This window comes from Herbaspirillum sp. ST 5-3, assembly GCF_004804275.1.
GTDB lineage: Bacteria > Pseudomonadota > Gammaproteobacteria > Burkholderiales > Burkholderiaceae_D > Noviherbaspirillum.
On the sequence record NZ_STGI01000004.1, the window covers coordinates 141,276 to 198,569 of the forward strand.

Below are 57,294 nucleotides of genomic sequence, written 5' to 3' on the forward strand. Positions count from 1 at the left end.
GAAGGAAGATCACGGCATGCTGGTCTACTGCTCGACGCAGCATCCGTCGGAAATGCAGCATGTGGTCGCACATGCGCTCGGCCTGCATTCGCATCATGTGGTGGTTGAATGCCGCCGCATGGGCGGCGGTTTCGGCGGCAAGGAATCGCAGTCCGCCTTGTGGGCGGCGGCCGCATCGATTGCCGCCGCGCGGCTCAAGCGTCCTGTCAAGCTGCGCGCGGATCGCGACGACGACATGATGGTGACCGGCAAGCGCCACGACTTCCATTACGAATATGAAATCGGATACGACCATGACGGCCGCATCCTCGCGGCCCGCGTCGAGATGGTGGCGCGCGCCGGCTATTCCGCCGACTTGTCCGGCCCGGTCGCGACGCGCGCCGTGTGCCATTTCGACAACGCCTATTACCTCCCCGCCGTGGACATCCTGGCCCTGTGCGGCAAAACCAACACGCAGTCGAATACCGCCTTTCGCGGCTTCGGCGGGCCGCAGGGCGCGATCGCGATCGAATACGTCATCGACGACATCGCACGCAATCTCGGCAAGGACCCGCTCGACGTACGCAAGATCAACTTCTACGGACGCGACGATGCCGAAGGTCGCAACGTCACGCAGTATGGTCAGAAGGTCGTCGACAATATCATCCATGAACTGGTCGCGGAACTCGAAGCCGACAGCGATTACCGCGCACGCCGCGAGGCCATCCGCGCATTCAATGCCACGAGTCCGGTGCTGAAGAAAGGCATTGCCTTCACCCCGGTCAAGTTCGGCATCGCGTTCAACCTGACGCATCTGAACCAGGCCGGCGCACTGGTGCATGTGTATGTCGACGGCTCGGTGCTGGTCAATCATGGCGGCACTGAAATGGGCCAGGGTGTCAACACCAAAGTGGCGCAAGTCGTCGCCCACGAACTTGGCCTCGACTTGTCGCATGTGCGCGTTTCCGCTACCGATACCAGCAAGGTCGCCAACACCTCGGCCACCGCCGCCTCGACCGGCGCGGATCTCAACGGCAAGGCCGCGCAGGATGCGGCGCGCCAGATTCGCGAGCGTCTGACCGCATTTGCCGCGCAGACGTGGCAGGTCGATCCGTCAACCATCCGGTTTGCCGACAATCAGGTCTACATCGATGGCAGCCCCGAGCCCTTCCCCTCGCTGGTACGCCGGGCGTACAACGCACGCGTACAGTTGTGGTCGGACGGCTTTTACGCCACCCCTGGTTTGCATTGGGATGCGGCGACCATGACCGGCAATCCCTTCTTCTACTTCGCCTATGGCGCAGCAGTATCGGAAGTGATCGTCGATACGCTCACCGGCGAATGGAAACTCCTGCGTGCCGATGCGCTCTACGACGCCGGCAATTCGCTCAATCCGGCCATTGATATCGGACAGGTCGAGGGTGGTTTCATTCAGGGCATGGGCTGGCTCACGACCGAGGAATTGTGGTGGGGCAAGGCGGGCAAGCTGATGACACACGCGCCGTCAACCTACAAGATTCCCGCCGTGTCCGACTGCCCGCGCGATTTTCGCGTGAAGCTTTTCCGGAATCGCAATGCGTCGGACAGCATTCATCACTCGAAGGCCGTGGGCGAACCACCGCTGCTGCTGCCCTTCTCGGTATTCTTCGCCATCCGCGACGCAATCGCCAGCGTGGCCGATTACAAGCGGAACCCGCCGCTGAATGCACCGGCGACGAGCGAGGCAATCCTGAATGCGGTCGACGCGGTTTGCGCGTCGACGTGAATCAACGACTGATTTCGCACTGAGAAAAACATGACCGACTGGCTCTCCGCACTCAGCAACGCCGCCGCTCGCGCCGAACCGGCGGTGCTGGTCACGGTCGCTTCGGTGCAGGGCTCCAGCCCGCGCGAACCGGGCGCGAAGATGCTTGTCACAACCAAGGCCCAGTGCGACACCATTGGCGGCGGCCACCTGGAGATGCGCGCCGCTGAAATCGCACGCGAGATGCTGGCCATGCCGTCCGGATCGATCGCCGCGATGCGCCGCATCGAACGCTTCGCACTCGGGCCCAGCCTTGGGCAGTGCTGCGGCGGCGTGGTGCTGCTGGCCTTCGAACGTATCGAAGCCAAGGACCGTGATTATGCCGTCTGCCTGAATGAATATCGGGCCAGGCGGCAGGACTACTGGCGGTTGGTGCCAATGGACGCGTCCTTGCCTGCACAAGTCATCGATAAGGAGGAGCAGCCGCTATGCGGGGCGCTTCCGTTGCCTGAGCACATCGACCTCGCCCGCGAATGCCACATCGTGGTGGACAGCGAAGGCTGCCGCTGGCTGGTCGATCCCTTGTGCGCATACCGTGCTCATCTGGTCCTGTTCGGCGCCGGCCATGTCGGCGCTGCGATCGTGCGCGCATTGGCGGAATTGCCGTGCCATGTGACCTGGGTCGATGAGCGCGAGGACATGTTCCCGGAAAGCCTGCCGGCCAATGTGAAAACGGAAGTGACCGACACGCCGGAAGCAGTGGTCGATGAAGTATCTCCGGGCGCGAGCTATCTGGTCATGACCCACAGCCATGCGCTCGACCAGCGGCTGGCCGAAACCATCCTGCGTCGCGCCGATGCAGCCTGGTTTGGACTGATCGGTTCGGAAACCAAGCGCGTACAGTTCGAACGCCGCCTTCGTGCGCGGGGCATGCCCGAAGAACGACTGAAGCACATGGTATGTCCGGTCGGCGTGCCCGGCATCAGCGGCAAGACGCCTGCGGTGATCGCCGCATCCGTATGCGCGCAATTGCTGCAGGTTTGGGAGAAGAGCGAACAGACCGAACAGGCACTCACACCAAACGAATAACAAGAAAATTTCAATGATATCGACACTCGCCGCTCACAATCTCCAGGCTTACCGCGCAAGCATTCTGCACTTCACCGCCGACCCCGCCTTCGATGACAAGGCCAGTGCCTGGCACGAAGACGGTTTGTTGATCGTCGAGGATGGCCGCGTGCTTGCGGCGGGCGACTTCGCACAGTTGCGCGACCGCGTTCCACCGCAAGTCGAGATTCAGGATTATCGCGGCAAGCTGATCGTCCCCGGCTTCATCGACACCCATATCCACTACCCGCAAACGGATATGATCGCGTCGCCCGCACCCGGCCTGCTGCCGTGGCTGGAGACGTATACCTTCCCGACCGAGCGCAAATTCGAGGATCCGCAACATGCCGCGGAAGTGGCGCGCTTCTTCATTGACGAACTCCTGCGCTGCGGCACCACGACCGCCATGGTGTATTGCACGGTGCATCCATCCTCGGTGGATGCCTTTTTCAGCGAGAGCGAAAGGCGCAAGCTGCGCATGGTCGGCGGCAAGGTCCTGATGGACCGCAATTGTCCCGGGTTTCTGCGCGATACGGCCGAGGGCGGCGTGCGGGACAGCGAAGTTCTGATCAATAAATGGCACAAGCGCGGCCGCCAGCTTTATGCGATCACGCCCCGCTTCGCCCCAACATCGACACCGGCCCAGTTGCATCTTGCCGGCGAGCTTGCGCGCGCCTATCCCGATACCTTTCTCCAGACGCATGTCGCGGAAAACACCGATGAAGTGGCATGGGTCAAGTCCCTGTTTCCCGATTCTCGCAGTTATCTGGACGTGTACGACAAGGTCGGCATGATGCGGCCGCGCGCTATGTTCGGCCATTGCATCTGGCTGGACGAACATGACCGGCGGCGCATGCACGAGACGCAGTCGGCGGCGGCCATCTGCCCCACTTCCAATCTCTTCCTCGGCAGCGGCCTGTTCGATTTCGCGGGCGCCGATGCGGCGCGGATGCTGCTGTCATTGGCAAGCGATGTCGGCGGCGGCACATCGTTTTCCATGCTGCGCACAATGAACGAAGTTTACAAGGTGGCGCGCATGGGCGGCACTTACCTGTCCGCCTTGCGCATGTTTTATCTGGCGACGCTGGGCGGCGCGCGCAGCATGCAGCTCGAAGGAACGATAGGCAACTTTGCGGCAGGGGTCGAAGCCGATTTTGTTGTATTGGACCCACACGCGACTCCGCTGCTGGCACGACGAACCGCACGCATTGAAAGCCTCGAAGAACTCCTGTTTGCATTTGCCCTGCTCGGCGACGATCGCGCAATCGCTGCGACGTACAGCGGGGGAAACCTGGTTCACGCGCGCGTCGACTGTTGATGATGTTGCGTGCAAGTTGAGGTGAACAAGAAAGTGGTTTGAATACGTTCAAACCCGAGAATTTCTCTTTCGCGAAAGCGGCAAGGGAAAGTAAAATGATTGCCGCTTGGAAATAGGGAAACCCGACGGCAATCTCGAAGCAGGGATTTACCGTCCGGGGAGGACTCCCGGTTTCATTAACTGCATCTGATCTGGAGAGCTCATGCAACAACGCAAGTTCAAGTTAACACAACTCGCCCTCGCGGCAGCCTTGGTCGCGGCGACCGCTGCACCGGCGGCCATGGCACAAACCAATGTCTCGGTAAGCGGCCTTGTCGACGTTTTCGCCGGCAAAGTGCGCAACGCCGGCGACGCGAACAGCCGTTCCGTCGTCAACAGCGGCGGCATGACGACTTCCTGGTTCGGATTCAAGGGTTCCGAGGATCTCGGCGGCGGCCTGAAAGCCAACTTCCAGCTGACCAGCTTCATTCAGGCGGATACCGGCTCGCAAGGCCGCTTCCCCGGCGATACCCTGTTCTCGCGCGACGCCAATGTCGGCCTGTCCGGCAGCTTTGGCGCGGTTTCACTCGGCCGCGAACTCGCTCCGCAATTCCTGCCGACCATTCTGTTCAATCCGTTCGGTGATTCCTACACGTTCTCGCCGCTGATCCTGCAGGCCGATGTGCCGCTGTTCAACGGATCGGCCTGGACCAACTCCTTCACGGGCGATACCGGCTGGAGCAATTCGATTCGCTATACGACACCGAACTTCGGCGGCCTCACCGCGAACCTGCATTACCAATTCGGCGAAGTGGCGGGCAACAACGGCAAGAACAACGTCGGCCTGAACCTGCTCTATTTCGGCGGCCCGCTGGCCCTGACCGCGTTCTATCACAACGTCGAAATCAACAATCCGCTGAATGTCCCGGCCGGCAATGTACAACCCGGCGGCAACCTGCCGCTCGCCTCGGGACTGTCCGCAGCACGCCAGACCGCATGGATGGTCGGCGGCAGCTATGACCTGAAGGCAGCGAAACTGTTCGCGACCTACGGCCAGACCTCGCACAACATCGACCTCGACGACAAGACCGTGTCGCTCGGCGCAACCGTTCCCGCCGGCCAGGGCAAGATCATGGCAGCCTGGGCACAGACCAAACGCACCGGCACGGCCATCGGCGCCGACCAGAAACGCAATACGACGTCAGTCGGCTATGACTACGACCTGTCCAAGCGCACCGATCTGTACGCAGTCTTTATGAATGACCGCATCACCAGCCAGAACAACGGCAACAGCTTCGGCGTCGGCGTGCGTCATCGTTTCTAGGATTTTGAATCGGGCGAGAGCGCAAGCTGTCGCCCGTGTGTGTTGCCGGCCACAAGCCTGCTTCACATGATTGATCGATTGATTTCGATTTATCAGACCAGCCCGGCGGATCGCCGGGCTTTCTTTTTAGGGCGTGTGCTTGTCCCTTATTGGGCAAAACTGCCGATCTTCTTCTCCACCGCGGCACGCACCGAACCGCTCGTGATGAACGAGCGCGCGGTGGCAATGTCGTTGTGAAACCAGCGATCGCCTTCCAGGCAGGCCGGGATCTGGCGACGGATTTCTTCGTAGGCCGCCTGCGTTCCCTTCCCCAGCACGAATCCGGGCAACAGCGATTCCGTCATGGTCAATCCCTGCGCGGCGAACAGCATTTCCACGCCGACGATGTATTGCGTGTTGGCGACCACGGTCGCGGCCTTGCGCGCGCACCAGGTCGAGTTCGAGACGTGATCCTCGCTGTTGCCCTTGGCCGGGATGCTGTCCACGCTGCCCGGCATGCAAAGCGTGCGGTTTTCCATCACCAGCGAACTCATCGAGCACTGCACCACCGTATAGCCGGTGTTGACGCCGCGAATGCCGCTCATCAGGTTGCGTGGCAGTCCCCACGACAGCGTGGGATCGATCAGGCGCGCAATGCGCCGCTCGCAAATGCTGCCGAGGTCGGCGATGGCCATCGAAAGCAGGTCCATGGCCTGCGCCAGATACTGGCCGTGGAAATTGCCGCCCGAGATGATCTCGAACCCGCCGCCCTCCTTCCCGAAAATCAAGGGATTGTCGGTGGCCGAATTGATCTCCTTGTCGACGATGGTATCGATGTAGTCGAGCGCATCGAACACCGGCCCGTACACCTGCGGAGCGCAACGCAGCGAGTACACGTCCTGGATGCGCGGCGTGTAGGGAATGTCGGTGCGACGCGATTCTTCCGGAAACTGCACTGCGCGCGCCTCATGCGAGGTGCGGGTCGAACCCTTGAGCAGCGTGCGGATGATCGCCGCGGTCTTGATTTGTCCGGCATGCGGTCGCGCCTGATGAATGCGCTCGTCGAATGCCGACATTTCCGCGCGCATGGCTTCCAGCGTCAGCCCAAGCGACACGCAGGCATCCGACAGAAGATTGCGTGCATCATTAGACGCCAGTACGGCAACGGCGAGCGAGACGGTGCAGCCGTTGATCAGCGCCGAACCATCCTTGGCCTTCAGATCAAATCTGACCGGCTGGATGCCGGCGGCAACAATGGCCTGCGGCGCGCTCATGCGCTGGCCTTTGTACATGACCTCCGCCTCATCGAATCCCGCGATCGCCGCTGCGAGATAAGACAGCGGCGCAAGATCGCCGGAGGCGCCGACCGAACCCTTCTGCGGCATGACCGGATGGATTCCGGCGTTAAGGAAAGCAAGGAGGCGATCCACCACCTCGACACGCGGCGCGGAGTAGTTGCTGGCGAACGCATTGGCCCGCAGCAGCATGGTGGCGCGGCTCACCTCTTCGGAAAAAGGCTCGCCCAGCCCGGCGGCATGCGCCTTGATGAGCTGCGTCTGGAACAGTTCGATATGCTCGACCTTGACGCGAGTGTCCTTCAGCAAGCCGACGCCGGTATTGAAGCTGTACATCATTGGCGCATCGTCATGCATCCAGGTGGATTCGATGTAATCGCGGCTCTGCTTCAGCGCATCGCGCGAGGATTGCGCCAGACGCACCTCAACGCCAGGGTCGCGTGCAATGCTGACGACCTGGTCAGCGGTCAGAGTGAAGCCGTCGATATGGATAATGGTCATGGTCTTGTTTCCGTTGTGATTCCGTTGTGACTTATTTGGCGCCTGATTCATACCAGCGTGCAATCAGCGCGCGTTCCTCGTCCGTCATATTGGTCAGGTTCCCGATCGGCATGGATCTCAACTGTACTGCCTGCCGATACACGCGATCCGCATGCTGCCGCAGCAAATCATGCGTGTGCAGCATCACGCCTGCCGGCGCGGTCGCAAAGCCAGGTTGGGTCGGCTTGTCGGAGTGGCAGACCGCGCAGCGCTGCGCGATGACGCCCTGCACTTGCGCGATGTCGACCGGCGCCCCATCGCTTGACGAGAGCTTCGCTGCGGGGCGCGGTGCAATTGCTACCGCGACCACGAGAAGCAAGGCGACACCGGCCGCCGGATAGCCCCATGCAATTCTTCCCTTGTGCCTGAGGTTGAAGAAATGACGAATCAGCACGCCGGCTGCCATGATGCCCGCCAGGACCAGCCAGTTGTTGGCGTGGTTGTAGGTCATCGCATAGTGATTGCTGATCATGATGAACAGCACCGGCAGCGTGAAATAATTGTTGTGCACGCTGCGCTGTTTGCCGCGCTTGCCGTAGATCGGATCGGGCGTTTTGCCGGCCTTCATGGCGTCGACCAGCTTGCGCTGGCCGGGGATGATCTGCATCAGCACATTGCCGACCATGATGGTGCCGATCATCGCGCCGACATGAATGTACGCGGCGCGGCCGCCCAGGAATTTCGAGAGCACGAAGGCCGCCAGGACGATCAGAAGATACATCACGATGCCGAGCAGCCCGTCGTGCTGACCGAGCGGCGACTTGCACAACAAGTCATAGACGACCCATCCGGTGACCAGAGTGCCGAGGCCGATGCCGATCGCCTGCGCGCTGCTGATGTCGGCCACCGACTTGTCGATCATCATTGCCGGCGCGTTGAAGTAATAGACGATGAACAGCATCGCAAAGCCGGACAGCCAGGTCGAGTAGGCTTCCCACTTGAACCAGTGCAGTTCCTCGGGCAACTGCTTGGGCGCGACCAGGTATTTCTGCGGATTGTAGAAACCGCCGCCATGCACCGCCCACAATTCGCCCGACACGCCTGCCTTTTCCAGCTCGGAGCCGGGCCTGGGGGGCCTGATCGAATTGTCGAGCCAGACGAAATAGAAGGACGCGCCTATCCACGCAATGCCCGTAATCAGATGCAACCAGCGGACCAGCAGGTTCAGCCATTCGACGCCGTAATTCAGCAACAAAGCTTCCATGAACTCCTCAGGACAGAAGCTCGTCTGCCTCCGCGGGCGCTTCAGACGAGGGGGATTGTCTCCCGATTGGTCGCGAACCGTTGACAGCTCCGCTGCGACCGGGGTTAACCGACTTTCGATTTCGCGCGCGAGCGACATGCGCGCCGGTTTTTTGATGTTAAAAGATAGACTTTTTTGTAGCTCGGAACATCCGGCATCAAGTATATTTCACATACACATAACGATATAGAGGGGACGCAATGTCAGGCTTGCCGGATCATCTGGACATCCATCTCATACGCATCCTGTATTTGCTGCTCTCCGAAAAAAACGTCTCGCGCGTCGCGCTCAAGCTCAACCAGCCGCAGCCGTCGATCTCGGCTTCCCTGCGCAAGCTGCGCGAGCTGACCGGCGATCCGCTGCTGGTGCGCGGCGCACGCGGCATGGTGCCCACCCAGCATGGCGAAAGCCTGCTGTTGCCAGCCAAAAAGATACTCGACGAAACCGAAAAGCTTTTCGCGCAGAAGACCGCGTTTTCCCCGCAACACGAAGCACGCACTTTTCATATTGCCGCCCCGGACTATCTGGACAGCCAGTTCCTGCCCAATATCGTTGCCGCCGTGCGCCGCGAATCGCCGAAGAGTCGGGTCGTTCTGCACGGCAAGGGGCCGGACAACGATTACCTGAAACTGCTGTCGGACGGCGAGCTCGACATCGTGATCGCCAACTGGGACGACCCGCCCGAGCACCTGCACATGTCCAAGCTGTTCGAGGATGAGATCGCCTGCATCATGCGCGCCGATTGCGCCTATGCGCTGCGCACCGGGCCGGACGACATGACGGTCGAGGACTACCTGTCGCTGCCGCATGTCGCGCCATCGCAGATGCTGCCGGGCTATTCCGGCGTGATCGAATCCTTTCTCGCCAAGCAAAACATGCACCGCAACGTGGTGGTCGAGTCCGCCTATTTCGGACTGATTCCGCACATGCTCACGCGCAGCGACTTGGTGTTGACGACGGGCCGGCAATTCATGCGCTTTTACGAGCGCAACCTGCCGCTCAAGATTTTCACCGTGCCGATCAAGTTCCCGACCATGCGTTTTTACCAACTATGGCATGACCGGGTGCATCATGCGCCCGAGCACAAGTGGCTGCGCGAACTGATCGCCGCGACCGCAAAGTCACTGGTGCAAAAATAGGCGATCGCCGCTATCTGTCTATATCGCGGCGCTGAAAACTGTTATCAGCCGATGCATATATCGCGGTGCCGCCTTCGCTTTACTATCGTCTATCGTTCCATCGTTGTGCCGGCGAAGCGTCGCCGCCCCCTCATGATCAAGTCGTTCAGGTGAAGCGTGTCCGATCTCTACAAAAACTACCCCCGCGACCTCGTCGGCTACGGCCGCAATCCGCCGCATGCGCAATGGCCGGACGGCGCGCGCATCGCTGTCCAATTCGTGCTGAATTATGAAGAAGGCGCGGAAAACTGCGTTTTGCATGGCGACAAGGCATCCGAAACCTTTCTTTCCGAAATCATCGGTGCGCAAGCATTCGAGATGCGGCATCTGAGCATGGAGTCGATCTACGAGTACGGATCGCGCGCCGGCCTGTGGCGGGTGCTGCGCATGTTCGAGGAACGTGCGCTGCCACTTACCGTCTTCGGCGTGTCGATGGCATTGAAGCGCAATCCCGAGGCGGTGGCCGCGTTCCAGGAACTCGGCCATGAGATCGCCTGCCACGGGCTGCGCTGGATCAGCTATCAGCACATGGATGAGGCGACGGAGCGTGCGCACATGCAGGAGGCGGTGCAGATCATTCGCGAGCTTACCGGCGCCGCGCCGCTCGGCTGGTACACCGGCCGGGACTCGCCGAACACGCGCAAGCTGGTGGTCGAGCACGGCGGCTTCACCTACGACGCGGACTATTATGGCGACGACCTGCCTTTCTGGGAGCAGGTCAGCGTCAGCGGCGCGGACGGTCAAACGGTGAAACGCCCGCATCTGGTGGTGCCCTACACGCTGGATTCGAACGACATGCGCTTTGCCGCCATGCAGGGCTTCAACTCGGGCACGCAATTCTTCGATTACCTCAAGGATGCCTTCGACGTGCTGTATCGCGAGGGCGATCCGGATGGCATCAACCGCCCGAAAATGATGTCCGTCGGCCTGCACTGCCGTCTCATCGGACGGCCGGGGCGCGCTGCGGCGCTGGCGCGTTTTCTCGACTATATCCAGTCGCACGACAAGGTCTGGGTCACGCGCCGCATCGATATCGCCAATCACTGGCGCACCATGCATCCCTTCACTGCAGCCCCATGAGCATCACACTGGAACAATTGAATAGCTGCGAGGCCGCCGAATTCGCGCGGGTACTTGGCGGCATTTACGAGCATTCGCCCTGGATTCCCGAGCGCGCGGCACCGCGACGCCCGTTCAAGACCCTGACCGCGCTGAAGCAAGGCTTGCAGGCAGTGGTGAGCAAAGCCAGCGAAGACGAGCAACTGCGCCTGATCCGCGCGCATCCCGAACTCGCGGGCAAGGCGGCCATCGCCGGCCAATTGACCAGGGAGTCGAGCGGCGAGCAAGCCAAGGCCGGCCTCAACAACTGCAACCCGGAAGAATTCGCCGCCTTGCAGAAGCTGAATGCAGACTACAACGCGAAATTCGGCTTTCCCTTCATCCTTGCAGTCAAGGGGCCGGACGGCAAGGGCTACACCCGCCAGCAAATCATCGATACCTTTGCACGCCGCTTGAAGAATTGCCGCGATGATGAGCTCGCGGAAGACCTGCGCCAGATTCACCGTATCGCTGAACTGCGCCTGAACGATCTGTTCGGTCATGCGCCCTTGCTGGGCAATACCATCATGGAATGGGCGGAAGTGATCGGCGCCTGGAGCGATGAGGAACAGGGTCTCACCTGCGCCTACATGACCGGCGCGCATCGCAAGACCGCAGCGCAGATCGCGGTGTGGATGCGTGAAGCCGGCATGCAGGTGCATATCGACGCCGTCGGCAATGTGGTCGGCCGCTATCAGTCGGACACGCCGAATGCGAAAACCCTGATGACCGGCTCGCATTACGACACGGTCTGCAACGGCGGCAAGTACGACGGCCGCGAAGGCATACTCTTGCCGATCGCCGTGGTAAAGCATTTGCATGAACGCGGCGAGAAACTCCCCTTCCATCTTGAAGTCATCGGTTTTTCCGAAGAAGAAGGCGTGCGCTTCAAGAGCACTTTCCTCGGCAGCAATGCGATTGCCGGACGCTTCGATCTCACATTGCTGGACAAGCTGGACGCCGACGGCATCAGCATGCGCGCTGCCCTGCTGGAGGCATGCCACAATCCGGACGATATTCCGCAGATCGCGCGTGATCCAAAGGACCTGCTCGGCTTCGTCGAGGTGCACATCGAACAGGGACCGGTCCTGCTGGAGCATGCCCTGCCGGTCGGCATCGTGAGTTCGATTGCGGGCAGTTGCCGCTACCTGCTGGAGTTGACCGGCGTCGCCAGCCATGCGGGAACGACGCCGATGAACATGCGCAAGGATGCCGCAGCCGCTGCTGCCGAGATCATCCTGTACGTGGAAAAGCGTTGCGCGCAATTCCCGTCGCTCGTCGGCACAGTCGGCCAGTTGCAGGTCCCGAACGGGTCGGTCAATGTGGTGCCCGGTGCGTGCCGACTGTCACTCGACATCCGTGCGGCCAATGATGCAATCCGCGACGCGGCCATCGAGGACGTACTGCGCGAGATCGATGCGATCTGCACTCGACGCAATGTGGAATCCAGACTGGAATTGCTGATGAGTGCGCCAGCCGTGCCCTGCGCACCGCGGTTGATGGAAAAACTGTCGGCGTCAGCCGAACGGCTCGGCGTGACGCCTTTCACGCTCAGCTCGGGCGCCGGTCATGATGCCATGGCCATGGCGGCGATAACGGATGTTGCCATGTTGTTTACGCGCTGCGGGAACGGCGGCATCAGCCACAATCCGCTGGAAACAATGACTGCCGACGATGCGGAGATTTCAGCGCAGGTATTCCTGGATTTCCTGCGGCACTTCAAGACTGCTTGAGATCACAGAATCAGAATGGCGCGAAAATCATTCACATTGGTTCGCGTCGGCCCTGTCATCACCAGGTCGCCCAGCGCGCTGAAGAATCCATAGCCGTCGTTATTGTCGAGCATCGCACGTGCGCGCACACCGAGCTTTTCCGCACGCTCAACGGAGTCTGGGGCATAGATCCCGCCCGCATTGTCCTCCGAACCATCGATGCCATCGGTATCGCACGCAATCGCATGAACGCCTTCCAAGCCGTGCAATGAAGTTGCCAGGCTCAGGAGGAACTCGGCATTGCGTCCGCCACGGCCGTTACCGCGCACCGTCACGGTCGTTTCGCCGCCGGATATCAGGACGCAAGGACGCTGGAAGGGTTGATTGCGCAAGGCCACTTGCCGCGCCAAGGCAGCATGGACCATGCCGACGTCGCGCGCCTCGCCTTCGATTTCATCCGAAAGAATGTAGGGCGTGATTTCCGCCGCGCGCGCGGTCGATGCGGCCGCTTCCAGCGCCTGCTGCGCGGTGGCGATCACATGATGTTCATTGCGAGCGAAGCGCGGATCGCCCGGCTTCGGTGTTTCGCCGGCGCCGGAAGCGAGGTATTGCTCCATGGTGTCGGGAATCGTGATCCGGTACTTGCGCAGGATGGCCAATGCTTCCTCGCAGGTGGTCGGGTCGGGCAAGGTCGGGCCGCTGGCGATCACGCCCGGATCGTCGCCCGGCACGTCGGAAATCAGCAAAGTCACGACGCGGGCCGGCGCACAGGCCAGCGCGAGGCGCCCACCCTTGATTGCCGAGAAATGCTTGCGCACGCAGTTGATCTCCGAGATCGTCGCTCCGCTCTTCAGCAATGCCTTGTTGACGGCTTGTTTTTGCTCGAGCGTGATGCCCTGTGCGGGCAAGGCAAGCAAGGCGGAGCCGCCGCCGGAAATCAGGCACAGCACCAGATCCTTTTCAGTGAGTCCGCGCACCATTTCCATCATGCGCCCCGCCGCGCGCCGTCCGGCTTCATCGGGCACCGGATGCGCGGCCTCGACTACTTCGATGCGCTTGCAGTCGGCGCCGTGGCCATAGCGTGTCACGACCAGTCCGGAAAGTTCGCCCTGCCAGTGATCTTCCACCACTTTCGCCATCGCGGCCGCGCCCTTGCCGGCGCCAATGACCAGCGTGCGGCCCTCGGGAGAGGCTTGCGGCAGAAAGGCGGGAAGGCACTTTTCCGCACTGGCTGCGCCGACTGCGCTGTTGAACACATCGAGCAAAAACTGGCGGGCTTGTGATGGATGCATGATGCAGGTTTTTCCTGGTAACGATGCCCGCTATTTTACGGCGTGCCTGGAATGCGTGCTGAATGCCCTTGGTCGCTCGTCCTTCCTACCCCGTCACTTTTCGCATCAAGGCGCGTCCCGCGAAACGCATGCGTTGCGACAAGGGAAAACGCTTGAAGGTCGACTTCGCCGTGCCGCTGGTAAATGCGGTGCGCTTCGAATAATCGATGGCGACGTCGACGATCACCGGCCGCCCATCCCTCGCAAGCCGGCGCGCATCCGCAATGGCGCCGGCAATCGCTTCCTGGTTTGGCATGTTGATATACGCCGCTCCCGTGGCCATCGCGATGCCTTCGATATTCGGACCGGCGAGTACCGTGCACGGCTTGCGGTTGTAGGGAATCTGCTGCGCCTGCGCGATCTGTGACAGCTCTCCGTCGTGGAATACAAAATAGATCACGCCAAGCCCACGTGATGCCGCCGTCACGATCTCCATGCAGGTCATCATGAAACAGCCATCCCCGACAATCGCGAACACCTCTTTCTCCGGTTGCGCCAGCTTCGCGCCAATCGCGGCCGGAACGGCGTAACCCATCGCATTGAAATCCGTCGGCGTCAGCAGCTTGCCGCCGCGATGAATGGGAAAAAGTTCGGCGGTCAGGAAAGTGTGATTGCCATCGTCCAGCACCGTCACCGCATCATCCGGCATTTGACGGCGCAGCTCATCGAAGAAGCGCGCGGGATTGACGCGTCCCTTGCTGTCATGCGCGTACCATTCCTCCCGGTAGGCGCGCTTGTCGCGTGCGATCTGCGCCTGCAGTTCCGTGTTGGCAGGCCGTCCTCCGCGCGACCGAAGTTCGGTCAACAGTGCGCCGAGAACAAGCCTGGCATCGCCGGCGATGCTCACCTGGCTCGGGTAGTTTGCATCGAACACATTCGGATTGATGTCGATGTGCACGAGGGCCGGAGGAACGGTCGCGCTGAAGCTGCCAGTCGGAATTTCGCCGAAGCGCGCGCCGACCGCGAGCATGGCATCGCATCCCGCAAACGCATTGCGCGCCGCTGGCACTGCCGAGGGACTGAAACCGAAACCGGTATGCAGCGGATGGTCGCCGGGGAAACTCGCCAATCCCTGCAAGGTGGTGCTGACCGGCGCCTGCAGCAATTCGGCGATGGCGGCGATTTCATCCGTCGCCATGCGCGCGCCCCAGCCGACAAACAAGCCGGCCTTCCTTGCGCCGAGCAGGACATCGGCGGCACGCCGGATAAGCGCAGGGTCGGGAGCCGATGGCGCCGCCAAGGGTTTCCACTGCGGCAGCCCACCCACTTCGCCGGGAAACAGTTGCAGATTGACGGGAAGTTCGATCAGCACCGGTCCGGGTTCATTGCTCGTCGCGATCCGGTAGGCCTCGAAAATGGTCGGCACCACATCTTCATGCCGCGTGATGCGGAACGCCGCCTTGGTCAGCGGTTTCGCCAACGCGAGCTGGTCGATGTCGTGCAGTTGAAATTGTCTTCCCGTATCGGTGCGGATGCCGCCCGAAAAGATTAGCATCGGAATACCATCCAGAAGCGCCTCGCCGATGCCGCTGGACGCATGCGTGAAGCCGGCGGCGGGCACGATGGCGAGCGCGCCGATCGTGTCGTCTGCCGCGCGGCTCACGCCGTCTGCCATGAATGCCGCGCCGCCTTCGTGCGTGACAAGCACCGGCGTCACCGTGGCCGAATTGTTGAGTTCGTCATACAACTCGGTGTTGTGCACGCCGGGTATGCCGAAGGTGAATTTGATCCCGAGCTGCTCCATCGCATAGACGGCCAGCCAGGCAGCGGTTTTCTTCATGCTTGTCTCCTTTTTTATTTTGCAATGGCTTTTGCGGCACGCCGCGCGCCATAGATGCATCCGCCGAGGAAAGTCCCTTCCAGTCCGCGCAGGCCGTTCATGCCGCCGCCACCAAATCCTGCGGCCTCGCCGGCCGCATACAGGCCGGGAATCGGCTCGCCCGCCTTGCTCAGCACGCGGCTGTCGAGGTCGGTCTGGATGCCGCCCAGACTCTTGCGGCTGATGATGAATTCGCGAATGGCAATCAGGGGCATCGCCGCGGGATCAAGAATCTTCTGGAACTTGCAGGTACGGATGCGATCGCCGCGCCATTTGCGCAGGTGCGCGATGCGGCGCAATTGTTCGTCGTTGTGCAGCGTCGGACCGCGATCGATTTCGGCGTCGTAGCGCTCGACCATCGAGCGCACGGCATGAAGATCGACCGCAGTATCGCCCTGCAAGGCATTCATCTTCTCCACCAGCTCCGGCAGTGACGATGCCACCACGACGTCATTGCAGTTCTCCGTCATCTGTTTCAGCAGCCATCGGTTGCCCAGCAAGGCGTCGCGCAGGAATCCGACGATCTTCTTGTCGCGAATCGAAGGGTTGAATTCCGCACCCGACACCGCAAGCTCCTTCAACGCGATCTTCCGGTTCAGCAGTTGCCAGGAATATTGTTTCTCCTGCCTGCAGATCTGCGTCACCAGTTCCCGCGTGTCGAAGCCGCTCACCAGCGGTTGTGGACCGATGCGCTCGCCGCACCAGTTCAGCCACAGGGCCGAGCGCGGCGGCACCAGCGACAGCCCGTGGCCCGGCTTGCGCGGACGCCAATGATGCACGCCGGCCGCGTAGTTCCACATGCGGTCGAGATAAGTCAGATTGCCGCCGACGGATTGCACCGCGTCATGCAGCATGCCGTCGGCAAATTTGTGCGAGCCGTTCAGGATGACTTCCGGCGGCGATTTCCACTCGGCGTGCCAGTGTTCGCGCACGCGCTCGATATTGCCGTTGATGCCGCCGCTGGCAACCAGCACGGCACCGCCTTGAGCGACGAAATCTTCCTTCGTGTCTTCGGTGACACCGCGACAGCCGATGATGCGGCCTCCCTCCGAGATCAAGCCGTCGACCCGGTGCTGGAAGTGCAAGCTCAAGGCCTTTCGCCGCGGATGCGCCTGCAATGCATTGATCAGTTGCGTCGCGAGGCCATGTCCGGTGCCCCAGGTCACGTGCCAGCGCGGCACCGAATTGCCGCCGCTGAACTGGCCGCGCTCCACCCATAGCGGCAAGGGAAGGAAACGGACACCGCGCTCCTTGAGCCAGCAGTAGATGTCGCCATGACTGTCGTTGACGTAGGACTCGGCCCAGCGGCGCGGCCAGAATTCTGCCGACGCGTCCTGCCCGAAGCCGCCGAAGGCGAGCCAGTCCTGCAATGCCAGTTCGGGCGTATCACGAATGCCGTAGCGACGCTGCTCCGGGGTGCCGACCAGCAGGATGCCGCCGAAACTTTCCTTCGCCAGCCCGCCGAAATTTTCCTCGGTATCGCGCTCCAGCAATGTCACGCGCTTGCCGGCCGACAGCAGTTCCAGCGCGGCGACAATGCCGGCCAGCCCGCCGCCAACGATCACGACCTCACTTTGATATTTCTGCATAGTCCACCCGGGAGTTCGCAACATCGTCGATGCCTGCGCCTGCCGCGCCTTTCATGGTGTCCATCTGTACGGCCGATGCCAGGATGTCCTTGTTGATTTCATTCAGGTTGGTGCAAGCCGTGAGCGCCATCGCTACTTCCATCTCCTTGCGCATGATTTGCAGCACATGAGCGACACCTGCCCCGCCGGCGCCTGCCAGCGCGTAGGCCCAGGCACGTCCGATGATGCAGGCACGCGCCCCGAGTGCCAGCGCCTTGACCACATCGAGTCCGCTGCGCACGCCGCCGTCGACCAGCACTTCGACACGATCGCCCACCGCGTCCACGATCGGAGGTAGCGCCGAAATCGATGAGGGCACGCCGTCGAGCTGCCTGCCGCCATGGTTCGAGACGACCACGCCGTCGAAGCCGAGACTGGCTGCCGTGCGCGCGTCGTCCGGATCGAGGATGCCTTTGACGACAATCTTGCCCGGCCAGTTTTCGCGCAGCCATGCGAGGTCGTTCCAGGTGACTGCGGGATCGAACTGTGCATTCACCCAGGCACGAAAGGCGGGAAGACTTTGCGCCGCCGGCATGGCCTTGACCAGGTTGCCGAACACCAGCGGCTTGCCGCGCATCGCCATGCTCAATGACCACGCGGGATGCGAGATGAAGTCCCAGGCCTTGGCCAGTTTTCCGAACGGGCTGCTGATGCCGGTCATGCCGTTGCGCACGTCCCGGTAACGCGCACCCACCACCGCGAGATCAACGGTAAAGACCAGGACCGGGCAGCCGGCCGCATGCGCCCGTTGCAGCAGCTCGCGCGCATAGCCGCGATCGCGCATGACGTACAGCTGATACCAGAACGGCGCGCTGGTGTTTGCCCGCACTTCCTCGAGCGAACAAATGGAAACCGTCGATTCGCAAAACGGCACGCCCGCGCGCTCCGCCGCCTGCGCCGCCTGCACCTCGCCGCGCGGCGCGAACATGCCGGCCAGGCCGACCGGGCCGAGGATGACCGGCATAGCCAGTTTCTGGCCCAGCACTTCGGTCTTCAGATTGATGTGTGATATGTCGCGCAAGACCCGCTGCCGCAGGAGAACGCGGCGGAAATCCTCGACGTTGTTGCGCATGGTTGCTTCATCGTATGCGCCGCCATCAAGGTAATCGAAGAACTGGCGCGGCAATCGCCGCCTTGCCAGCTCACGGTAGTCGCCGGCCGAAGCCGGTTGAAGAAAAGACGGACGTGCCTCGAACATGGTTTGTCTCCCGAATTATTCTTTGCAGGCCAGGCGATGCACGGCGCGGCAGTTGGCGCGAGATTGGTCCCGGCTTTATTGCCGTAGTATCCTGCATACGGCGATACGTGGTCTAATGACTTTTTTTCGGTGAGTGATATCCGGGAGTTATCGCATGAACCTGAAGCAGTTGCAGCACTTCGTGACGCTGGCGGAGTCGGGCAACGTCCACAAGGCGAGTGCCAGGCTGAATATCTCCCAGCCTGCGCTGTCGAAGAGCATTCGCGTGCTGGAGGAAGACCTCGACATCGTGCTGTTCGATCGCTCTCCCCGCGGCGTGCGACTGACGCCAGTCGGCCAATGGCTGCTGTCGCGCTCCTCCTCGTTGCTGGGTGATATCCAGCAACTGCATACCGAAATCGACCTGATCAAGCGGCAGGCCAACGGCTCGGTCCGCATCGCCGCCGGCACTGTCCTGTGCTCCTCGCTGATGCCGGAATGCCTTGCGCGTTTGCGCGAAGTGGCAGCCAATGTCGATATCGTGGTCGAGTCCGGCTACTGGGATGACCACAAGCACATGCTGCTGAACAGCGAGATCGATTTCTTCGTGGCGGATTCGCGCGAGTTGGAAGACATCATCGAGTTTGATATTGCGCAGTTGCCCTCCGAGCCGATATGCGTATATGTCCGGAATGGGCATAATCTATTGAAGAAGAGAAAACTGACGACCGCAGACCTGCAGAAGTATCCGTTCTCGGGCCTGACGAAAATTCCGAAAGAGCTGGAACGCGCCTTGAAGACGTACCCGGAATTACCGCCAAGCAGGTGGTCCGCGAGCGCGGTGTCGAGCAATGATTTCGGACTGTTGCGGGCGAGCGCCGCGCTGACCGATGTGCTGTTCTTTTCGCCGCCCAGCGCAGTGAAGGACCAGGTCCGGCGCAAGGAACTGATGCGCTTGAATATCGTGCTGCCGTCGGCTTTGCAAACGCATTTTGCGATCGTCGCGCTCAAGGATCGCAAGCTCTCGACCTCGGCGGAACTGATGAAACATACCATCATGGAATGCGCAGTCCAGCAGTTTCAGACGAGCGAGACGCTGAAGCAATGAGTAGGGCTGTTTTTCGATACGGAGAACACAATGAGCACCAACCCGTCCATGCAGGAATTCACACCGGTTTCTCCCATGGTGGAAAGCGATCCCCGGCGCATCCGGGAGGTTTTCGACAGCCAGCTCGAAACCGCCCTGCGCTGGCGCCTCTCCAACGCGAACGAGCGCATCGCGCGCATCAAGAAACTGCGCGACGCCATGATGGCGCAGCGCGAAGCGTTCTACGAGGCGTTCATGCAGGATTACCGCAAGTCGCCGCCGGAAGTCGAAGCGTCGGAATTTCTTCCGGTCATGGACGAGATGCGGCACGCCATCGGGCGGGTCAAGCGCTGGATGAAGCCGCTCAAGGTGTGGCCGACCAGCACCATGCTCGGCACGTCCGGCTGGGTGCAGTACCAGCCGCGCGGCCGCGTGCTCATCATCGCGCCGTGGAACTATCCGCTCAGCCTGTGCTTCGGTCCGCTGGTTTCGGCGCTGGCAGCCGGCAATACCGTGATCATCAAGCCCTCGGAAATGACGCCGGCCGTGTCCGCCCTCATGGGACGCATCATCGGCGAGGTCTTTCCCCATGCCGAAGTGGCACTGTTCGAGGGCGGGACCGCCACCGCGCAGGCGCTGCTCGACCTGCCCTTCGACCATATCTTCTTTACCGGCTCGCCCGCCGTGGGCAAGATCGTCATGGCAGCCGCCGCCAGGCACCTGACCAGCGTTACCCTGGAGCTCGGCGGCAAGTCGCCCACCATCGTGGGAGAAACGGCCGATCTCAAGCTCGCCGCCGAAACCCTGATGTGGGGAAAATTCCTTAACGGCGGGCAAACCTGCGTTGCACCGGATCACGTCTACGTGCATGAATCCGTGAAGGACGCTTTCATGGCCGAGTGCCGCAAGGTCATTCAGTCGCGCTACGGCGCCACCGCGCATGAACAGAAGCACACCGCGGACCTGACGCGCATCGTCAATCAGCGCCACACCCAGCGCGTTGCCTCCCTGCTCTACGATGCCCTCACGCGCGGCGCTGCCATCCAGACCGGCGGCGAAGTGGACGTCGCCCAGTGCTACATCGCGCCAACCCTGATCGATCGCATCCCGGCCGGATCGCAAATCCTGGAAGAAGAAATTTTCGGGCCGATTCTTCCCGTCATCGGCTACACCCAGCTCGACGCCGTCATCGCCGAAATCAACTCCCGTCCGAAGCCGCTCGCGCTATACGTCTGGAGCAAGGACCGGAAGGAAATCGACAAGGTGCTGCTGCAAACCAGCTCGGGCGGCGCCTGCATCAATCACTGCGTAATGCAGTTCGCACACGGCGAGCTGCCGTTCGGTGGGGTCAACAACTCGGGCATCGGCAATGCGCACGGCCATTACGGCTTCAAGGCGTTCTCGCACGAGCGCGCCGTGCTGCGCTCGACGCCGCTCATGCTGGTGAAACTGTTTTATCCGCCTTTTTCGGAGACGCGCCGCGGCCTGATCCGCAAGATCGTGGACATGCTGCGCTTGCCAATGATTTAAGTTTGGCGGTGTCCTTTTCCATCCGCACGATGCGCTCGTGTTCGCGCATCGTTCACTCGCCCCATGGCATGCGCTGCGGCTTGAGCTTGCGTATAATTGACCCAAAGCAATTAATGTCACCATTGCAGGTCGCGCACCTGGATAGCAAAGAGGCGTTTGTCTATGTCCTTCGATATGCCGATCTCCAAGATCATCCGATCCGAGATCCTGCAATGTCCGCCGCACACCCCGATCAGCGAAGCCATCCGCAGCATGCATCAACGCCGCTGCGGCTCCATCCTCATCATGGAGCGCGGCGAGGCGATTGGGATTTGGACAAGATGCGACGCACTGCGCATCGATTTGAGGGATCCCGGAGCAATCAAGGCGCCTATCGCATCCGTCATGAGTCCGGCGGTGAAGACGCTCAGAAGCGACACCACGGTGTCCGCCGCCTCCCACTTTTTTCTCCACCATCGCATCCGGCACGCGCTCGTTGTCGATGATGCCGGGCAGCCCGTCGGCATGCTCAGCCAGTCCGATGTGGTCGGGATTCCGAGCCTGGAACTTGACGTCAAGCTGAAGACGGTCGGTTCGCTGATTGAACGCCCGGCCCTGATCCTGCCCGGCGACCTTGCGCTGGCCGACGCTGCCAGGAAAATGGCGATGCACAGCCGCGACGCCATTGTCGTGGAATCAGGCAAGGATGTCGGCATTCTTACGGAACTGGATGTGATCGGGGCGCTGGACCGCCGGCAAACCGAATTGCCCGTCGGTCAGCTTGCGACCTACCCGCTGATCAGCGTGGATACGGATACCAGTCTCTTTTTCGCACGTGCGCTGTGCGCCGAAAAAGGCATCCGGCATCTTGGCGTCACGGGCGAGAATGGCGCCATCCTCGGCATCCTGTCCCAGACTGAAGTACTGGCCGGCTATGAGCGCGACTATCTCAACAGCTTGCAGCACGCCCTTTCCGAGCACAAGCAGCGCCTTGCCAAGGCCGATCAGGAGTTGCTGCTGGCGCGTCAGGTATTCGACGCGACCGGCGAAGGCATCATGATCACCAGCCCCGATGGCGTGATCCGCACGGTCAATCCGGCGTTTTCCCGCATCACCGGCTACTCGCGCGACGAAGCGCTGGGAAAGACCCCGCGACTGCTGCGCTCGGGACGGCATTCGGAGGCGTTTTACACGGACATGTGGACCGCCATCAGGTCGACCGGGCACTGGGAAGGCGAGATCTGGGATCGGCGCAAGAGCGGTGAAGACTTTCCCAAGTGGCTGTCGATACGCGCACTCACCGACGAGACCGGTGCGGTCAGCTCCTATATCGGAACCTTTTCCGACATCACCGACAAGAAGCAGGCGCAGGAAGCGCTGCGCGAAAGCGAGGAACGCCTGCGCACCCTGATCGACGCCACTCCGGATTACATCTGCTTCAAGGACGGCGACGGACGCTGGCAAGAGGTGAACAAGAGTACCGTCGATCTGTTCGGACTGCATGGGCTGCCTTACCAGGGCCGGACCGATCATGAGCTGGCCGGCATGGTCGAACCGACGCTGGCAGGCGCCCTCGCGCAGAGCGCAGAGGACGACGCACGCGCCTGGGAAAACCGCCACATGCTGAGAACCAGCCAGACCATTTTCTCTCCCTCGGGGGAACGAACGTACGACATCATCCGGACCCCGGTGTTTCACCCGGACGGAAGCAGGAAGGCAATGGCCACGCTGGGGCGGGATCTCTCCGATTTGCATCGCGCCGAGCAGGAGCGTCAGGAAAGCGAACGGCGCATGCATGACATCATGGCAACACTCGGTGACGGCGTGATGGTCATGGACGCCGACGGCAAGCTGGCCTATCTGAACCCCGCCGGTGAAGCGCTGCTCGGCTGGAGAACGGAAGAAGTCGCCGGCAAGACTGCCCATGACCAGCTTCATTTCAAGCGTGCCGACGGCAGCCTGCTGCCCGCCGAAGAGTGCCCGACCATGCAGGCATTGCGCGCCGGCGTCCTTCACCGAGCCAAGGAAGATTACTTCGTCCGCAAGGACGGCAGCCTGCTGCCAGTTTCGCTCGTGGCCACCCCGCTCCTGAAAAACGGAAAGGTCGACGGCTCCGTCGTCAGCTTCCATGACATCAGCGGCAGCCTCGAAGCGGAACGCGCGATCCGCGAACGTGAAGAACGCTACCGCGCCTTGTTCAATGCGAGTAGCGACGCGATCTTCGTCTGCCTGCTGACGCCGGAAGGACTGACCAGCATTGTCGAGGTGAACGACGTAGCCTGCTGGCGCCTGGGCTATACGCGAGAGGAATTGCTGAGCCTCACGGCGAGCACGGTCGACGCCACCGGCAGTCTGGGCGACTTTCCGCTGATAGCGGAACGCCTGCTGAACAAGGGCGAAGCCATGTTCGTAACCGAACATCGCACGAAGAACGGGAAAATGATTCCGGTCGAAATCAGCGTGCGCTCCTTCGAATGGAAGGATACCCAATATGCGCTCTGCATTGCGCGCGATATCACGGAGCGACAGGCGCAGGAGGAAGAGCTGCGCCGTCGCGCACACTCCGACAGCCTGACCCAGCTGCCCAACCGTTCCTTCCTGCTCGAACTGACCAAGCGTACCCTGGCCGCAGCCATCCGCAACAAGAACCAGTTCGCCCTGCTCTTCCTCGACCTGGATGGATTCAAGCAGATCAATGACACGCTTGGCCATGAAGTCGGCGATCTGGTCCTGAAAGGCGCTGGCGAGCGCATGGTCAAGGCGGTGCGCGGCTGCGACATCGTTTCGCGCCTCGGTGGCGACGAATTTGTCATCGTCCTGACCGAGATCACCAACGCCGAGGATGCCAACGCGGTGGCGAGCAAGGTCGAGGCAGCGATCAGTCAGCCAATGCGAATCGGCGATCACGTCCTCGACATCCGGACCAGCGTCGGCGTTGCCGTCTATCCACGCGACGGCGAGGACATCCCGGCCCTGATGCGCTTCGCGGACCGTGCGATGTACGACTGCAAGGCGGCGCATCGGATGCGCCGCCTCGAGAAACCATGCTGACTCCGGAACAATTCATCGGTTTCCTGGCCGCCGCCATGCTGATCACCGCCTCACCCGGCCCGGACAACCTGATGGTCCTCGGCGTCGGCATTTCGCGCGGCCGAGCGCAAGGCATGGCGTTCGGACTCGGCTGCGCGCTTGGATGTCTGAGTCACACCGTCCTGGCAGTCGCCGGCGTCAGCGCCTTGATTGCCGCTTCCCCTTTTGCGTTCACCCTGCTGAAGACGGGGGGCGGCTTGTATCTGGTCTGGCTCGGCATCCAGGCACTGCGCAGCCGCGGCGGAGCGAAAGCGGCCGCCGTCAGACACGCCGACGAGTCCTTGTTCAAGCTTTTCATCCGCGGCGTTTTCGCCAATGCAATCAATCCCAAGGTCGTCCTGTTCTTTCTGTCCTTCCTGCCGCAGTTCGTCATTGCCGAACACGGCAGGGTCAATTGGCAGATCGCGGCATTGGGGCTGACATTCACAGCCCAGGCGGCCGTGCTCTTCGGTCTGCTCGGCTTCTTCTCCGGTGCGGTCGGTCAATGGATAAATGGACGACCACGTGCAGGAATGGTCCTCGATCGCATCGCCGGCGCCATCTTCGTCGGGCTGGGCATTCGATTGATCGTGGCGCGCTAGTGGCGAGCTTTGCCGTGAAACAAGCGCATTACGGAGCAGTCTTGCCGCGTCCGGCAAGTCAAACGGTATTCCCGTACACTACATGACACACCACGAGTTTGAGATCGGCCGGGCCAAAAACAGGCTCCGGTTTCACCCATGACAAGGTAATTTCAATGGCTATCGAATCCCTCCCCCTCGACTCCGCAATCGTTCGCACCCTCTCAAGCATTTCCACCGCCACATTGACCACGGTCCTGCTGAAGAAGGGCCTGCGCAACGTATGGATGCGCGGCACCATCCCGATCGACAAGCAGCAGACGCGCCAGGTCGGCCGCGCCTTTACCTTGCGCTTCGTGCCCGCGCGCGAAGACCTGGCAACGCCGGAATCCTGGTCATCACCCATTTCCACCCGCGCGGCAATTGAAGCCATGCCGCCCGGCTGCATTGCGGTCGTCGACGCAATGGGCGTCACCGACGCCGGCATCTTCGGCGACATCCTTTGCTCGCGCATGAAGAAACGCGGCGTCGCTGCGCTGATCACGGATGGCGTGGTGCGCGACATCCAGGGCGTATCGGGCACCGGACTGCCGGTCTGGTGTCGCGGCGTTGCCGCACCGCCCTCAGTGGCCGGACTGACGTTCGTCAACTGGCAGGAGCCGATCGGCTGCGGCGGCGTGGCCGTCTTTCCCAACGACGTGGTGGTCGCCGATGCCGATGGCGCGGTTCTGATCCCGGCCAAACTGCTCGATGAAGTGCTTGCGCTGGCAACGGAACAGGAGCAATTGGAAAACTGGATCATGTCCGAGGTGGAAGGCGGCGCGGCCTTGCCTGGGCTGTATCCGCCGAACGCCGAGAACAAGGCGCGCTACGAGGCCTTCAAGGCCGGCGGCAAGAAAGCATGAGCAGCACGATTTTTCGAATACCGGAACCGGAGAAATGGATATGAACAAGCTGGATGCCAACGCCAAGGGTGTTTACCTGATCGCAGTCACGCCCTTCGCCGACGACGGGTCGCTCGACTTGGTGAGCACCGACCGCATGGTCGATTTTTACCTGGAACACGGCGCCAACGGCCTGACTATCCTCGGCATCATGGGCGAAGCCACCAAGCTGACTGCCGAGGAATCGCGCACTTTTGCAAAGCGCGTGCTGGCGCGCGTCAACGGCCGGGTGCCGGTCGTGGTCGGTGCCTCGTCGGCCGGGTTTGCGCCGATGCGCGAACTCACCGAAAGCGTGATGGACATGGGTGCATCCGGCGTGATGATTGCGCCGGCGTCGAGCGTGCGCACCGATGAGCAGATCCTTGCCTATTTCGACATGGTGAATGAAACGCTGGGCAGCACGCCATGGGTGCTGCAGGACCATCCGGTGTCCACCGGGGTCAAGATGTCGAACTCGGTCCTGATGACCATCCTGAAAAACTCGCCGCATTGCGTGATGCTCAAGCACGAAGATTGCCCGGGACTGGGCAAGCTTTCCGCTATCCGCGCAGCCAGCGATCGCGGCGAACTCAAGCGGGTAGCGATCCTCACCGGCAACGGCGGCGGCTTGTTCCTGCCCGAGGAACTGACGCGCGGTGCGGATGGCGCGATGACCGGTTTCGCCTATCCGGAAATGATGGTCGGTGTTTGCCGCGCGCACGCGTCCGGCGACATCGAGCGGGCGCATGACATTTTCGACGCCTACCTGCCCCTGGCCCGTTACGAGCAGCAACCGGTAGCCGGTCTCGCGGTGCGCAAGCACATCATGGCCGCGCGCGGTGCAATTGCATCGGCAGCCGTTCGCAGGCCCGGACCAAAACTCTCGGCGGCCGACGTGGCCGATATCGATCGACTGACGAAACGTCAGGCAAAGCGTTTACAGGAACTGGGAATTCAGTGATGCAATGGACAATAGCCCGCCCCTTCAGGCTGCAAGCTATTGTCCACAAGCCGTGCCGAAAGGCCGGGAAGACGCCTTGAGTTTCCCTTGACGTAAATCGAAGAATTTACTTCAATATTTTGCAGCAAGATACTGATTTATCAATGTTTTTCCTAAACATCGAACGATCTTGCCAGACTTGTGGACCAACGCATTTGCCTGTCCAGCTGCGGCCTAACCTATGCCTTTGAATCTGCTCTATCCGCCTGGCCGACTCTATGCACAATACCGTGCTGTCGAGGGTGCTCTGGATTTCATGGCAACGCTGCACGCCGGACAGACAGCGCTGAAATCCCTGCATCCCGACCTCTACGATCCCGACACGCATATCTGCGTGCTGGCGTTTAACCTGCGCGTCGTCGGCCGGAAAATCGACAGCCTTGTTTCCGCCTTCCGGGCTTGCATCCAGCCAGGCCAGGTCGGGGGCGTTTCGCAGCAAACCACGGATCTCCAGCTTGCGCTGCAAGAATACAATGCGACAGTCGCCTCGGTCGACCCATGGGATAACCTGCTTCATGCGGCCATCAATGCGTTCAGCCTGGCCTACGATTACCTGCGCTCCGTCGAGGAAGATATTCAGCTATTTGAACAAAACAACTGAATAAACAAATACTTGCGTACTCAACTTAATCTTCTCTCGAAGTAATCTTAAGTATGATGCGCAGGCATCTGATTTGGAAAGATAATGCCTTCGGTCGCCGCAGACTCTTATCTTGCCTTTGACAAGATCACCAGCCAGCGCCGCATCACGAGCACTTCAAGATGTCCCGGCTCGATCCCGGTGCTGACGTCAATGATCGGATTGATATTGTAATAACGCTTGCGAAAGTCGCGGCACACGAAGATTTCGCGCCTTCCCAATCGCAGCAGGAACGAACTTGGCGCATATTCGAGACCAAATCGTGAGCCGAAGGAATTATTCAGGTGCGTCATGGCATGTCTCCCTTTTTCCGATACAGCGTTGAATGAAAGCTTACTTTACCACAACTACTGTATAAATAAACAGTGAAATAAAAAGCCGGCATTTCTGCCACATGCCCGTATTCGTTGCCATTTGGACCTGAATTAGATTGCCTGGCCAAGGCTGATCCGTGATAATGCCGCATCGTTTCGGACCGGCCATTTGCAGTCCGCACAAACATGAAAACAATAAACGCCTCACCCGGATTCATGCCAACGCATTCCGCCAACACGATTGAAGACCGGCTCTACGTCCTGCGGACGCGCTGGGAGCACTATGCTGCCCAGGGCCAGTTCGAGCAATTCATCGAGTTTGCCGTGGCGGTAAATAGTCTGGCCGAGTATTTCAATCGCCTGCGTTTGCCCGGCCTGGTCCGTCTGTGCGAAGGACTGGAAAACGCTGTCCTCGCCAAGCTCGGCGATGTGTCCACGCATCCCATTTCGTCCCAGGACATCTCTTCGCTGCAGCGCCAGCTGGACACCCTGCTCGGTTCGGTGGCGACCTCACGCTCGTCCGGCACAAGCCGCCGCGTGCAGGAGCCGGTGGCCGCAGCAACGGATATCGACTGGATCAAGCCGCGTTCGGTCTGGATGATCGCGGCGCAGGAGAAGCGCGGGATGGCCGATGCGCTGCGCCGTCAGTTGCAGTTCTTCGGCTTCAAGGTCTGCGAGATTGACTGGGGTGGCGAACAAATGCCGCAGGACAAGCCGCTGGCGGTATTGTTCATTCCCGCAGCGGACAGAACGAAGCCGGAAGAATTCAGCTTTATTGCCGCCATACGCGCAAACTGCCCGGCCAGCCAGCTGTTCTATCTGGGCGGCCAGTCGGCCATCGAGCCGATCGTCGACTTGATGCGCGCCGGCATCGACGTCACCATCCCGGCTGAAGACCAGCCTTCGATGGTCCTGAACTGCGTGTTGGACCTGGTGCAGACCAACGAGCAGGAACAGTATCGCGTGCTGATCGTCGAGGATTCGCGGGTCGCGGTGGCACTCATACAGCGCACGCTGGCGCAGCACGGCATCGACACGCAAGCCATCAATGATCCGGGAAAACTGCTCGATGCACTCGAATCCTATCGCCCCGACCTGGTGCTGATGGATATGTACATGCCGCGTTTCAATGGCGTCGAAGCCACGCGCGTGCTGCGCCAGATGGCGGCGTACAGTTCGCTGCCGATCGTGTATTTGTCGGGCGAATCCGATGTCGGCATGCAGGTGGAAGCCTTGCGCCTGGGCGGTGACCAGTTCCTGATCAAGCCGTTCAATCCGGTGCTGCTGGCAGCGGTCGTCAAGACGCGCATCGAACGTTTCCGCGAGACGCGGCGATCCACCCGGCTCGACGGCCTGACCGGTCTGCTTAATCATACGGCCGCCAAATCGCGCCTGAACGCCATGGTTCGGGAGACGCAGCACGGCCACCTGACGGTTGCGATGATCGATATCGATCACTTCAAGTCCATCAACGACACCTACGGGCATCCGGTCGGCGACCAGGTCATTCGCGGTTTGGCATGGCTGCTCAAGGGGCGCTTGCGCTCGATCGACCTGATCGGGCGCTACGGCGGCGAAGAATTCATGATCGCCCTGCCCGGTGTCAGCCTGGAACAGGCCAGCACGGTGATCGATCGCATTCGTGCCGATTTTTCGGGACTGCCCCATGCCCATCCCGGCGGTGCGCTGCACGCTACCTTCAGCGCCGGCGTGGCATCCTATCCAGCCGTCGATACCGCGGCCAGCCTGACCGAGACAGCCGATAGCGCGCTCATGCAGGCCAAGCGCCTGGGGCGCAATCGGGTCGAGCGCTTTCGCTGAGCATGCTCATGTGACCGGCTTGAGCCGCGACGCATTGCCGTCACTGTCCGCCGCGGTAGGTCATGTCATCGATATTTCGTTTGTCTGATTCGACATTCCTCGGTTCCGGCGTCCGGTTGCCGAACAAACGGTCCCAGAAGCTCCTGATCGGATCGACTCCGACGGAGCGCACCGCGTCGCCGCGTGCCGCGTATTCCTCGTACATCCAATCGCCGTCAACCTGGACCACGCCCGACGGAACCGCTCTCTGGAACGGCCCCTTGCCACGCAGCGCTTCACGCATGTAGTCGGTCCACACCGGCAGCGCGACCGTGCCGCCGAATTCGCGTCCGCCGAGCGATCGCGGTTTGTCGTATCCCATCCAGGAAACCGCCACGATGTCGCCGCCATAGCCAGCAAACCAGGCATCCATGGCGTCGTTGGTGGTGCCGGTCTTGCCGGCAAGGTCGTGCCGCCCCAGCCTCTGGCTGGCCGCGTAGCCGGTGCCGGAATTCACCACATCGCGCAGCATGGTGTCCATGATGAAGGCATTGCGCTGGTCGAGCACGCGGCCCGATTCGTCGCCGGCAATCGCAGGTTTGCTTTCAACGAGCACCTTGCCTTGCGCATTGACCACCTTGTTGATCAGGTGCGGTGTTACCTGATAGCCGCCATTGGCAAATACCGAATACGCCGACGCCATCTGCAAGGGCGTGACCGATCCCGTTCCGAGCGTCATGGTCAGGTTGAGCGGGTGCTTGTCCGCCTCGAAGCCGAACCGCGTGATGTAGTCGCGGGCATAGGCCGGCGTGATCGTTTGCAGGATGCGAATCGAGACCAGGTTCTTCGATTTCTTCAGGCCGGTGCGCATTGTCACCGGACCGTCATAGCGGCCGTCGTCGTTTTGCGGATCCCATGCTTGCCCGCCGGTTTCCGCGACGTCCACGGAAATGGGCGCGTCATTGATCACCGTTGCCGGCGAAAAGCCTTTTTCCAGCGCCGCAGAATAGATGAAGGGCTTGATGCTGGAACCGGGCTGGCGCCAGGCCTGGGTGACGTGATCAAACTTGTTGAGGGTGAAGTCAAAGCCGCCCACCATGGCGCGGAATGAACCGTCGTTCGCGTTCAGGGACACGAAGGCGGCGGAGACTTCCGGCAGCTGAGTGATCGACCAGCGCTTTTTCGCATCCCGCGTCACGCGAATCACGGCGCCGGGCTTGATCCGGTTTGCGCCGCGCGACTTCGACAAGGCCGCTGCCGCGAAGCGCAGCCCTTCCCCGCTGACGTCGACGACCTCGCCGGACAGGGTTTCGGCGCGCACCAGTTTCGGCGATGCGGAAAGCACGACGGCCGAGCGCAAATCGTCGCTGTCCGGATGCTTCAGCAATGCCTCGTCGATGGCCTGTTCCCGCTCCTCCGCGTCGCCGGGCAGGTCAATGACATCTTCTGGACCGCGATAGCCGTGGCGACGGTCATATTCGAGGACGCCGCGCCGCACTGCTTCGTAAGCAGCCTGCTGGTCGCTGCTGTTGAGCGTGGTATAGACCGTCAATCCGGCCGTGTAAATATCGTCCTTGTATTGTTCGTACAGGTATTGCCGCACCAGTTCGGCGGCGTATTCCGCATGCGTCTCGAAACGATAGCCCCTGCCGCGGATAAGCAGTTTTTCCTGCGCTGCCTTCTCATACTGGGCTGGCGTGATGTACCCGAGTTCGCGCATGCGCTTGAGGATGTATTGCTGGCGCTGCTTGGCGCGCGTCGGGTTGACGATCGGATTGGCGCTCGCCGGTGCTTTCGGCAGTCCGGCCAGCATGGCTGCTTCCGCGATACTCAGCTCCTGGACCGATTTGCCGAAGTAGACACGCGCCGCACTACCGAAGCCGTACGCCCGTTCGCCCAGGTAGATCTGGTTCATGTAAAGCTCGAGGATCTGGTCTTTGCTCAGCTTCTCCTCGATCTTGTAGGCCAGGGCAATTTCGGTGAGCTTGCGCGCATAGGTCTTCTGGCGGCTCAGATAAAAGGTGCGCGCCACCTGCATCGTGATGGTCGATGCGCCCTGCGAACGGCTGTTACCCAGGTTCATGACAAAGGCGCGCAGCGCGCCCTTGAAGTTCACGCCGCCGTGCTCGTAGAATTCGCTGTCCTCGATCGCCAGCAATGCATGCTTCATGACCGCCGGCATTTCCGCAATGGGAACGAAATCGCGCCGCTCCTCACCGAATTCGCCGATCAGTACCTGGTCGGCGGTGTAGACGCGCAAGGGAATCTTGGGACGATAATCGGTCAGCGCGTCGAGCGGCGGCAAATTGGGAATCACCACCAGCAGCACATAGCCTGCCACCAGAACGCCCGCGAGTGCGGCCGCACCAAACAGGATGGCCGTCAACTGCAAAAGACGTACTTTCACTGAGCCCTTCCCCGATTTGGGCCTGGACGGCGGACGTTTTGAACGTCGAACCACTGTCGCTCCCTGTAAAGTCCGGAAAAACCGCAACTTTAACAGCCTGCGAGAGGCATCGGCTTCTTTCTTTCCAATTGTTACGCGAGGTCCTCAGCCACGTTGCGTTAGCGTTCCTGCAACAAGTTGTGCAGCAATGCATTACGACGAAGACAACACTGCATCCCGGCCGCGGAGCACATCCTCCGCGGCCGGAACAGCAAGCTTACTGCTTGCGCGCGATGAAACCGCCCAGCACAGTCTGTCCGCTGGTCGCGTTCGATAGCGTTATCGTGCCGCCGATTTCCGCCGGCCCCGCGCCGCTCGTCCCGGTGGTGAGCACCGGTCCGAAGTAGCGTCCGCCGAGTCCGCCCGTCAACGCGCCATTCGTCACCGGTCCGGTCAGGTAGTTGGCCACGTTGCTGCCGGCAGCGCCCATGGGAACCGTCGTCGTGAGCGCCACGGGCACGCTCGTGCCGGCGGCATCCCAGGTAATCGGATTCTGGATCGTCACGGTTGTCTGGCGCGTCGCGAAGTTCACGCTGACCACTACCGTCCCCCGGAACACAGCAGGTTCGTCGGTCCCGTTCGGTGTATACCAGCCGTAGGCAAAGCCGGAATAGCTTGCAGTTCCACTGGTCGGCACTGCCGTCGGATTGGTCACATCGCCATAGGCCACCATGCCGCGGCGATTCTTGTTGTGTTCATTCCCGGCCTTCGCCCACTCCTCGATAATGACGGTGTCCTGCGTGAGCCATGCAGCGAGGTTGCCATACTGCAGACCCCAGTTGTCCAGGCTGCGATAACCCTTCGAGCCCGGGAACGGCACGCCGATGCCGTCGCCGCCCGGCAGGATGGTCGGGTTGCCATTGGCATCCGGAAGACCGTTGCCGGCGTGGATGTCGCCATCTTCATGGACGCGCGACACCGAGGCGAGGTCAGGCATGTTGCCGCCGGTGCGCCAGTCGCCCGCCGAATAATGCACGCCGCTGGTTTCCGTCGTGGGGCATGGCACGAGGTCCGGCGGGCAGCGCGATGGTGCGCTGCGCGGGAAATAGCGGTTGTTGGCGTAGTCAACCTGGGTTCCCGCCGTGCCTTTTGAGGCGTAATCGTAGAAGCTGAGATCAGAGCTTGCGGGAAGCGATGCAGAAGACAGCGCACCGCCTGCCGTCAGCACAGTCCTGCCCTGCGTAGTCGAAAAAGTGTCGATGATAGGCGGCCGCTCCGTCTTGCCATCCCATGAAAGACCCAGCTTGCTCAACAAGACAGCAGAACTGCTGACGGTGCCGTTACTGTCTTTCGCCAGCCGGATTTCGGCCGTGCCGCCGGAAGCGAGCGCGAGTCCGAACGCGCCGGTCATGGTCGGATTCTTCGCTGCCAGGTCACTCGTGGATACGCCATAGGCTTCCACGCCGGAGCTGGTGAGCGCAATGCCGTTCTCGACGCGAATGATGCTGCTTCCGCTGCACTGATACCCGGCGCCGTCGGCGCAGATCATGGTCATTTGCGTCCCGGAGGGGACAGGTGCCGGTGTCGCACCGCTTGTACCGCCATCTGCCGGCGGAGGCGTGGTCGGCGTCGTTGGCGTTGAAGGATCGGTCGGTGTGGTCGAGCCGGTTTTCGAAGGATCGGTCGGTGTAGTGGCACCGGGTGTTTGACTGCCGGATGATGGATTCGTGGTCACCGTGGATGCGCCGTCGCTTCCGCCGCCGCATGCACTCAGGAGACTTGCAGCGATCAAGGCCGCGCAGAGAGGCCGAACATAAAGTCGCGTCTGTCGAGCACGCATGCGCGACAGTTTGGATGTCCCATTGCGCACGCGGCGCGTTGCGGATGTGCCGTGCGGCACGCTATCGATGTTCACATTAATGGATTCCAGCATTGGCAAATACCCTTCCAAAATCAAGCAGGCGTGTTGCGGATCGCGTCGAGAGAGACGACCGCGAATGGGATTGCGTCCGGCTGCATGCAGGCGGAAACAAGATGGTGATTCAGTGGTGATTCAGTGACGATGCGAATGGCGAACGAAACGGATCTGCCAGTACGACCAATGGCCGATCCACTGCGTAGCTTTACCTGTCGACATCATTGAGCCGATCTCGACGGATTGCTCATTAGTCATCAGGTTTAAGGATTCTGTTTCAGACAGAAGTGCATTGTTTTGCGCGAACTCAATCGGCGGGACTCACATTTTGTATCGTTGTGTAACACATACAGAATTGATTGTCCGGACCGGCATTCACCGATCCGGCGCAGGCAACTGTCAGAGCAGAAATGTCGTCGCCTCTACAGTTGCGGCAATTAATGCAGCTGTTGCTTGAGAGTGGAAATGGCCTTGCGCGCTTGCCGCACGGCGTTCTGCACTTGCTCGTCGACATAGCCGCCTTGCGAACATGCCTGGATGGCGCGATCGCCGATTTTTTCCATCTTGGTCACGCATTGGCGAATCTGTTCTTCGTCCTGCTGCTGTTCGGCGACCTGCACCGCGTGATCGGATTCCTGCTCCAGTTCATTCAGGCATGTGCGCAGACGATCGGGCACATCCTTGCTCATCTCGCACATTTGTGCGGCGGCATCGACACATTGTTCAACCTGGGAAAAACGTTCTCGGATCTGTTGCATCTGCATGGGATTTCCTTTCTGAAGCAAACTCGGGATAACAACTGGATGTATTTTGGTTATCGTCCATGCGGATAGTTCCGCGCGGGTTCCGGGCGAATCGCCCGCATGCCTGCTGTAATTTGTACATGGCAGTGTAAGGATGCCGCGGCAACACCATGCGAAGGCCATGGCCTTGCGCAGTGCATTACGACGGCGGAACGCAGGTATGGCATTTGCTACCGTTCTGCATTCGCGCGTGCATCCCGCACCCCTTCGATCGAGGAAGCCATAATGAATTCAATCAAGAATACCGTGACGAATACGCTCTCGCCGACCATTACCAATATGATCCGCATGGATCACACCCATGTACTGGAGGCGTTTCATCAGTACGAAATCGATTCGAGCCCGCAAACAAAGAAAGCCCTGGTGAACACCGCGTGCCTCGCCCTGGAGATTCACTCGCAACTCGAGGAAGAAATCTTCTATCCGGTCATGCGCATGCTTGCCGCCGACACGGCGACCGTGAACAAGAGCATTCCCGAGCACAATGAAATGCGCCGCCTGATTGGCGAACTGCGCGCGATGGAACCGACCAACCCGCTTTACGACCAGACCTTCATGCAACTCATGCGCGACGTCATGCATCATGTGGCCGATGAGGAAACCACGTTGTTGCCGGATGCGGAAAGACTGCTGTCCGACCGGCTGGGAGAACTCGGCGCGCAGATGACCAAGCGCCGGCTGCAACTCGCTGCACCGCGTGCCCGCGAAATCGCCGTCAATACCATCCGAGGATTTCCGACCAGTTCGATGCTGGTCGCCGCCGGCGCACTACTCGCGGGAACGTATTTCGCGAAACGCGCGTTTGAAGGCCAGTCGCGGCATCGCCGCACCTGATTGAAAACAGCATGTCGTCTTTCCGGAGGAATACGATAGAAACAGGCGCAGGGTGCACCACGCATCCTGCGAGGGCCTATTGCAGTCGTTCATCGTGAACCATCCTATGCGAATACCCGGCCTCCGCGGTTTGAGTCCGCTTGCCCTGCTGAAGGAGGCAGTCGCGGATTTTTTCGCCGACGACATGACGACCTACGCCTCCGCACTGTCCTACCAGGTTCTGTTTTCGATTTTCCCGTTCATCATTTTCCTGATCGCGCTGCTCGGCTTTTTCAATCTCTCCGATTTTTTCGATTGGTTGCGGCAACGCGCACAAGTTGTGCTCCCTCAAAGCGCAATGCAACCGGTCAACGAGGTCATCGACGACCTGCAGCAGCAAAAGGGCGGCCTGCTCTCCTTCGGCGTGATTGTCTCTCTTTGGACCGCGTCGTCCGCGGTGCGCGCCACGATGCATGCGTTGAACATCGCCTATGACGTGCAGGAAGGCCGGCCCGCATGGAAGCTGTATCCGCTTTCCATTTTGTATACGCTCGGCATCGCCGCAATGATGATTCTCGCTGCAGCCATGATGGTCGTCGGCCCGCAGGCAGTCGATTGGATTGCGCAGCAATTCGGCGCACAGCAGTTATTCGTGATCTTGTGGACGTGGCTGCGCTGGCCGGTTGCCCTGTTCCTGCTGATGCTGGCAGCGGCGGTGGTCTATTACGTCGCGCCGGACGTGGAGCAGGAATTCCGCTTCATCACGCCAGGCGCAGTGCTTGCGGTGCTTGTCTGGATCGTCGCTTCGCTCGCGTTCAACTATTACGTAGGCAATTTCGGAAATTACAGCGCGACCTATGGCGGTATTGGCGCCATCATCGTGCTGCTCTTGTACTTCTTCATTTCTGCAGCGGTAATGTTGTTCGGCGCGGAGATCAATGCCGTGATTGAACATCATTCTCCTGCCGGGAAAAAGCCCGGCGAGAAGAAATTGCATTAGGGCGTGTTGCGTGTTGCCTCGGCCAGCGCCTTGTCGGATTTGCCGATGTGGTTAATCAGCCAATCGCGCAGGAAATGCAACACCTGGATCGACAGAGTCGCGGCCCCGCTCTCGAACTTGTCCTGCAAGTCCATGACCTGCTGCAGGAGCTTCTCGTGTTCATGCAGATGCGCTGCGCGCCCGGCATAGCCGATCCGCTGCATCAAGTCTTCCTCGCGCCGGAAATGTTCCCTCGTGTAGGTGATCAGGTTATTCAGCACCTTTCCCAGCACGTCCTTGCCTTTTCCTTCCTGCATGACTTCATGCAGGCGATTGACCATGTCGATCAGCTTCTGATGGTCGCCGTCGATGAAGGTGTTTCCGACCGCGAGATCGTTCGACCATGTGAGATATGTCATTTTTCTTCTCCCTCGTAGATGACAGATGTGTTTACGTCCGTGCAATGCCTGTATTCGAATGACTCGCGACGGTCGCTACGCAGACGAGGACATCGCCGTCTTGTTTCCCGCCATTCAGCAACCCCGGATTCTCGCAAGAGCCGAGTACCGCGGAACATGATGTATATCAAGCAAACTTGCACAAACGGAAAACGATGTGCCAACGAGGAAATACCCGCCAACTATCGATTTGATTGCGCGGATCCCGCCCCTGGTCGGATGATTCTCAAAAACAGGATTTGATTGCGATTTCGAGGGCGGGTCGATGACGCATATGAACGGGAATCAAGCGGCACAGGAGCCGACGCTGCCGCAGGAAGCTATGGGTGCGCTGGATCGGATATTTCCGCCGCCGGACACCCCGCGTATGTTTGAAATGATTCGAGATCAGGCGAGAAGTGCGTCGACCATTGTGTAGCCTTTGACGAAGCCGGCTTCGACCGCCGCGTCTCGGCTCGGGTAATCGGCATCGTCCCCGGACTCTGCGCTCAGTTCGCTTTCAGAGCTTGCATCTTCACCCGGCTGCGTCACTCGCACCGTGTAGTCCCAGCGCGATGCCTTGTCATCGCGCGGCAACGCGGTCACGTGCACTTCCATCCCCTTGTACGATTCGGTGTGCCAATCCTGTCCGTTTTCCATGCTGTCCACCCTGATGTTGATCTACGGACATCGTACTTCCGGCGAGGAACCGGGCCTTGAGATTGCTCAGGCCCGGTTGTCCCGAGTGTCAGGCAGCGGCATGCTGCGCGCTGCGCTGCTTCGCCAGTTCGACAAAATACGCAAGGCTGCCGGGATTACTCATTGCGTCCGGACTTGCCACATCCGCCACCGGCATGCCGAGCAACAGCTTCTTGACCGGCAGCTCCATCTTCTTGCCGCTCAAGGTGCGCGGAATCTCGGCTGCCGCAAACACCTCGTTCGGCACATGGCGCGCGGACAAGGCGCTGCGGATGTTGTCGAAGATGCGCTTGATCAGCGACTCATCGAGCTGGACTCCGGGGCGCAGCACGACAAACAAGGGCATGTAGGATTCGCGGCCGAGATACTCCAGATCGACCACCAGGCTGTCGACGATCTCCGGCATGCTCTCGACCACGCGGTAGATTTCGCTGGTACCCATGCGAATGCCGTGCCGGTTGATCGTCGTGTCCGATCGACCGTAGATCACTGCGCCGCCATGCGGCGTGATCTGCAGCCAGTCGCCATGGCGCCACCAGCCCGGGTACATGTCGAAATAACTCTCGTGATAGCGCCGGCCCTCGGGATCGTTCCAGAAATACAGCGGCATGGATGGCATCGGCTTGGTCACCACCAGCTCGCCCACGGCATCGTCGAGCGGTTTGCCCTGGTCATCCATCGCATACACCGCAACGCCGAGGTAACGGCATTGCATCTCGCCGGCATACAGCGGCAGAATCGGGCAGGCACCGACAAAGGCGGCCGCGACATCGGTGCCGCCGCTGATGATGGCAAGCAGGACGTTCGATCCGAGCTGCTCGTAGATCCATGCAAAGGCTTCTGCCGGCAAGGGAGAACCGGTTGCCCCGATCGTGCGCAAGCGGTGCAGGTCGGCCAGCTTGCCGGGTTCGATGCCAGCCTTCATGCAATTGGTGAAATAGGCCGATCCTGCACCGAACACCGTCAGGCGTGCTTCCTCCGCGAATTTCCACAGGACGCCGAGATCCGGATAGCCGGGATTGCCGTCATAGAGCGCAATGCTCGCGCCAAGCAGCAAGCCGGTGACCTGCGAGTTCCACATGATCCAGCCGGTGGTCGAGTACCACATGAAGCGGTCGCTCTCGCCCAGGTCAGAGTGCAGGCCGTGGCCCTTCAGGCTCTCCAGCAGGACGCCGCCCTGGCCGTGCACGATCGGCTTGGGCATGCCGGTGGTGCCGGACGAATACACGACCCACAAGGGATGATCGAAGGGCAGCTGCTCGAAACGGATGTCGCTGTCATGCGCGAGCAGTTCGTTCCAGTTGTGCGTTCCGTCCAGCGTCGCATCCTGCTGCAGATAAGGCAACAGCACGACGTGTTCGAGCGAAGGCAGCGACTGCATCAGCCCGGTCACCACGTCGCGCCGGTCGAAGTCCTTGCCGCCATAACGGTAGCCATCCACCGCGATCAACACCTTGGGTGCGATCTGGCCGAAGCGGTCGAGCACGCTCGGCGTTCCCATGTCCGGCGAACAGCTCGACCAGATTGCACCGATGCTTGCGCAGGCATAGAACGCCACCACCGTTTCGGGAAGATTGGGCAGATAGGACACCACCCGGTCGCCCGGCCTGACGCCCATTTCGCGCAAGGCATAGGCGATGGAAGCGATCTGGCGCCGCATTTCTCCCCAGCTCAGTTCGACCGTCGGACGCAATTCCGACTTGCCGATGATAGCGGCTTCCTTGCTCTCCTGCTCGGAACGATGGAAACGGAACACCTGCTCCGCGATGTTCATCCGCGCGCCCTCGAACCACTTGGTGCCCGGCATTTTCTCGCTGTCGAAGACACGGGTGTATGGCGCCGAACTCTGCACCTTGAAATACTCCCAGAGCGATGCCCAGAACTGGTCCAGATGATCGACCGACCACTGCCACAAGGCGTCGTAGTCATCGGCGCGAACGCCCTTCTCTTTCGCCAGCCACGTCATGTAGTCGTGCATGCGGGTCCTGGCAATGCGTTCCGGCGTCGGCGCCCACAGCGCTTGTTGATGGATATCGTTCAATTGTTTGTCTCCTTTGATTTTTTTATCGAAAAACGCTCAAGACGTGCGTGCCTTGAAACGCAGCCTGTGACTGAACCATAGGGCAACCATCAGCACGCCGAGCGCGCCGATCATCATGACATTTCCAGTGCCGATGCGCTCGACCAGCCTGCCCGCGATCGCCACCCCGACCGATTGGCCCAGGAAGAAACAGGAAGCGAATGCCGATACCGCAGCACCGCGGCGCTCCGGCGCCATCTGCGTGGCATTGATCTGCAAGGTGTTATGCAGCATGTAGAAACCCAGCCCTGCCATGAAGCATCCGGGGATCGCCCACCACCAGGTCGGTGACGCGCCGATGGCGAACAGGGAAACGCCAAGGAAGATGCCGCCCCAGCGTGACAATCCGGTTTCGCCCATCCTTCGCACCAGCACCGACGATGCCACGGCAAAGAAAAAGCCGCCCGCGCCGAAGAGCATGATGAGCGCGCCGGCCGAGGTCATCGACAGGCCGAAGGTGCGATGTTCATGCGACGCAATGAAAGCAAACGCGCCATACAGGAATGCGCCTTCCAGGAACACTGTCAGCAGCACCAGGCGCGCCCATGGCAGCAGCGCGATCTGCCTGAATTCGCCGACCATGCGACGCAGCGCCGGTCCATCCGCCCGATGCAGGCGTCGCGCGTGTCCGGGCAAGCGGCGGTTCAGCGAAAACAAGGCAACGCTCACAACGAGAAAAATCGCCGCGATCACGAAGAATGGCAGCCGCCAGTTCTGCGCATCCGCGGCCAGTCCGCCCATCAGCACACCGGCCGACAGGCCGAGTATCTGACCGATCAGAAAGCGCGCCAGAACCGGTTGACGATCCTGATAAGGAATCACGTCGCCGATCCATGCCATCGACAAGGGAATGATGGAAGCAGCAGTGCCGCCGGCCAGCAGGCGCGCGACGAGCAAGGGGCCAAAGCCGGGCGCAAGGCCGCAGGCACCTGCGGTAATGGCGCAGGCCAGCGTGCCGCAGGCCACGATGAAATATTTTCCGTAGCGATCGCCGAACGGCCCGAAGAACAACTGCGACAAACCGTAGGCGATTGCAAACATCGTGATGACGTAGGATGCATCGCCGAGCGACACGCCGAATTCATTGGCGAGTTGCGGCAGCAGCGGATCGGTCACGCGCAGCGAGATGCCGCTGCCGAAAGCAGCGAGCGAAAGCAAGGGAACTGCGATTGCAGGAATGGGCGGATTGGATGTGGCGATGGATTCGTCTGGATGCTTCATGGACTGTGATGGGTGCGCGGCGAAGGCCTTTACAAAAGCGATTCGCCGCAACGGAAATAGGCACCCGTCATTCTAGACTTAAACGAATTCCGGCGTATTCATGTAGGGCAAAGTGGCTCCCCGGCGCTCCGCAGCCAAATCCATTTCCTGCCGCGCAATGGTGCGCAAGTGAACCTCGTCCGGCCCGTCGGCGATGCGCAGCACCCTGCCCCAGGTCCACAGTTCCGCGAGCGGTGTGTCCGGACTGAGACCCATGGCACCGAACACCTGCATCGCACGATCGCAGATCGAGGTCTGCATGCGCGGAACGATGACCTTGATCGATGCGATTTCACGCAAGGCCGAACGGGCACCGTGCTGATCGATCATCCACGCGGTCTTCAATACCAGCAGGCGTGCTTGCTCGATTTCCATGCGGGACAGCGCAATCCATTCGGCGATGTTGGCGTGCTGATGCAAGTAACGGCCAAAGGTGCGTCGCTCCGCTGCGCGTTCGCACATCAACTCCAGCGCCAGTTCTGCCTGGCCGATGGAGCGCATGCAATGATGGATCCGCCCTGGACCGAGTCGGGCCTGCGCGATGGCGAAACCGGCACCTTCCTGATGGATCAGATTGGAGCAAGGCACGCGCACATCGCGGAACACCAGTTCGCAATGCCCACCCGGGAAGGAATGGCTCATGACTTCGATATTGCGCACGACCTTGAAGCCCGGCGTATCGAAAGGCACGATCACCATGCTCTGGCGCTTGTGCACTTCCGCGTTCGGATCGGTGACGCCCATGACGATGGCAAACGTGCAGAGCGGATGCGCGGCACCCGAGATGAACCATTTGCGCCCGTTGATCACGTATTCGTCGCCCTCGCGGCGGATCGAGATCTGGATGTTGGTCGCATCGGAAGAAGCGACATCCGGTTCGCTCATCGCAAAGCAGGATCGGATTTTTCCGTCCAGCAGTGGTTGCAGCCATCGTTCGCGCTGCTCATCCGAGGCGAACATGTGCAGCAGCTCCATGTTGCCCGCATCCGGCGCGCTGCAGTTGAAGGCTTCCGATGCCCAGTGCACGCGGCCCATGATTTCGGCCAGCGGCGCATATTCGAGATTGCTGAGTCCCTGGCCCTGCCCCGGCAGGAACAGATTCCACAATCCTTCCTCCTTCGCCAGCGCCTTGAGGTCTTCGAGACATTGCGGATGTTCGAGCCCGTTGCCGATCTCGCGGCGCCACAGGGGCAGGTTCGGCACCACGTAGTTATCCATGAAGTCTTGCAGCTGCCTTTGCAACTGCCGAACTTTCGGCGTGTATTCGAAATCCATGATGAACTTTCAAGAAGTGATGCTGGGCGTGACTTGCGCTATCTATGGAGAATCTTAGATGGGGCAGAACAATCATTCAAATGAATAGTTCTCATCGAGAGCAATAAACCAAGTGCATGGAGCCGCCGATATATGCTCCATACAGTACTGCTTGGATTTTCTTGATTCAGGTCAATTATTCTGGCAAAGCAGTTGGTATAAGCTTGCGCGCACTAATACTTTATTGCATGCCTCCGACTTGTCATCCCGAGCCGGGGGTGCCATGCTTTTGATCTCCCCATGGACAATCCACTTCCATTGCGCAGCATCCCTTCCGTCTCCATTGTGTCGAACGAATCAAAAGAAACCCGGCAGAACGATGCAGCGTCGCTCCAGCATCACACGATGTTCGAAGACATGCAGGCACTCGTTGCCGGCACCTTGCTCGTGTCCCTCGGCGTGGCCTTGCTCGGCAAGGCGCATCTGATCACCGGTGGAACGGTGGGCATCGCCTTCCTGCTGCATTACGTAACCGGGATCAGCTTCGGCAAGCTCTTTTTCGCCATCAACCTGCCCTTCTATTATCTGGCGGTGAAAAAGATGGGATGGAAATTCACGGTGAAGACATTCGGCGCGGTGTTCCTGCTATCGATGTTTTCGGAGCTGCTGCCGCTGGTAATCAAGGTGGACATGCTGAATCCTCTCTACGCGGCCGTGATGGGCGGATTGCTGGCGGGCGTCGGTTTGCTGGTGCTGTTCCGCCACAAGGCGAGCCTGGGCGGCATCAATGTGTTGGTGCTGTTTCTGCAGGAGCGCTATGGCTTGCGAGCGGGCCTGGTGCAGCTCGGTCTCGACGCGGCGATCCTGATGCTGTCGATTCCGATGATTTCGCTGACCGCGGTGGCGGTCTCGCTGCTCGGCGCCGCCATGCTCAACCTGACGCTGGCCATCAACCACAAGCCGGGCCGTTACATGGCGATCTGAAGCGCCGGTCCTTGCTCAGTTCGGCCGTTTCATCCTGCAAGTGGTGGGCAAAGCACTGGCTTCGGACGGCAGGTAGCGCTCGGTCTTGAAACCATAACCGCTGCCTTCATTGTCGAAGCGGACCGCGCCGCTCGACACGTTCTGCATCACCGATACGTAAAGCGGTTGCAGCAACTGATGATCCGCGGCGCGCATGGTCGCTTCGTGGAAGGCATTGCGAAAGCGCTCGCCTTCCAGCGCTTTCGCAACCGCGCCGGCTTCCGTCGATTTCGCTTTTTCGATGGCCGATGCGAGCATGTCGATCATCACGTGCATGCGCAGATGCACATAATCGTCCTCCGGGCGCGGATAGCGCTTGCGGAAGTCCTGATAGTAGGCGTCGCTGGCGGAATTCCTGATACCTTGTCCGGCATTCGGGTGCCATTCCGCGACTGCGCGCACGCGCCCGACGCCGGCATCGCCTATCGCCGCCGGCGCGCCGAGGCCGTTGCCATAGAAGGTATAGAACTTCAATTGCAGGCCCGCTTCCTTGGCCGCTTTCACCAATAAGGTCAGGTCGTTGCCCCAGTTGCCGGTAATGACCGTGTCCGCGCCGCTGGCCTTGATCTTGACGATATAGGGCGTGAAATCCTTGATCTTCCCGATCGGATGCAACTCATCGCCGACGATGCCGATGTCCGGACGCTTGACTGCGAGCTGCGCGCGGGCAGATTTTGCGAGCTGCTGCCCGAAGCTGTAATCCTGGCCAATGAGATACACGCGCTTTGCCGTGCTGTCGCCCTTGATGACTTCCGTCAGCGCGTTCATGCGCATATCGGCATTCGCATCGAAGCGGAAGTGCCAGTAGCTGCATTTTTCATTGGTGAGCGCAGGATCGACGGCGGAATAATTGAGAAAGAGAATGCGACGGTCCGGCGAGCGCAGGTTGTGTTTCTCGATGCCGTCGATCAATGCAGCAGCCACCGCCGAGCTATTGCCCTGCACCACGACGCGGATACCCTGGTCGCCGAATTGACGCAAGCCGATCAGCGATTCTTCCACGCCCTGCTTGTTGTCGTAGGTGGTCAGCTCGAGAGGATGCGCGCCGTCCGGAAGACGGACGCCGCCGCGCGCATTGACGCGCTCGATTTCGAATTGCAGGTTGCGCACAACGGCCTGTCCGGCATTCGCAAATGGCCCGGACAAACCCTCGATCATGCCGATCCTGATCGGCTCGGCGCCATGCGCGCCGCAGGAAATCGACAAGGCCAGCAAGGCTGAAAAACGCTTCGGATGGAGCATGCTTGTTCCGCCAAATCTTGAAAAGGCAGGAGTGTACCGCGAGACAAGCGGCGAAGCCACGAAGCGAACGCGAAAGGCGCTGCAGGCGAACTGGATTTCAAAAAAGGCGGGCTGCCGCCTCGGTTCACTCGAAGTCGAGCATGTGCCCGAGCTTTTCCTGCTTGGTCCGCAGATAGCCGATGTTGTGCGGCGTGTGCGCGGTGAGCACGGGCACGCGCTCCACCACGGGCATTCCGCAATCGGCCAGCTTTTTCATTTTCTTCGGATTATTGGTCATCAGGCGGATGGTCTTGACGCCGAGATGTTCCAGGATACGCGCCGCGACCTGGTAGTCACGCGTATCGACCGGCAAGCCGAGATCGAGATTGGCTTCCACCGTGTCACGTCCCTGGTCTTGCAGCTGATATGCACGAATCTTGTTGGCCAGGCCGATGCCGCGCCCCTCGTGGCCACGCAAGTAGACAACGACACCCTTTCCTTCGGCCGCAATCTTCGCCAGTGCGGCATCGAGCTGCTCGCCGCAATCGCAGCGCAGCGAACCCATCACATCCCCTGTCAGGCATTCCGAATGCACGCGTACCAGCACGCTCTCCTGGCCGCTGACATCGCCCTTTACCATGGCCACGTGTTCCACTGTTTCGCCGGCCGGCTGGTACACGTGGATATGGAATTCCCCATGCTTGGTCGGAAGAACGGAAGAGACGATGTGGTCGAAAATCTTGTCGGAGCCGGCTGCCGCCGTCTTTTTGTCTCCGGGTTTGTTCATTTGATGTGATCCTGTGAATTGCCTTAACTGAAAGACTCGGGCGGTTTCGGCTCGTCCGGCAGCGGAATCCATTCCGTTTCCTGCGGCACTGTGCCGAAGCGCTGCGCACGCCAGTCTTCCTTTGCCTGCGCGATCGCATCCTTGCTGCTGGCGACGAAATTCCACCAGATAAAGCGGTCGCCATCGATCGGTTTTCCGCCCAACAGCATGATGCGCGCCGTCGTCTTTGCCTCTATTGTAAGTTCTTGTGCGCCTGGAAGGACAGCCATATGTTGCGCCGGGAATTCGGTCCCGTCGATAAAAACCTCTCCATCGACCAGGTAAATCGCCCGCTCCGGGTAGTCGGCGGGCACCGTCAATCGGCTGTTCGGCGCCATCTCGCCCGCGGCGTAAAACATGTCCGAGAAGGTGCTCGCGGGCGCCGTGCAGCCAAATGCGGTGCCGGCAATCAGGCGCAGGCTGACGCCCGGCAGCTCGATGGCCGGCAGCGTCGATGCGGGATGATGTTCGAAGGCAGGCACGACGGTTTCATGCGCCTTGGGCAAGGCAACCCAGATTTGAATGCCGTGCAGCGGCCCGCCGGAGCGACGTGCATCGTCGGGGCTGCGTTCGGAATGCACGATGCCGCGCCCGGCAGTCATCCAGTTCACATCGCCGGGATGGATCGGCTGCACGCTGCCGAGCGAATCGCGATGCATGATCACGCCTTCGAACAGATAGGTGACTGTTGCCAATCCGATATGAGGATGCGGACGCACATCCAGTCCGGCACCGGGACCGAATGCCGCCGGCCCCATGTGGTCGAAGAAGATGAAGGGCCCAACCATCTTGTGCGGATGGCTGGGCAGCAGGCGCTTGGCGGTGAAGCCGCCAAGGTCCTTGACGTGCGGCTTGATCAGATGAAAAGAAGGCTGGGCCATGGGCGAAGCTCCGAGGATCGCTGATGCACCCATTATCCGCTCAAGTCGCAGGCCGGGTGAAATTGCCGCTTTGATAATCGCGGATCGCCTGCTCGATTTCCTCGACGCTATTCATCACGAAGGGGCCGTATTGTGCGACCGGTTCGCGCAAGGGGCGGCCGGCGAGCAGAAGAAAACGTGCACCGTCCGCACCGGCCCGGACATCGATCCTGTCGCCGGGCGAGAGAATACCGGCACTTTGCGAACGCAGCGCGCGCGGCGCCACGTCACCGATCAGCACGTCGCCTTCATACACATACAGGAAGGCGTTATGCGAACCGTCAACGGCCTGGGTGAAGGAAGCACCGGTAGGCAGTTCGACATCCAGATACAAGGGCTCGGTGCTCAGCCCCTGGATTGGCCCGCTCACCGTCCTGCCGTCAACATCCGCCGCGCCGGCAATCACTTTCACCTGTCCACCACCGGGCAAGGCCGCGACCGGAATCTCCGACGGCGGAATATCGCGATAGTGCGCGGGTTTCATCTTTTCCTTCGCCGGCAGGTTGATCCAGAGCTGAAAACCGCGCATGCGGCCCTCTTCCTGTTGCGGCATTTCGGAATGCACGATGCCGCGCCCCGCCGTCATCCACTGCACACCACCGCTTTTCAGTTCGCCGACATGGCCGAGATGATCCTCATGCCGCATGTGCCCGTCCAGCATGTAGGTGACCGTCTCGAAGCCGCGATGCGGATGGGAAGGAAATCCTGCGAGGTAATCGCCCGGATTATCCGAGGAGAACTCATCCAGCATCAGGAAGGGATCGAGCCGGGCACCCTGCCCCTGCCCGATGCTGCGACGCAGTTTGACCCCGGCGCCGTCGGACGTGGCGAGGCCCTCGATAATGCGCTGCAGGCTGCGTGACGTGACAGTAGTGTTCATGGTTTTTTCCCTCAATGACAATCGATCATAAGGCCTCAGGCGGCAGCGCGCAGCGGCTCGCTCAACAGCCTGATTGCGGTTTCGGCATTTGCCAGGGCGGCTTGCTTGCTTTGCTCGCCCATGTTCAAGCCTTCGGCATAGACGAATTCCACGTCGCTGATGCCGAGAAAGCGCAGGAAATCGCGTACATAAGCAGTCTGCGTGTCCATCGGCGTGCCGACATAGGCGCCACCGCGGGCCGCGAACACATACACTTTCTTGCCCGTCAACAGGCCGACCGGACCCTTGTCCGTATAGTTGAAGGTTACACCGGCACGCGCTATATGGTCGAAATACGCCTTCAGCGTCGAAGGAATACCGAAGTTGTACATCGGCAGGCCCAGCACGATCACTTCGGCGCGCGTGAGTTCGTCGATCAGCCCGTCGGAAAAATCGACCACGGCTTGCTGCTCGGCGCTGCGCTCTTCCGGTTTGGCAATCAAGGCGCCAAAACGTTGCGCGGTCAGGTGCGGCACCGGCTCAGCACCCAGGTCATGGGCAATGAGCTTGCCATCCGGATTGGCACTCTTCCAGTTGGCAATGAACTGCCTGGCCAGGCGGCTGGACTGGCCGTTTTCGGAAAACATGCTGGCGTTAATCTGAAGCAGGGTTTTCATGCTGAATCTCCTCGGGTTGGGTTGGAGATTCCATTAAACTATTTACCTAATCGATAAAAAAGTAGAATATTTAGGGCATATCTATCTATTCATCCGATAATGGAAAACCAATACATTACCCTGGAGCAATGGCGCACCCTGATTACGGTAGTGGACACCGGGGGCTATGCGCAGGCAGCTGAAGTACTGCACAAGAGCCAGTCTTCCGTGACCTATGCGGTGCAGAAGATCGAATCGCTGCTTGGCGTCAAGGCATTCGAGATCCAGGGCCGCAAGGCGATCCTGACGCCGACCGGGCAGTTCCTGTATCGCCGCGCGCGCGCCTTGCTGGAGGATTCGAGCGCGCTGGAACGCGCCGCGAGAAAACTGTCGGCTGGCTGGGAGGCCGAAATCCGGATCGCGGCCGAGATCATCTTTCCGACCTGGCTCTTGCTGGAATGCTTTGACAAGCTTGGCAAGGAGAGTCCGCATACGCGCATCGAGTTCATCGATTCCGTGCTTGGCGGGACGACGGAAGCCTTGCTGCAGGGACAAGTCGATCTGGCGATCGCAGGTGTGGTGCCGCCGGGATTTCTCGGCATGCCCTTGTTGCGCCTGCGCTTTGTTCCGGTGGCCAGCCCCACCCATCCGCTGCATCAGCTCGGCCGAGATGTGACGATCGAGGATCTGCGCAAGCACCGTCACCTGGTGGTGCGGGAGTCCGGCAGCCGGCGCAGTACGCGGGTGGCCTCGATCGATACCACGCAACGATGGACCGTCAGCCACATCACAACCTCGATCGAAGCCGTGCGCATGGCCTACGGCTTTGCGTGGTTCGCGGAAGAAAAAATCCGCAATGAGTTGCGCGACGGCTCACTCAAACCATTGCCGATGCGCGACGGCGGGGAACGGTTTGCTGAGCTCTACCTCGTGCTTGCCGATGCCGACAGTGCCGGGCCAGGGACACGCCGGCTGGCGGAGATCATCCGCGAAGCGGTCGGCAGCGAATGCACGCAGCATCAATGAGGCCCGTAACAACAAACATGCCAGCCGGTTTCACGGCTGGCATGGTGAGATGCCTTGCGTTGCGCGTCAGCGGCATTCAGCTGCCGACGACCTGGCGTGCGCTGCCTGCGGCCTGCAGCACCTCGTTGCGTACTTCTGCGCGCGTCTTGCTCGAAGCGACATTCTTGAACTCGACGTATTCCGGGCTGCTGCCCACCGTGGCTTGTGCGCTGGTCAGTTCAGCGCGCACTTGGGCGCGCGGCATTGCCGAAGCGAGCTTGCCGAATTCCACGTACTCGGTGTTGCCGGCGAGTCGAGCTTGCGCATTTGCCTGGGCCAGTTCAGCCTGCACTTCGGCACGGGACTTGGTTGAAACGACGTTGGTGAATTCGACGTATTCGCTGCTGGCTTGAGCGAAAGCGGAACCGGTAATGGCGAACACGGCAGCGGCGGCGATCAGGTTTTTGGCATTCATTTTTTTCTCCAATAAAAATCAGTTGACTGTGAAGTGCGGTCCGGCGGTGAAGGAATCGGTGATCCGTCTGAACCAGCTCGCTGAGTCGCACTTGTGTTGTGTGCTCATCGATGAAGCACAGTCTATACATTCAAATATCAACAATAAATAGCATTTAATACAAATAATTATTTCCAATTCAGGAATAATCAAACAAAAACCACCCTGCGCAGCAGCATCACGGGTTTCTTTTGCCTCCAACCAATACACGGACCTCCCGCGAGCGGCGGATAATATGCACTTCCGAAACGAAGGGAGGACCGAAGTGGCAAATACCGTGATGAAGTGCGACGTCCTGATCATTGGCGCAGGCATCGCCGGCGCGTCAATCGGGTATTGGCTGGCACCTCATGCGAAGGTCATCCTGCTGGAGCGCGAGGCGCAGCCGGGCTATCACAGCACCGGCCGCTCTGCCGCCCTGTTCTATGAAAGCTACGGCCCGCCGCAGGTCCGCGCGCTGACCTGCGCCAGCCGCGCCTTTCTCGACAATCCTCCGGCCGGTTTCACCGATCACCCGATTCTTTCTCCACGCGGCGCATTGATGGTGGCGACCGAGGGACAGGCCGATCTGCTCGATCATCACGAAGCGGTCGTGCGCTCCGTGTCCGAGCGCGTGCAACGCTTCGACGCGGCCGGTGCCTGCAATCTGGTGCCGGTGTTGCGCCGTGAACGCGTGCTGGGCGCGGTGTATGAGCCGGATGCAGCGGATATCGACGTGCATGCCCTGCATCAGGGATATTTGCGCGGCATGCGCGCCGCCGGCGGCATGCTGGCCTGCGACACGCAGGTGACAGCGATGGAATACGCGAACGGCGCATGGCGCGTGAGCGCCGGCGGACAAGTGTTTGAAGCACCGCTTGTGGTCAACGCGGCGGGCGCATGGTGCGATGTCATTGGCGCGATGGCCGGCGCGGCTTCCATCGGCCTGGTGCCGATGCGGCGCTCGGCGTTCACCTTCCTGCCTCCGCCCGATGTCGATGTCACCGCGTGGCCGATGTTTATCGGCGTGGACGAATCGTATTACGTGAAGCCCGATGCCGGCGTGCTGCTCGGTTCACCGGCCAATGCCGATCCGGTCGAGCCGCACGACGTGCAGGCCGAGGAGCTGGACATCGCAATGGCCATCGATCGCATCGAAACCATGACGACCCTGACCATCCGCCGGCCGAAAAACGTGTGGGCCGGGCTGCGCTCCTTCGTGCCCGACGGAAGTTTTGTCGGCGGCTTCGATCCGTCCGTGCCCGGTTTCTTCTGGGCGGCGGGGCAAGGCGGCTATGGCATCCAGTCTTCCGCCGCGGCGGGAGAAGCTTACGCCGCACTGTTGCGCGGCGCGCCGATACCGCAGCACATCATGGATTTCGCACTGAACCTGGATGAATTAAGCGCCGCACGCCTGCGCTAAAGCCTCTTCATCCCGAGTGCCATCCTCAACGGCGCGGGCGGGATCGCCGGTTTCAACGTCAGGACCTTCGGCGATTCCGTTCTGTCGCGTGGAAGGATGGCGCCGAGGTCAAAGGCAGCGACCGCTTGCGCCAGGTCCGTCGCCTGCGCCTGCATTGCGGCGGCAGCCGCTGCGGCCTGCTGCACCAGTGCGGCATTGTGCTGCGTCATCTCGTCCATGGTTGCAATCGCGCGATTGATCTCTTCAATGCCGGCGCTCTGGTCCTGACTGGCGTCGGTGATCTCGTTCATGATGTCGGCCACATGCTTGACGGCGGCGACGATTTCTTCCATCTGCCTGCCCGCATCATCGACCAGCGCATTACCGCTCTCGACCTTCCTGACCGAGTCGCCGATCAGATCCTTGATTTCCCGCGCTGCCTGCGCGCTTCGTTGCGCCAGCGTGCGCACCTCCGTCGCGACTACGGCGAAACCGCGCCCCTGCTCGCCGGCACGCGCCGCTTCCACCGCGGCATTCAGGGCGAGGATGTTGGTCTGAAAGGCGATGTCGTCGATCACGCCGATGATGTCGACGATCTTGCGCGAACTTTCCTTGATCGAGCCCATGGTGTCGACCACCTGGCTGACCACGACGCCGCCCTTGACGGCCGACTCCGATGCCGACTTCACGAGGCGATTCGCCTGCTGCGCGTTCTCGGCATTGTGACGAACCGTGTCGGTAAGTTGCTCCATCGAAGACGCGGTTTCTTCCAGCGCACTTGCCTGGGATTCGGTGCGCGCCGACAGGTCTGTATTGCCTGTTGAAATTTCTCCGGATGCCGTGCCGATCTGATCGGTGCCGGTGCGAACCTGCCGCACGATGGTCGACAGGCTTTCATCCATCTCACGCAAGGCGCGCAGCAGCTCGCTGGTTTCATCCTTGCCGCTGATGGTGATCTGCGCGCCGAGCTTGCCGGCGGCAACGCGTTTCGCAATACCGACTGCGTCCTGCAAGGGAACAGTGATGCTGCGGGTGGTGATCACGGACAGCATGCCGCCCGTGACGAAGGTGATCACGCCCATCGCAAGCAGAAGCAGCGTGAGGCGATGGCCGGCCTCTTCGCCGTCTTCCAGCAATTGATCGACAGCCTTCTGCTGCATGCCGACCAGCTTGTCGATTTCCGCGATCGCCTGCTGGTTGAGCGGATCGATCTGCGATGAAATCAGCTTGCCGGCGGATTCGTTCGCATAGTCCTTGACACGCTGTATCGCTTCAGCGAACGGCGCTTCGGTCTTTTTGTTCAGGTCCGCGATGCGGGCGACGATCGCCTTCTCATCGCCGCTCAGGCCCATGGAGAGCAGTTTGTCCTCCGCCTCCTTGAAGCGCTTGCGCTGCACTTGCAGCTTGGCTTCCTCGCGCAGCATGTCGGGCGTGCTGTATTGCAGCCCGACGTTGCGCATCGCGATGCCGCCTTCCAGCACAGCGCTGCGCATGACGTTGGCGACGACCGCTTTCGCGTTCGCGTACTTCAGTCCCTCGCTTTGGGATTTCCGTCCGTTTGCACTGATCACGATATCCGCGAGCAGCACGCAAACGACCAGCACCAGAATAATGCCGAAGCCGATCGCCAGCCTCGTACCGATTTTCACCGTACGTAGATTCATTGCCTTGTCTCCCGATCCAATTTCCTGGCATTTCGGGAACCTGTCTGCCGGACTTTGATGGCATCCGGTCGAATAATTGTGGATGTAGACGAAAGCTCCCTTGCCATACACCCCAGCAACGGGAGTGTAGCGGAAGACTTTGACTTGCAGTCAGGTCAATAATCGGACATCCAGGGAACTGTTCAGGAACTGGGCGATTACCCGTAGAGAAAGCAAATGAGCGTGCGTCGAAGCGTTTGCAAATTGCCATCGGAAATTTCAGACCGGCTTCCAATGATGCGCGGGGAAACCAGGCGCGGTGCGCCGGAGCATGAATCAGCGCAGGGCAGATATTGTTTTCCGAAACGTCCGGTTTTCGGACATATACCGACACTGTTCAATTCACAGTCAGTTACTCTGTGTTGTAAAAAAGTGTCATCGCCTGGTGCGCAGTTCTTCTTCGAGGGCGTCGATGCGCCGCATCAGCATGAGTGCGACCGCAACGCCGCGTGCGTCCAGTTCGAAGTCGTCGCGCAGCCTCCGCGCGACGACTGCGGTGCGCACATAGTCCTTGTGAAATCGCGCCGGTTCGATCAACTCGTCCAAAGGCACGAGGAGGCCGAAGTCGACAAGCGCCTGTACTTCGGCCAGCGAGAGGCCGGAAGCCTTTGCAATCTCTTCTATGGTACAGATTCCCGATTGCCCGGATTCTATTGCGTCTTCGATTTCCATCCCGCTCCTCGTCTCCTTACTAGCGATAGACCAGCACCGGTATCTGGCTGTGCGTCAGCACCTTGTGCGTCTCGCTCCCCATCAAGATGCCCTTGACGCCCTTCCTCCCATGGGAAGCCATCGCGATCAGGTCGCAGTGGTGTTCCTTCGCCCCGTCGATAATCGCTTCATAGGGGTGATCGCTGGACACATAAGCGACCGCACACGGAACTCCGGCCTGGCGCGCGGCATCCTCGATCACCGCCAGGTAGGTGGCCGCATGGACCTTGGCCGCCTGCATGAATTGCTCCTTGGTGTCCTCCAGCATTTCCGCCTGATAGGTGAACAGGTGATATTGCGGCGTCACATGAAAACCGGTCACTTTGGCGCCAATGTCCTTGGCGAACTGTATGCACTTCTTGATCGCGTCTTCCGATGCCTCGGAACCGTCGGTCGGTAACAAAATATGCTTGAACATGTTTGTCTCCTTCCCTCTTCGATCATGGTTCGGAACTACTCCACGGATATGTCATCTCCCATGCAGGTTTTCAGGATCAACTGGCTGTGCCGCATGCTGTCCGGCAGTACGATGCCTTCCTTGCGCGCCGGCAGCAGTCCGGCCCAATCCTTCTTGCCGTAACCGTAGATTTCAGCGACACCGTCGAGCAGTTCGTCTTCCTTCACGCCCTCACGCGCGAGATCGGCGCGGCAGACATACACCATGCCGCCACGTTCGCGCACGCGCTGCACCCAGGCCAGCACGTCCTTGTTCGCGCCGCCTCGCGCAAGCTGCCGGACATTGCTGCCGGCGACAACTACCCAGAAGCGATCCGTCGGCTGGCCGGAACTGTCGGCGAGCGCCTGCTTGAAAGTCTGGTCGATTGATGTCCCCTGGCCGGCAACGTAGATGCCTCCATCCGATGCGAGTGCATGCGCCGCGGGCAATGCGCAAATCATCAGCCAGGTCAGCGCACGAATGCAGCGCGCGGTTTCTCCTCGTCTGCACGCGTGTGCTGCGCCAGGTGACTTCAGAATCATGTTTCCCTTTCCTTATCAAAGGCCGCCGCGGCGGCGATGTTTCGGCCGCGGATCCATGTTCCTGTCCATGGATTCGCCGTGCCGTATGTGTTTAACTGACCGTGATCTTCTTGCTGACACTGGCCGCTTTTTTCGGCAGGACGATCTCCAGCACGCCGTCCTGATACCGGGCGACTACTTTTTCGTCGTCAATGTCATGCGCCAGCGTAAAGCTGCGGTATTGCTGTCCGTAATAGCGTTCGCTGCGCACCACGGTCTCGCCTTCCTTTTCTTCCTTTTCCCGCTTCGTTTCTGCGGAGATGGTGACCTGGCTTCCGTTGACATCAATCTTGATGTCTTCCTTCTTCACGCCGGGAATTTCCGCCTTCACCATGTATTCCTTGTCCTTTTCGACCAAATCCATCTTGATGCGCGGTTCCGCTTCATACGCGCGCAATGCAGGTGCAAGATTGAAATCCTTGAAAAAATCACCGATACGACCGAATGGCTCGAAGCGAGCGACTTCTCCGAACGGATCGAAGTGCATCAAATTCCTTGCCATGATTAACCTCCTGTTTCAGAAGCCAAAAGATCCGCGCGCTGCCTCGATCCTTGAGCGCACGATGATGCCGGTGTGAAGGGACCGCGGCAGGCCCGTTTTTTATCCCCAAAGGTGTCCGTCATGACCTCATTGTCGTGCCGTGCCAGGCACCTTTCCCCTCTCCTCGCTATCGAGTTCCGCAGCAAACGCCAGCGCCGTATCCATAGTCGCGAGATGCAGCGTGAACCACTGCGGCAGCAGGCCAATGGCGTCGCGTCCCAGCGCGATATCGCCTTCCATCACCCGCGGCTCGATATGGTGCAGCGCGCTCAGAACCCGCGCATGCTGTTCGCAATGGGCTCGTATGCCGGGATAATCGAGGTCTTCCATCATTTGCTCCTCTTCGTGGAAGTCAGTCTCGATCTTCGCCACCAGGGCGTGGAACGCCGGCCCGAATCGCTCGTCCTCGATACTGTCGAGTTGCATCAGGTCCTGCAGGAATTCCTGATGTGCGATATCAAGTGCCGGCACGCCCAGTGACATTTCCGGCGACCATCTAATTGTTTCCATGGAATGCCTCGTTTAACGGAAAACCAGAACCGGAATCGCCGAGTTGACCAGCACCTTGTGCGTTTCGCTGCCGAGAAACAGCTTGCTCAATCCCTTGCGTCCGTGCGACGCCATGAAGATGACATCGCAATTGCATTTGTTGGCAGCCTTGATGATTTCTTCATAGGGCGCAAACGATTCCGAAACCAGGGTTTCGCAGGGCACGTTCTGAGCGCGTGCTGCCGCAGCGATCTTTTCGACATGCTGTCGCGCTACGTCACGCGATCTTTCTTCGTAGACTTCGCGCTCGTTCGAGAACGCCATCTCGGACATCGGCGACAGCGGGTAAGGTTCGCTGACGCATATGCCGACAATGTTTCCGTCAGTGGTCCTGGCGAATTCGATGGCGGCAGTAATCGCCTTGTCCGACAGAGGAGATCCGTCAGTGGGCACGAGAATTTTCTTGAACATGTTCGCTTTCGCAGTTGCCGATGTTTTCAAGGAAAACCCTTGATCGGCCTATGGTCATTTTAGGTAAAATCCAATCTGGTTCAAGCGTGCAGCGCCGCCGCGCCGTGTTCTTTGCGGTGAATGGTTTGATCTGAGTCAAGGAAAGCCAAGGGTCGTCAAAACGCGTACTGCCGGACAGCGAAACTGGACACTCCTCGCGCGGCAGCAGTGCATCAACAAAGGAAGAATGTCATGTTCAAAACGATTCTTGTTCCAACCGATGGCTCGCCCCATTCGGAAAAGGCCATCCATGCAGCCGTCGACTTCGCGCGCCAGACCGGCGGCAAGGTGATCGGCCTCGCGGTCGCCGAGCCCTACCCGTTTCCGCCTATCTCGGACAGCGCCTACTGCGGCGGCTCGCAAGCCTATGAACAGAGGGCACTCGAGCTCGCCAGGGAGCATGTCGCGCTTGTCGCAGCCACGGCGACCGCTGCCGGTGTGCCGTGCGAAACGCTGGTGGAACAGTCCGACGATCCGCATGAAGAAATCATCGACGCCGCGCAGCGGCTGCACTGCGATGCCATCTTCATGGGATCGCATGGCCGCAAGGGATTGAGCAAACTGTTCGCGGGAAGCGAAACGCAGAAAGTGATCGCCGGTTCGACGGTGCCGGTGACGGTCTTTCGCTGATCGCTGATCTTTCCTCGCGACAATCAACTCGCCGGGAGCGATGCGCGGCGTTCTTTCAACGTGTTGCGGTCGCGCGATACCGTCAGTTCATCGCATGAGCCGCGTGCGCATCTCGTCGACTGTACTGCGATCCAGCGCGCGTTCGGAATCGATGACGATGGTCTGCGTCAATTCGTCCGCGGTGAGAGGCTCATGGCTGGCGAGCTGCGCTTCCAGCACGGCCAATCCGGCGTCCGATGCATCCATGTTCCGCTGCTCGCGTTCGGCAATGCGCGATTTCATGACGGATTCGGGTGCGCGGATATCGAGTATCAGAAACGGTATCTCCAGCTCTTCCGTCAGTCGCTGGAAACGCATCCGTTGTTCGCGCTTCAGAAAAGTGGCATCGACGATGACGCGTGCGCCGGATGACGCGACCTGCCTCGCGAGCGCGGCGAGCTGCTCATAGGTTTGCTGCGTCACGCTACGTTCATACAAGCCGGCTTCTCCGCGTGTTGACGGCGCCAGTCCGCGCATGCGCTTGCGCTCGACGTCCGAACGCAACTGGATCGCATCACACGCCTCGACGAGCTGTCTCGCCACGGTCGACTTTCCGCATCCGGAAAAGCCATGCGTGATCATGATTGCCGGGTGAACAGGTGCGATGCGCGCGCAGGCAAATGCCAGATAGTCCCTGCCCTGCTGCCTGCGAGCGCGCAATTCTTCTTTGTCGACGTCCTCTTGCGCTGCGCGCAGTAGGGCAACCTTGCAACGTATCAGTGCGCGATGCACTTCGTAATAGTGCATCACCGCCAATCCGTGATAGTCGCCGGTCGCTTCCAGATATCGATTCAGAAAACGTGCGGCCAGTTCGGGATGCTGCCGAAAACGCAAATCCATGCCAACGAAGACCATGTCGTTCATCACGTCGATCCAGCGGAGTCGATCGCTGAACTCGATGCAGTCGAAGGCTTCGACCCGGCCGTCCCGCGTGAGGATGTTCCCGCTGTGCAGATCGCCGTGACATTCCCGGATCATGCCGCGCGATTTGCGTTCGGCGAATGTCTCGGACAAATGGATGCGCTGCTGCGCTTCCCATCGCAGCAAGCGCGCCACTTTCTCCTTGTCTTGTTCATCCTGGACCGACGCCGCGATCTGATTGAGGGTCTCGTCCGCCACCGCATCCAGCGCCTCCTTTCCGGCCCAGGGGCTGGAAACGGGCGCAATCGCCGCCGCCTGGTGAAAGTGCGCGAGAAGCTCCGCCAGCGCATCGACTTCCTCGCCGGTCAGCCGCCCTTTGCGCAGACGC

Annotated in this window: 51 protein-coding genes (2 of these 51 running past the window's edge); 22 read left to right on the forward strand and 29 right to left on the reverse strand. The window is 60.4% G+C overall.

The annotated features are described in order from the left end of the window. The 4 genes from xdhB to E6W33_RS09885 all read left to right on the forward strand — a co-directional run. A protein-coding gene (gene xdhB, locus E6W33_RS09870; RefSeq protein WP_136417018.1) for a xanthine dehydrogenase molybdopterin binding subunit crosses the window boundary here: on the forward strand, positions 1-1,744 show its 3' portion. It extends 602 nt beyond the left edge of the window; the window shows 1,744 of its 2,346 coding nt (coding positions 603-2,346); the start codon falls outside the window, past its left edge; the stop codon is at positions 1,742-1,744. Between the two features lie 30 nt (positions 1,745-1,774). Then, entirely contained in the window at positions 1,775-2,812 is a 1,038-nt protein-coding gene (gene xdhC / locus E6W33_RS09875; protein WP_136417020.1) for a xanthine dehydrogenase accessory protein XdhC, read from the forward strand. Between the two features lie 13 nt (positions 2,813-2,825). Continuing rightward, positions 2,826-4,148 (forward strand): guanine deaminase, encoded by a 1,323-nt coding sequence (gene guaD, locus E6W33_RS09880; protein ID WP_136417022.1) that lies wholly within the window; start codon positions 2,826-2,828, stop codon positions 4,146-4,148. Positions 4,149-4,350: 202 nt separating this feature from the next. Further along, positions 4,351-5,451 carry a porin gene (locus tag E6W33_RS09885; protein WP_136417024.1) on the forward strand — a complete coding sequence of 367 codons (1,101 nt, stop codon included), beginning with the start codon at positions 4,351-4,353 and terminating at the stop codon, positions 5,449-5,451. 146 nt (positions 5,452-5,597) lie between these two features. Here E6W33_RS09885 and E6W33_RS09890 read toward each other — a convergent pair whose 3' ends face one another. Further along, positions 5,598-7,226, reverse strand: a complete 1,629-nt coding sequence (locus E6W33_RS09890; protein ID WP_136417026.1) for an aromatic amino acid ammonia-lyase — start codon at positions 7,224-7,226, stop codon at positions 5,598-5,600. A gap of 31 nt (positions 7,227-7,257) precedes the next feature. Further along, positions 7,258-8,469, reverse strand: coding sequence for a urate hydroxylase PuuD (locus tag E6W33_RS09895; protein WP_136417028.1), 1,212 nt, complete (start codon positions 8,467-8,469; stop codon positions 7,258-7,260). A 239-nt stretch (positions 8,470-8,708) separates the two neighbouring features. Between E6W33_RS09895 and E6W33_RS09900 the strand changes: the two genes are divergently transcribed. The 3 genes from E6W33_RS09900 to E6W33_RS09910 all read left to right on the forward strand — a co-directional run bounded on the left by E6W33_RS09900 (position 8,709) and on the right by E6W33_RS09910 (position 12,517). After that, positions 8,709-9,647 (forward strand): LysR substrate-binding domain-containing protein, encoded by a 939-nt coding sequence (locus tag E6W33_RS09900; RefSeq protein WP_136417030.1) that lies wholly within the window; start codon positions 8,709-8,711, stop codon positions 9,645-9,647. Between the two features lie 156 nt (positions 9,648-9,803). Then, positions 9,804-10,766, forward strand: a complete 963-nt coding sequence (puuE, locus tag E6W33_RS09905) for an allantoinase PuuE (RefSeq protein WP_136417032.1) — start codon at positions 9,804-9,806, stop codon at positions 10,764-10,766. Beyond that, complete coding sequence (locus E6W33_RS09910; protein ID WP_136417034.1) at positions 10,763-12,517, forward strand: allantoate amidohydrolase; 1,755 nt, start codon at positions 10,763-10,765, stop codon at positions 12,515-12,517. The genes puuE and E6W33_RS09910 overlap by 4 nt, the downstream gene beginning before the upstream one ends. Before the next feature lie 2 nt (positions 12,518-12,519). Here E6W33_RS09910 and E6W33_RS09915 read toward each other — a convergent pair whose 3' ends face one another. From E6W33_RS09915 to E6W33_RS09930, 4 genes are all read right to left on the reverse strand, one after another. After that, positions 12,520-13,788, reverse strand: coding sequence for a glycerate kinase (locus E6W33_RS09915; protein ID WP_136417036.1), 1,269 nt, complete (start codon positions 13,786-13,788; stop codon positions 12,520-12,522). 85 nt (positions 13,789-13,873) lie between these two features. Beyond that, positions 13,874-15,607: a thiamine pyrophosphate-binding protein gene (locus tag E6W33_RS09920; protein ID WP_136417038.1), complete on the reverse strand. Its 1,734-nt coding sequence runs from the start codon at positions 15,605-15,607 to the stop codon at positions 13,874-13,876. Between the two features lie 14 nt (positions 15,608-15,621). Next, on the reverse strand, positions 15,622-17,235 hold the full coding sequence (locus E6W33_RS09925) for an FAD-binding dehydrogenase (RefSeq protein WP_136417040.1): 1,614 nt from the start codon (positions 17,233-17,235) through the stop codon (positions 15,622-15,624). After that, entirely contained in the window at positions 17,216-18,472 is a 1,257-nt protein-coding gene (locus tag E6W33_RS09930; protein ID WP_136417042.1) for an L-lactate dehydrogenase, read from the reverse strand. Before E6W33_RS09930 ends, E6W33_RS09925 begins: the two co-directional genes overlap by 20 nt. A gap of 154 nt (positions 18,473-18,626) precedes the next feature. Here E6W33_RS09930 and E6W33_RS09935 point away from each other — a divergent pair, with 154 nt between their 5' ends. The 7 genes from E6W33_RS09935 to E6W33_RS09965 all read left to right on the forward strand — a co-directional run bounded on the left by E6W33_RS09935 (position 18,627) and on the right by E6W33_RS09965 (position 27,221). Then, complete coding sequence (locus tag E6W33_RS09935; RefSeq protein ID WP_136417044.1) at positions 18,627-19,559, forward strand: LysR family transcriptional regulator; 933 nt, start codon at positions 18,627-18,629, stop codon at positions 19,557-19,559. A 30-nt stretch (positions 19,560-19,589) separates the two neighbouring features. After that, entirely contained in the window at positions 19,590-21,068 is a 1,479-nt protein-coding gene (locus E6W33_RS09940) for an aldehyde dehydrogenase family protein (RefSeq protein ID WP_247869602.1), read from the forward strand. A gap of 162 nt (positions 21,069-21,230) precedes the next feature. Continuing rightward, positions 21,231-24,098, forward strand: a complete 2,868-nt coding sequence (locus E6W33_RS09945; RefSeq protein ID WP_136417046.1) for a PAS domain S-box protein — start codon at positions 21,231-21,233, stop codon at positions 24,096-24,098. Next, positions 24,092-24,718, forward strand: coding sequence for a LysE family translocator (locus E6W33_RS09950; protein WP_136417048.1), 627 nt, complete (start codon positions 24,092-24,094; stop codon positions 24,716-24,718). The genes E6W33_RS09945 and E6W33_RS09950 overlap by 7 nt, the downstream gene beginning before the upstream one ends. Positions 24,719-24,873: 155 nt before the next feature. Next, a complete protein-coding gene (locus E6W33_RS09955; protein WP_136417050.1) occupies positions 24,874-25,602 on the forward strand; it encodes a ribonuclease activity regulator RraA in 729 nt (242 codons plus the stop codon). A gap of 40 nt (positions 25,603-25,642) precedes the next feature. Continuing rightward, positions 25,643-26,581, forward strand: a complete 939-nt coding sequence (locus tag E6W33_RS09960; RefSeq protein ID WP_136417053.1) for a dihydrodipicolinate synthase family protein — start codon at positions 25,643-25,645, stop codon at positions 26,579-26,581. A 220-nt stretch (positions 26,582-26,801) separates the two neighbouring features. After that, positions 26,802-27,221, forward strand: a complete 420-nt coding sequence (locus E6W33_RS09965) for a hypothetical protein (protein ID WP_136417056.1) — start codon at positions 26,802-26,804, stop codon at positions 27,219-27,221. Between the two features lie 107 nt (positions 27,222-27,328). On the opposite strand, the gene E6W33_RS09970 is transcribed toward E6W33_RS09965, so the two are convergent. Continuing rightward, a complete protein-coding gene (locus E6W33_RS09970) occupies positions 27,329-27,553 on the reverse strand; it encodes a hypothetical protein (RefSeq protein ID WP_136417058.1) in 225 nt (74 codons plus the stop codon). 237 nt (positions 27,554-27,790) lie between these two features. Here E6W33_RS09970 and E6W33_RS09975 point away from each other — a divergent pair, with 237 nt between their 5' ends. Further along, a complete protein-coding gene (locus E6W33_RS09975) occupies positions 27,791-29,395 on the forward strand; it encodes a diguanylate cyclase (protein WP_136417060.1) in 1,605 nt (534 codons plus the stop codon). Positions 29,396-29,435: 40 nt separating this feature from the next. Here E6W33_RS09975 and E6W33_RS09980 read toward each other — a convergent pair whose 3' ends face one another. Both E6W33_RS09980 and E6W33_RS09985 read right to left on the reverse strand, forming a co-directional pair. Further along, entirely contained in the window at positions 29,436-31,781 is a 2,346-nt protein-coding gene (locus E6W33_RS09980) for a penicillin-binding protein 1A (RefSeq protein WP_247869603.1), read from the reverse strand. A gap of 256 nt (positions 31,782-32,037) precedes the next feature. Further along, entirely contained in the window at positions 32,038-33,309 is a 1,272-nt protein-coding gene (locus E6W33_RS09985; protein ID WP_168798601.1) for a hypothetical protein, read from the reverse strand. On the opposite strand from E6W33_RS09985, the gene E6W33_RS27005 reads away from it, so the two are divergent. Then, the gene (locus E6W33_RS27005) at positions 33,308-33,469 is read left to right on the forward strand and encodes a hypothetical protein (RefSeq protein ID WP_168798602.1); all 162 of its coding nucleotides are present in this window, start codon (positions 33,308-33,310) and stop codon (positions 33,467-33,469) included. The two genes, E6W33_RS09985 and E6W33_RS27005, sit on opposite strands and share 2 nt — an antisense overlap. A 643-nt stretch (positions 33,470-34,112) precedes the next feature. On the opposite strand, the gene E6W33_RS09990 is transcribed toward E6W33_RS27005, so the two are convergent. After that, positions 34,113-34,439: a hypothetical protein gene (locus E6W33_RS09990; protein ID WP_136417068.1), complete on the reverse strand. Its 327-nt coding sequence runs from the start codon at positions 34,437-34,439 to the stop codon at positions 34,113-34,115. Positions 34,440-34,703: 264 nt separating this feature from the next. Here E6W33_RS09990 and E6W33_RS09995 point away from each other — a divergent pair, with 264 nt between their 5' ends. Continuing rightward, positions 34,704-35,312, forward strand: a complete 609-nt coding sequence (locus E6W33_RS09995) for a hemerythrin domain-containing protein (RefSeq protein WP_136417070.1) — start codon at positions 34,704-34,706, stop codon at positions 35,310-35,312. Positions 35,313-35,418: 106 nt separating this feature from the next. After that, a complete protein-coding gene (locus E6W33_RS10000) occupies positions 35,419-36,291 on the forward strand; it encodes a YihY/virulence factor BrkB family protein (RefSeq protein ID WP_136417072.1) in 873 nt (290 codons plus the stop codon). On the opposite strand, the gene E6W33_RS10005 is transcribed toward E6W33_RS10000, so the two are convergent. From E6W33_RS10005 to E6W33_RS10025, 5 genes are all read right to left on the reverse strand, one after another. Next, positions 36,288-36,689, reverse strand: a complete 402-nt coding sequence (locus tag E6W33_RS10005) for a bacteriohemerythrin (protein ID WP_136417074.1) — start codon at positions 36,687-36,689, stop codon at positions 36,288-36,290. The two genes, E6W33_RS10000 and E6W33_RS10005, sit on opposite strands and share 4 nt — an antisense overlap. Before the next feature lie 426 nt (positions 36,690-37,115). Beyond that, positions 37,116-37,367 (reverse strand): hypothetical protein, encoded by a 252-nt coding sequence (locus E6W33_RS10010; protein WP_136417076.1) that lies wholly within the window; start codon positions 37,365-37,367, stop codon positions 37,116-37,118. Between the two features lie 88 nt (positions 37,368-37,455). Continuing rightward, positions 37,456-39,447, reverse strand: coding sequence for an acetoacetate--CoA ligase (locus E6W33_RS10015; protein WP_136417078.1), 1,992 nt, complete (start codon positions 39,445-39,447; stop codon positions 37,456-37,458). A 36-nt stretch (positions 39,448-39,483) separates the two neighbouring features. Further along, positions 39,484-40,707 (reverse strand): MFS transporter, encoded by a 1,224-nt coding sequence (locus E6W33_RS10020; protein WP_136417080.1) that lies wholly within the window; start codon positions 40,705-40,707, stop codon positions 39,484-39,486. A gap of 78 nt (positions 40,708-40,785) precedes the next feature. Then, entirely contained in the window at positions 40,786-42,021 is a 1,236-nt protein-coding gene (locus E6W33_RS10025; RefSeq protein WP_136417082.1) for an acyl-CoA dehydrogenase family protein, read from the reverse strand. A 279-nt stretch (positions 42,022-42,300) separates the two neighbouring features. Between E6W33_RS10025 and E6W33_RS10030 the strand changes: the two genes are divergently transcribed. Continuing rightward, positions 42,301-42,984, forward strand: coding sequence for a YitT family protein (locus E6W33_RS10030; RefSeq protein WP_136417085.1), 684 nt, complete (start codon positions 42,301-42,303; stop codon positions 42,982-42,984). 15 nt (positions 42,985-42,999) lie between these two features. Here the strand turns inward: E6W33_RS10030 and E6W33_RS10035 are convergent, their stop codons facing one another. From E6W33_RS10035 to E6W33_RS10055, 5 genes are all read right to left on the reverse strand, one after another. Continuing rightward, positions 43,000-44,265, reverse strand: coding sequence for a branched-chain amino acid ABC transporter substrate-binding protein (locus E6W33_RS10035; protein ID WP_136417086.1), 1,266 nt, complete (start codon positions 44,263-44,265; stop codon positions 43,000-43,002). 124 nt (positions 44,266-44,389) lie between these two features. Further along, complete coding sequence (gene ribA, locus E6W33_RS10040) at positions 44,390-45,031, reverse strand: GTP cyclohydrolase II (RefSeq protein ID WP_136417088.1); 642 nt, start codon at positions 45,029-45,031, stop codon at positions 44,390-44,392. Positions 45,032-45,054: 23 nt separating this feature from the next. Then, positions 45,055-45,951 carry a pirin family protein gene (locus tag E6W33_RS10045; RefSeq protein ID WP_136417091.1) on the reverse strand — a complete coding sequence of 299 codons (897 nt, stop codon included), beginning with the start codon at positions 45,949-45,951 and terminating at the stop codon, positions 45,055-45,057. Positions 45,952-45,991: 40 nt separating this feature from the next. Continuing rightward, positions 45,992-46,870, reverse strand: a complete 879-nt coding sequence (locus E6W33_RS10050; RefSeq protein ID WP_136417093.1) for a pirin family protein — start codon at positions 46,868-46,870, stop codon at positions 45,992-45,994. 35 nt (positions 46,871-46,905) lie between these two features. Continuing rightward, entirely contained in the window at positions 46,906-47,526 is a 621-nt protein-coding gene (locus E6W33_RS10055) for an FMN-dependent NADH-azoreductase (protein WP_136417095.1), read from the reverse strand. A 99-nt stretch (positions 47,527-47,625) separates the two neighbouring features. Between E6W33_RS10055 and E6W33_RS10060 the strand changes: the two genes are divergently transcribed. Then, entirely contained in the window at positions 47,626-48,531 is a 906-nt protein-coding gene (locus E6W33_RS10060; RefSeq protein WP_136417097.1) for a LysR family transcriptional regulator, read from the forward strand. Between the two features lie 76 nt (positions 48,532-48,607). Here the strand turns inward: E6W33_RS10060 and E6W33_RS10065 are convergent, their stop codons facing one another. Beyond that, on the reverse strand, positions 48,608-48,985 hold the full coding sequence (locus tag E6W33_RS10065; RefSeq protein ID WP_136417099.1) for a DUF4148 domain-containing protein: 378 nt from the start codon (positions 48,983-48,985) through the stop codon (positions 48,608-48,610). A gap of 319 nt (positions 48,986-49,304) precedes the next feature. On the opposite strand from E6W33_RS10065, the gene E6W33_RS10070 reads away from it, so the two are divergent. Next, positions 49,305-50,426, forward strand: coding sequence for an FAD-dependent oxidoreductase (locus E6W33_RS10070; RefSeq protein ID WP_136417449.1), 1,122 nt, complete (start codon positions 49,305-49,307; stop codon positions 50,424-50,426). Here E6W33_RS10070 and E6W33_RS27815 read toward each other — a convergent pair. The 7 genes from E6W33_RS27815 to E6W33_RS10105 form a co-directional block, all read right to left on the reverse strand. Then, entirely contained in the window at positions 50,423-52,069 is a 1,647-nt protein-coding gene (locus tag E6W33_RS27815; protein ID WP_168798603.1) for a methyl-accepting chemotaxis protein, read from the reverse strand. The genes E6W33_RS10070 and E6W33_RS27815 overlap by 4 nt on opposite strands. Before the next feature lie 414 nt (positions 52,070-52,483). After that, complete coding sequence (locus E6W33_RS10080) at positions 52,484-52,780, reverse strand: chaperone modulator CbpM (protein ID WP_136417102.1); 297 nt, start codon at positions 52,778-52,780, stop codon at positions 52,484-52,486. A gap of 19 nt (positions 52,781-52,799) precedes the next feature. Then, positions 52,800-53,237, reverse strand: a complete 438-nt coding sequence (locus tag E6W33_RS10085) for a universal stress protein (RefSeq protein WP_136417104.1) — start codon at positions 53,235-53,237, stop codon at positions 52,800-52,802. A 35-nt stretch (positions 53,238-53,272) separates the two neighbouring features. Continuing rightward, a complete protein-coding gene (locus E6W33_RS10090) occupies positions 53,273-53,797 on the reverse strand; it encodes a hypothetical protein (protein ID WP_136417106.1) in 525 nt (174 codons plus the stop codon). A gap of 91 nt (positions 53,798-53,888) precedes the next feature. Beyond that, complete coding sequence (locus E6W33_RS10095; protein ID WP_136417108.1) at positions 53,889-54,338, reverse strand: Hsp20 family protein; 450 nt, start codon at positions 54,336-54,338, stop codon at positions 53,889-53,891. Positions 54,339-54,464: 126 nt separating this feature from the next. Beyond that, a complete protein-coding gene (locus E6W33_RS10100; protein WP_136417111.1) occupies positions 54,465-54,887 on the reverse strand; it encodes a hemerythrin domain-containing protein in 423 nt (140 codons plus the stop codon). A 12-nt stretch (positions 54,888-54,899) separates the two neighbouring features. Then, on the reverse strand, positions 54,900-55,337 hold the full coding sequence (locus E6W33_RS10105) for a universal stress protein (RefSeq protein ID WP_136417113.1): 438 nt from the start codon (positions 55,335-55,337) through the stop codon (positions 54,900-54,902). A gap of 231 nt (positions 55,338-55,568) precedes the next feature. Between E6W33_RS10105 and E6W33_RS10110 the strand changes: the two genes are divergently transcribed. Beyond that, complete coding sequence (locus tag E6W33_RS10110; protein ID WP_136417115.1) at positions 55,569-56,006, forward strand: universal stress protein; 438 nt, start codon at positions 55,569-55,571, stop codon at positions 56,004-56,006. A gap of 87 nt (positions 56,007-56,093) precedes the next feature. Here E6W33_RS10110 and E6W33_RS10115 read toward each other — a convergent pair whose 3' ends face one another. Continuing rightward, positions 56,094-57,294, reverse strand: the 3' portion of a protein-coding gene (locus tag E6W33_RS10115; RefSeq protein WP_136417117.1) for a bifunctional aminoglycoside phosphotransferase/ATP-binding protein. Its footprint extends 368 nt past the window's final position; only the last 1,201 of its 1,569 coding nucleotides appear in the window; its start codon lies off the right edge, out of view — the gene reads right to left on this strand; the stop codon is at positions 56,094-56,096.

What these genes read in the sequence shown, in the direction of transcription:
- E6W33_RS09950 (WP_136417048.1), top strand. Translation starts at nt 24,092, where the DNA reads ATGCTGACTCCGGAACAATTCATCGGTTTCCTGGCCGCCGCCATGCTG.
- E6W33_RS27005 (WP_168798602.1), top strand. Translation starts at nt 33,308, where the DNA reads ATGGTCATTTGCGTCCCGGAGGGGACAGGTGCCGGTGTCGCACCGCTT.
- E6W33_RS10065 (WP_136417099.1), bottom strand. Translation starts at nt 48,985, where the DNA reads ATGAATGCCAAAAACCTGATCGCCGCCGCTGCCGTGTTCGCCATTACC.
- E6W33_RS09915 (WP_136417036.1), bottom strand. Translation starts at nt 13,788, where the DNA reads ATGCATCCATCACAAGCCCGCCAGTTTTTGCTCGATGTGTTCAACAGC.
- E6W33_RS27815 (WP_168798603.1), bottom strand. Translation starts at nt 52,069, where the DNA reads ATGAATCTACGTACGGTGAAAATCGGTACGAGGCTGGCGATCGGCTTC.
- E6W33_RS10030 (WP_136417085.1), top strand. Translation starts at nt 42,301, where the DNA reads ATGGACAATCCACTTCCATTGCGCAGCATCCCTTCCGTCTCCATTGTG.
- guaD (WP_136417022.1), top strand. Translation starts at nt 2,826, where the DNA reads ATGATATCGACACTCGCCGCTCACAATCTCCAGGCTTACCGCGCAAGC.
- E6W33_RS10045 (WP_136417091.1), bottom strand. Translation starts at nt 45,951, where the DNA reads ATGGCCCAGCCTTCTTTTCATCTGATCAAGCCGCACGTCAAGGACCTT.
- E6W33_RS09955 (WP_136417050.1), top strand. Translation starts at nt 24,874, where the DNA reads ATGGCTATCGAATCCCTCCCCCTCGACTCCGCAATCGTTCGCACCCTC.
- E6W33_RS10055 (WP_136417095.1), bottom strand. Translation starts at nt 47,526, where the DNA reads ATGAAAACCCTGCTTCAGATTAACGCCAGCATGTTTTCCGAAAACGGC.
- E6W33_RS09970 (WP_136417058.1), bottom strand. Translation starts at nt 27,553, where the DNA reads ATGACGCACCTGAATAATTCCTTCGGCTCACGATTTGGTCTCGAATAT.
- E6W33_RS10020 (WP_136417080.1), bottom strand. Translation starts at nt 40,707, where the DNA reads ATGAAGCATCCAGACGAATCCATCGCCACATCCAATCCGCCCATTCCT.
- xdhC (WP_136417020.1), top strand. Translation starts at nt 1,775, where the DNA reads ATGACCGACTGGCTCTCCGCACTCAGCAACGCCGCCGCTCGCGCCGAA.
- E6W33_RS10050 (WP_136417093.1), bottom strand. Translation starts at nt 46,870, where the DNA reads ATGAACACTACTGTCACGTCACGCAGCCTGCAGCGCATTATCGAGGGC.
- E6W33_RS10100 (WP_136417111.1), bottom strand. Translation starts at nt 54,887, where the DNA reads ATGGAAACAATTAGATGGTCGCCGGAAATGTCACTGGGCGTGCCGGCA.
- E6W33_RS09965 (WP_136417056.1), top strand. Translation starts at nt 26,802, where the DNA reads ATGCCTTTGAATCTGCTCTATCCGCCTGGCCGACTCTATGCACAATAC.
- E6W33_RS10095 (WP_136417108.1), bottom strand. Translation starts at nt 54,338, where the DNA reads ATGGCAAGGAATTTGATGCACTTCGATCCGTTCGGAGAAGTCGCTCGC.
- E6W33_RS10090 (WP_136417106.1), bottom strand. Translation starts at nt 53,797, where the DNA reads ATGATTCTGAAGTCACCTGGCGCAGCACACGCGTGCAGACGAGGAGAA.
- E6W33_RS10035 (WP_136417086.1), bottom strand. Translation starts at nt 44,265, where the DNA reads ATGCTCCATCCGAAGCGTTTTTCAGCCTTGCTGGCCTTGTCGATTTCC.
- E6W33_RS10000 (WP_136417072.1), top strand. Translation starts at nt 35,419, where the DNA reads ATGCGAATACCCGGCCTCCGCGGTTTGAGTCCGCTTGCCCTGCTGAAG.
- E6W33_RS10010 (WP_136417076.1), bottom strand. Translation starts at nt 37,367, where the DNA reads ATGGAAAACGGACAGGATTGGCACACCGAATCGTACAAGGGGATGGAA.
- E6W33_RS09890 (WP_136417026.1), bottom strand. Translation starts at nt 7,226, where the DNA reads ATGACCATTATCCATATCGACGGCTTCACTCTGACCGCTGACCAGGTC.
- E6W33_RS10060 (WP_136417097.1), top strand. Translation starts at nt 47,626, where the DNA reads ATGGAAAACCAATACATTACCCTGGAGCAATGGCGCACCCTGATTACG.
- E6W33_RS10005 (WP_136417074.1), bottom strand. Translation starts at nt 36,689, where the DNA reads ATGACATATCTCACATGGTCGAACGATCTCGCGGTCGGAAACACCTTC.
- E6W33_RS10105 (WP_136417113.1), bottom strand. Translation starts at nt 55,337, where the DNA reads ATGTTCAAGAAAATTCTCGTGCCCACTGACGGATCTCCTCTGTCGGAC.
- E6W33_RS09975 (WP_136417060.1), top strand. Translation starts at nt 27,791, where the DNA reads ATGCCAACGCATTCCGCCAACACGATTGAAGACCGGCTCTACGTCCTG.
- E6W33_RS10110 (WP_136417115.1), top strand. Translation starts at nt 55,569, where the DNA reads ATGTTCAAAACGATTCTTGTTCCAACCGATGGCTCGCCCCATTCGGAA.
- E6W33_RS09935 (WP_136417044.1), top strand. Translation starts at nt 18,627, where the DNA reads ATGAACCTGAAGCAGTTGCAGCACTTCGTGACGCTGGCGGAGTCGGGC.
- E6W33_RS09895 (WP_136417028.1), bottom strand. Translation starts at nt 8,469, where the DNA reads ATGGAAGCTTTGTTGCTGAATTACGGCGTCGAATGGCTGAACCTGCTG.
- E6W33_RS09930 (WP_136417042.1), bottom strand. Translation starts at nt 18,472, where the DNA reads ATGTTCGAGGCACGTCCGTCTTTTCTTCAACCGGCTTCGGCCGGCGAC.
- E6W33_RS10070 (WP_136417449.1), top strand. Translation starts at nt 49,305, where the DNA reads ATGAAGTGCGACGTCCTGATCATTGGCGCAGGCATCGCCGGCGCGTCA.
- E6W33_RS09990 (WP_136417068.1), bottom strand. Translation starts at nt 34,439, where the DNA reads ATGCAGATGCAACAGATCCGAGAACGTTTTTCCCAGGTTGAACAATGT.
- E6W33_RS09960 (WP_136417053.1), top strand. Translation starts at nt 25,643, where the DNA reads ATGAACAAGCTGGATGCCAACGCCAAGGGTGTTTACCTGATCGCAGTC.
- E6W33_RS09945 (WP_136417046.1), top strand. Translation starts at nt 21,231, where the DNA reads ATGTCCTTCGATATGCCGATCTCCAAGATCATCCGATCCGAGATCCTG.
- E6W33_RS10025 (WP_136417082.1), bottom strand. Translation starts at nt 42,021, where the DNA reads ATGGATTTCGAATACACGCCGAAAGTTCGGCAGTTGCAAAGGCAGCTG.
- E6W33_RS09920 (WP_136417038.1), bottom strand. Translation starts at nt 15,607, where the DNA reads ATGAAGAAAACCGCTGCCTGGCTGGCCGTCTATGCGATGGAGCAGCTC.
- E6W33_RS09940 (WP_247869602.1), top strand. Translation starts at nt 19,590, where the DNA reads ATGAGCACCAACCCGTCCATGCAGGAATTCACACCGGTTTCTCCCATG.
- E6W33_RS09925 (WP_136417040.1), bottom strand. Translation starts at nt 17,235, where the DNA reads ATGCAGAAATATCAAAGTGAGGTCGTGATCGTTGGCGGCGGGCTGGCC.
- E6W33_RS10080 (WP_136417102.1), bottom strand. Translation starts at nt 52,780, where the DNA reads ATGGAAATCGAAGACGCAATAGAATCCGGGCAATCGGGAATCTGTACC.
- E6W33_RS09885 (WP_136417024.1), top strand. Translation starts at nt 4,351, where the DNA reads ATGCAACAACGCAAGTTCAAGTTAACACAACTCGCCCTCGCGGCAGCC.
- ribA (WP_136417088.1), bottom strand. Translation starts at nt 45,031, where the DNA reads ATGAACAAACCCGGAGACAAAAAGACGGCGGCAGCCGGCTCCGACAAG.
- E6W33_RS10085 (WP_136417104.1), bottom strand. Translation starts at nt 53,237, where the DNA reads ATGTTCAAGCATATTTTGTTACCGACCGACGGTTCCGAGGCATCGGAA.
- E6W33_RS09995 (WP_136417070.1), top strand. Translation starts at nt 34,704, where the DNA reads ATGAATTCAATCAAGAATACCGTGACGAATACGCTCTCGCCGACCATT.
- E6W33_RS09900 (WP_136417030.1), top strand. Translation starts at nt 8,709, where the DNA reads ATGTCAGGCTTGCCGGATCATCTGGACATCCATCTCATACGCATCCTG.
- E6W33_RS09985 (WP_168798601.1), bottom strand. Translation starts at nt 33,309, where the DNA reads ATGATCTGCGCCGACGGCGCCGGGTATCAGTGCAGCGGAAGCAGCATC.
- E6W33_RS09910 (WP_136417034.1), top strand. Translation starts at nt 10,763, where the DNA reads ATGAGCATCACACTGGAACAATTGAATAGCTGCGAGGCCGCCGAATTC.